The sequence below is a fragment of the Bacillus sp. DHT2 genome, from assembly GCF_026241455.1.
Classification (GTDB): Bacteria; Bacillota; Bacilli; order Bacillales; family Bacillaceae_G; genus Bacillus_A; species Bacillus_A pseudomycoides.
Genome location: NZ_JAPHWH010000011.1, coordinates 1 through 57,671 on the forward strand (window position 1 = coordinate 1; position 57,671 = coordinate 57,671).

A 57,671-nucleotide genomic window follows, 5' to 3' on the forward strand; every position below is an offset into this window, starting at 1 on the left:
CATGTGATGTCAGAGGGCTTCGCCATGTCGCTTTCACTTCATGGTGCCTCTCAGGCTACGGGAGTGGAGTCTATTCTCCCGATTGGACTTTCACCAACTAGATAATGTGTCCTTATCTGGACACGCCAACTTGCCAACGAAGAGAATAGAATTGATAAATTTTATGCGCCGTCATGTCAGTTTCATTTATCTTTGTAATAAACAAGTTGATACCACTCGCGTATTTAGGCATTCGTCGTTTTTCTTTTTTATGCCGTTCTAATCGTTTTGTATGTTCAGATTCTGTTAATTTATAGATGATTAGACGCGTTGGTTGTTTTTGTTAAAAATTATACATAGTCTTAACTTGATGGCTATGTCCTATTGGACGCTTTTTATTTCATAACCATTTAACTTTCCAATACCAAATAAATCAATTTCTGTATCAATTAATTTCGGGATAAATTTCACTATTTTTGTCCTACCTTGAAGAACTTCACCTTCAGTAGTAATAAATTCAAATACTGGTTGCTCATTTTTCTTCATTATTTCAATAAAAATTGTATCTTTATCAGTAGTTCCACGTATAATGACTTCCCAGTCTAAATAGTCATCAATCCTTACATAAGCTATTCGAAAATCTATTTCTTCTTTTCTCTCTCCTAAATAAGTGATTTTTCCAACTTCAAACTGTGCCATTTTACTACCTCCCTTTTATTACATCTTCGACAGGAAAGAAGAAAAACCTACACTATAAAACATCTTTTATTCTTTTAAATTACCAAAAATTGAGCTATAGAAAATAATTCTCCCTAAAGTCCTTGTCCGACCTTAAAAGAGAATGAAATATTTCCTTCCATTCATATGAATCTTCATACTAATTTCTCGATAGCTAAAGTTTCAAACTCAATCCTCTATCATTTGTGTGATTCCAATTGCTGAAACTGCTGTACCGATTGCTTGTATCCAAATACCAATTAGTCCAACGAATCTCTCATCTTCTTTTTCTCTATCATTTTTCTCAATCATTTGGTTTTCCTTGGATATGTTGTGTATGCCTTGAAATGCTTGCAATCCAGCTCCTAGCGTTTGTAGTGAATTACCCACTACAATCAACCATGGAATTTCAGGCTCCTCATTCAGTGCCACCTCTACCCCTACAAATGCACCAATAGACTGTAGACTATTTCCTGTGATAATGAGATAATCATTCTCTTCCATTTCTTTTTGTATATTAAAAAACGTTCCTATTACATTTGAAACATTCCCTAAAGCTAATAATTCAATCCCTGTTTTCTCCAAAGATTTATTTCTTTGTTTCATTTGTTCCTCTTTACTCAGTGCAGTTTCTTCTACTTTCATCCCTTGTTTTTCAAAGGAATCTTTTAACGCTATCAATTGCAGTATATATCCAAGAGCTTGTAATGATCCACCTACAATTACAAGTGGTTCTTCAACATTTTCTTCTCCTATAAACCCTCTTGTAGTTCCAATGGCAGCTATCGTATTTCCACCTACTTGAAACCATGCTCCCGTAACCGTTAAATTTCTTGGATTCATATTATTCATCCACCTATATTAGAATCATCTTATTTATCATGGATTCACGGACATCAATACCCACTTGTAAAATAATAACATTTATGTCTTCCCTACATTTTCCCATTATATTTTCATACATTTCATTTTGTGCATGAAATGACTTCTCCAAGCTTTTTCACCTATGTATATATTCCAAATTAAAAAGAGCACTCGACAGTGCTCTTTCGTGATAAGGAGTTTTCAATGAGTATGAAAAAAGCGATTTACGCTTGTCCCATACTTCAATATATGCTTGCCTAGTTCAAAAGGTGTGCAATTTATAAATCTTTTTTCAATTTACTAAATTCTTCATCCAATTGCCATGTGTGGTGTTTCATCAAAATCATGATAAATGATTTTTTCTAGACTTTGACCAATAGGAACAAACCATTTTCTCTGCTGTATTAAATTGGTAATTCAACTCACATATGCAGTTGCATCTTTACTCTCACCATTCATTTGCATAGTAAACGTTACTTTAGAATCCATAATTCCCTCCTCTATTTTTGTTCGTTGTGTTCGTTTGTTTTGTTAGCCCTTAAATTGAATTACAACTACATTCTTTCTATTAAATAACTACTATCAATAAAGAATTCAGAAAATCCATAAACAAAAAGGAGTGCTTTGAAGAAAAGCACTCTTTCAAAAAAATTTACCACTCTCGACGCTCATCGCGATCACAATCACGATCATGTTTACGTCTACGACGACAATCATCGCAATCACAGTCGCGTCTACAACGACGGTCATCACAATCTCTATGTCTGCATCTACAGAACATTAAGTTATCCCAAAATCTACCGCAATCTCGAAAGCGATTAAAATGACAATTACATCTCATAGATATGATTACCTCCTCTTCACAATAGGATTCATCATATTCTATGATTAAAAACAAAAAACAGCTTGTTTATTAGTCTATATTCTGTATTTTAGAGTAATAATATTCATATCTAATCTTCAAGTTTTAAAGTCAGTTACACTACAATCTATTAATGGAGATAAAATACAATCTATGGCCCAAAATTACATGCCTCTTGGTCGACCCCCTCACCCCTTATCTTTCCTTAACAACAAATAAGACGCTAAACCGATCACGGCAGCACCTAGGATAATTGATCTTATTTTAATCATTTTCGAAACCTTTTTAACTTGTTCCTCGCTTTCTATTAAAAGGATTATTTTGTTTAAATTGAGCTTAATTTCCCCTTAATTTTAAATAACATTTTTTAACACAAAAAGAATTCACTGTATAATTTAATTAACTAAATTTTAGGAGTGTTGAACATGCCAGATACATTGAGACTCATTATTTTTATTCTTGCAGGAATTAGTGCATTTTTCGTTTTGATAAAAGAATTTAAAAAGCCACAGAAAAACGCATTTCTAATATCCTTTGAATTTTTAATTCTTATAGGAGTCACATGGCTAATAACAAAGATTTTGGTGTGACTTCCCTAATAAACATTTCCGTTTGAATAAAATTCAATATTCTGTCAATACTGTAGATACAATAATCTTTCTCCAGTCCCCCCCATTGGAGCCGAGCAGTTAGCTTTTGCTAGCTGCTCTTTTATTTTTATTAACTTGTCACTATTTGATAGGGTAAGCATATATTATGGATATAAGACATGCTTACTCATATGCCCTCATATTGAAAGAGGGCATTTTTATTACATACAAAATAGCGTTTTTGTTGATTTTTTTCACATTTAACTGAGACAAGCATACATTATTTTATGTAGACCCTTTCTCATAAAAAATCTACCTTTCTGAGAGCACATTCATATGTGTTCTCTCTTTTTATTTGCTATTAAATAACACTTTTATTTTGTTTAATTTCCATCTCTCTTCCCATCCAGCATAATATTTTAAATCTATCCTATACTATTGTTACAACGGCATTTATTACTAAAAGATTTTTCAATACATTTTATTCATAATCAGTGCAATACTAAAAAACACTTTAGTAATTTTCAACAATTATGTCGCTTGTATACCTACATGTAATAGGGAGGGATGTAAAATGGAGAAAGCGAATGAAAATATATCTACATCAAGCCATCAAGCAAAAGAGGACGAAATTGCTACAGAGGCAGGTGTACTCCTAAAATTAAAAACACTTCAACCAGCAAGTGAAGAATCTGTATTAGCTCCAACTAATCAACTTCCATCTAGTGTTATGAAACCTCTTGAAGATAAATAAAGATTTTTATAAAAAGAGTTCAGTCGCAAATATCGGCTGTCCTTTTTATTTTTCTTAAAAATCCTTAAAACCACTTTCTTCCTTATGAAGGGCCCGGCCGAGATAATTGTAAAATAACGCCTGTATATGAAATCCGTACACATTTTTGACACATCCACTATCACAATCCCCTAAAAATTCGTGATAATATTAATTTGTTGAATATGCCAAATTTCGACATTGCACGACAACAATATCTCCCTTATCGAATCCCTGTCCCCCAGGGATTTTTCCTTTTATTCATTACTTTTTGTTTCATTAAATTTTCAGCCTGAAGAAAATTTAAATTTGGTATTACTTAGTTCCTGTTGATCCGAATCCGTTTTTACCTCTTTGGCTTCCCGATAGCCCGTCCACTTCCACAAAATGTGCTGTTTCCACTGGGGTTATAACGCCTTGAGCAATGCGCGTTCCTCTTTCAATAACATGAGCCTGCATATTCACTCCCAATACTCGTTCATCGTTATCAACAATGACACCAACTTCTCCCCTAAAACCACTATCAACCGTACCTAATATCACTCGTAGCTTCGTGTCACGCCTCATACCGCTACGTGGTCGTACTTGTAATTCGTATCCTGGTGGAATCTCAAAAGCTAATCCTGTTGGCACAACCTTCGTTTCTCCTCGCCAGATAAAAGAGTAAGGTAAGAGTTATTCTTTGCCATTTTAAGAGAGGGTCTGCTATTCGTGGCAGATCCTCTTTTGTTAAGCTGAAACTTAATTAAAAAGCGTTTTGTTAAATTATTTATGAATAAGTGTCCATCGAACAGCAATGTTTCCTGTTATTATTTGCTATAAACCATATACAGTTTCATGCGGAATTCCTGAAAAAAGCATTCCATCCTGTGTAATATACATCGGGTAATAATATTGTGATGAATAGTGAGGTTGTATACTTTGGTGCATTTGTTGTGCTTGTAACGCTTGTTGCTGTGCTTGCATAGCCTGGTGAACAGCTTGAATTGTACTTTGCGCAGGACCCTGCCCTCCTAAAGGACGCATTCGCATTTCATTGTAAAAATAATTGGGAAACATTCGTTTCCCCCCCCTCCTCGTAAATACTCTCACCTTCCATCTTTCATACTATGCATATTGATTTAAAGTTGATAATTTGTGAAACTTCTCATCTTGTCACTCCCTAATCTCTTTCTATTCAAATAACGCTTTTATTCATTTCATTTTAATTAACTATTATTTGAAAAATCGGAAACATTTACTCGATGTTTTTTCTGAATACTCATGATATTATTTAGTTGCTGGTGTTCACCATCCCGAGAACTCAGCAACTGCATCCATGAACTCTACTCTCTATATGATGAGAGTAGAGTTTTTATTTATAGGATGATCTCTGTATATTTGTATGGAATTCAAATTTGATACTTGAATTCATTTAATAAAGAGCTGTAATCATCCTCACGATCTCGCTGTTGTTTCTGCTAGAAGTTCTTTCTGCAGCTGTTCAACTTCTTTCGATAACTCACGATTCTGTTCCATTACTTCATATGCTCCACTTCTTACATCATTTAAATCCTGAACCGTTCCGCTTAGAAGATGGGTTGCTAAGGGAACTTTCAGAGCTCCTACACGCTTTCTAGGTATGTTTTTTGCTTCTCGTCTTCTAGAAATGTAGTAGTACAAATTCCCTTCCGCAACACCAAACTGTTCAGCGATTTTCCCCCAAGTCCACTTTTTTCATCAGCTGCACGTAACTTCTCAGCCTTTGTACAGATTTGATCCCAGTTTCTCTCTTCAGCCATATTCTCCGTTCTCTCTTCGATTAGGCTATCGCCTAGCTTTTTAAGGTTTCTCCCAATTTGACAGTTTTCCACACCTCATTAAAGATATGCTCCATTTCCCTTGTCTGATGAATATCTATTTATTTCTTCATTTGGACATAACAGATTACATTTTTCACATAAATTCATATTTCTTAGCCCACACTATCCTTAAGCCGTCCGAACTAGCGGCTTCACTCTTCTTGTAATGAGAACGCAATTTATTGCAATTCGCTAACTCATTCAACCCACCGGCAGGCAACTAAAAGCGTTGTCTGCCCTTTTTTCGTATAAACTTTTTTAATTCACACAAACTACCCATAAGTGAGTTGCTGTATTACTGTTTTTTGAGAAAACATAATTTTCAACGTAAGCAGATAGCATAAAGAGCTATCTGCTTTTCGTATAATCTTTTTCATTTCACATATACTATCAACGAACCTATTTACCAATACGAGTCATTTTGGTGTTTTGAATTTCTCCTAAATTACCCTTCTTGGGATAAGCATTTTTTGCTTATCCCATTTTGTTGTATATATATTTAAATTTACGTTAACACTATTTACGAGCGTGTTTTCTGATTATTCTTGGTTTTCATCCAGGGTAATCTTTCTCCTAATGAGGACGGCAGGTACGACTGCTTGTCCTTATTTTTTTACTCATACCATTACTTGGAAGTGTTCGTTTGGTTTGCAGTTCTGTTAGCAAACTTGTTAGCACTTTTTTATATTTCTTCTACTAAAAACCTCCATTGTATTTCTTCTATTACTCATCACTCTCACTGCCATTATGACGCAAATCATCAATTAAATTATGGGATTTTAAAAATTCCATAATTTAATTGATGATTTGTAGTATTTTATCTGAACTCCCTAATAACTAAAAACATTATTACCTATGTTTATGGCTACGTAATAAATTCTTTTTTCGTTTTGGAGATACTTCAAAATCTTAACTTGATGGTGGTGTGGCGCTGCCCCAAGAAGGGACTCGCTTTTCGTGATCCCCTTCCACTGTGCTTAATAAGCTCAAAGTCGAGCATATCTTTTTAGAAGTCCAATTTATCCAATAAAAAAAGCAATCATTAAAGAGTACTTTTAAACGCATTATCAATAAAATGATATCTAAAATAAATAATTACTTTAATGAATAAGTACAAGAATTACCATTATTCACAAGGCGTAACCTATCATTATCTCTTATCATTTTAACAGTAGTTTTTTCTTCTTCACTGCTTTCTGTTGTTTTTCCATTAACCTTAAGATCAGTAAGTTTTACTTGGAATTCATCCTCAAATATTCTTGTATATTGTAACTCCGCAGTTTTCTTATCTCCCTCTTTAGTGAGTCCTTTCCATACCATCTTATCTTTCCCTGAAAACACGATTGTAGGTGGACATTTTGTATTAGTCTTGTCTATCAATTCCCAGGTACCATTAAACCTATACTCATTTTTACTAGATTCATTATTATTTCCACATGCACTTAAGATTAAAATATAACCAACTGATATAGCAATTAGTTTCTTTTTCATAATACGCCTCCAAATATAAATTTGTACCAATTATGAAAATAACTATTCACTTAAGAATATATTATTATATTTACTCTTCCGTTTATCTATTTATTCCCCTATATAGTTTGTCCATAATGGACAACGTCCTATAAGAAACTTTATTTATTTTTAACGAAACTAACAGAAATATGATCAAAAATTAGTTTCCAAACCCATTACTTAAAAACAAAGTACTATAACAAACATTAGATACTGTTTATTGAACATCCTTAACATACGAAATTGTTCACTGTTTATTCAAACTACAGTGAGCAAAAAAAACGAACCTAAACAATCTTATTCTTCAAAACTTTAGGACAATTCATTTTCGAAAAGGTACAGTACCACATTTTAAAACAAAAAATAGTTATATATTGGAATTCCCATCATATATCTGTCTTATGCTCTATCTAGAAGGGACTGTTGAAAAATGGGGAATAATCACTTTCATAATGTGTTTGCTGTGAAACAAGAACATTTTGGACAGGTTCTTAAATTAAAGAAATTCTTTGAAGAATTGGATATGGATTTTAATGATTTCACTGATCCTCGCACTCTAGTCAACGTGCTAGAATCAAATCGTGATATAAACTTTTTGAAGTCGTCACAGGAAGCAATCATCGGAGGAGAAGCACTTCAAATTTCAGAATTGATCGAGAAAATTAGTAATCTGATTATTAAAGATATATTAGCATTTCCTACTTATCGTTGGGGAGAAAGTATAAACCAAGATATTGTGAGTCAGGTGACCGATTCTATTACTAACATGTTTATTAATTTAAATAAGCAAGATGCTGAACCATGGATCTTCTGGTATAACACTGGGAGTGTTTTTCCAAGATATACTTATAATATTTTAATCGCTATAGATACTCAGGACAAAGATTATCTTACAGACGTTTTAGCCATTAGTTTTGATGTTTTGGTTGTAAAAAAAACTAAACAGGAAGTTTGTTCTTTCACAGTTAATGATAGTGCACAATGCCTTATAATGATGAAACATATGCTTGTTGGGATTAAATTTGAAGATGTTTATCCCTCGTAACCCCCGCCCCTCTACTTATAAGTAGAGGGACGGTTATTTTTTGCTACACTCTTATATACTTTGAATCACATAGACCTTCACATATATATCATATTTTGCTGCTAACTGTTCCAATTTCTTTTCCCTATATTTTGTAACTGTAAAGAAATGAATAATTGGCACTTTTCCATTATATTTTTGCTTATAAATTCGCGTGAACTCTTCATACTTTTTTAGCTTTTCTTCATTAATCTTCATTTTTTGTGAACGATCTACTTCAACTGCATGAAGTATCCCTTCTTCATCACTGTATTTTACATCTGGAATAATCTTCTTTTTCTCTCCATTCTTTCTATAACGTATTTCCGTTTTCAACTTGCCAATCGTCTGGGCAGAACAAATGTAACCAAGCTTCATTTCGTAGCAATGCATGTGCCATTTTTCCTCTTGAAACAACAGCACCTTCACCAAACAACGAATGACCTTCTTTATTGAGATAATATACATACTCCTTCCCGTGTATCGCCTTACTGACATATGGTTTCAATTCACCCATTATCCTATTTGCATTCCGTATACCACCCATATCATGTACGCACATCAAATGTCTTCTTGTTGCAAATTGCAGCTTTCTAATCGTCGCAAGTATCGTCATCTGACGGTTGATTTTCATATGACTCTGGATGTTCATGTTTCTCCACCTCATATTCTTTTAGATGTTCCCACATGACTTTGTCATCAATATATGGCACTTGTAGTTCTGTAAAATCCCCCTTCATATATATCGCTCTACCTGGCACGGATGGTAAATTCTCTACGCCGGACTGATCAACGCTATACGCGTTGATAAACGGAAACCGAGTTTTGCATTGGCCATCTGTTTTACTACTCTTGGCAACGTATCTCCAGTTGGATATTGCGTACAAAAGACAATACGAAATCCTAGCGCTCTACCAACACGAGCTATATGACTGAGCATATATTGACACTGCTCTAACATTTGATTCTGTCCTTTTGGTAATCCTTTTGAAGGAGCGAGTACTGCCCCTTCATCTACTATGATGAAATAACAATCTCTTTCTTTCGTATGGACAATGTTTTTGATTCCGCGTTCTTTCATGTACTTTCCACGTTCATTCATTTTCTCCATTATCTTTAGTAACATTGCATGTGCTTGTTCTGGTGTTTCTGCTATTTGCTCGACTTGCTTCAGTTTCTTGTACTCGCTAAATTCGAGCCCTTCTTCTTTCAAATCAATAAGATAAAAATGTGCATGGTTTGGATTCGCCAATGATATGGACACAAATAGATTTTTCAAGAACACTGTCTTACCCATACGAATTAGACCACCTACTGCCATATGTGGTGTTTCATCGAAATCATGATATATAATCCGTTCTAAGCTCTGACCAACTGGAACACACCATTTTCCTTTCGTCACTAATTCTGTGGACCATGGCCAATTTGTTGGTATTTCCCTCCGGAATACACGGATGTCTAACTTGTAATTATCGTAATCGATTCGTACTGGTTTATTTAATCCTTCAGAAACAACGTCCTCTACTTTTTGAATAATTTTACTCGGCATCCCAACAGGCAATGTATACACATAATTCGTACTACGATCATCATCAATTTGCTTTTGAAACTTTGGGTAATGAAGCTTATCTTCTCTTTTAATTGCAATTCCAGATACCTAAAAAAAGACTTGTATTTTCCTTTTATCATCATTTTTTCCTTTGAACTTATTACCGAATAATGCCACTGTTAAACCTACAGCTGGAGCAAGTAATAATTCAATCATTTTCCCACTCCCCATATACCCTTTATAAGGGTATATATCCCTTATTTTTGGAAGACTGATGTACATGTTTTATGTCAATATCATGTAAGTGTCCTACAATTCCAGGTTGATCTTCCCTTATAGAAATGTGAAAAGAACATAACGTAGAAGATACAAGAACGAGCCTGTGAGCGTTGTGTACATGGTCATACGTGGAAGCCAATGTGGAACACTCTGCCCCATCTTTTCTGCAGCTTTCATTGTAATTACAGACAAACCTGTTGCAGTGCAAAATCATTTTTTATACAAACCTTTCGTCCTTTAGCACAAGGGATTATTTACTTATGTGAAGAATTAATCCGTCAGAATGATGCCTTTCCAAGTCAATTTCAATCACAGGTAGCTTCAACGGATGTAATCGAACAAGAAATATTAGAACAAATTCAAGAAATTGATCGAATGAAAGCAAGTATGGAAGCCGTTATTCAAGCTATGCCAATCCCGGGTATGGACGCTATGGCGAATCTCTTTACTGTCATGAAACACAAACTGCAAGAAAAGCTAGATCATCTACATGAATTCAATCAGACCTCTAGCAATAACTATAGTACAGCAATTCAATTAGCTGCTAGCATCGCGACGGGTCTTGCCGAAGTGCAAAGTGGAAAAGGCTTTAGTCTCACAAGTGGTACGTTTAGTACACAAGAATTGAATATGGAGTGGACGACTTCTATCCAAGCGATTACAGAAGATAGGAAGCGTCAGTCTGAGGAAGAGAGTACAATAGACAAATCGTTACTTGATAGATTTAAAGATGCTGTCGAAAACAAAATAGAAGCGATGGATCAGTTGTCCGAAAATTTTTTTCATCAGATAGAAAATACTCCTTTGCTCGGGCAATATTATAACTACAAAAAAGGACAAAATGAAGCTGTATTAGATGAACTTAAAGGAATATTAAATACAGTCTTACACCCAATAGATAGTTTTGAAAGCGCTGTGTATGCCCTTTCTCATATCGACGAAACATTTGCTGCTGTAGAACAAGCTATTTCTGATTCATGGAATCAAGATGTTGTAAATGGAGATTGGAATAGCAGAGCTAAATGGGCTGGAAATGTAGAAATGCAAGTTAAATTAGCACTTGCCGAATTATTGGTAGGAACAAAAGGTGTAGATAAAATTTCAAAATTCGGTAAATTTTCAAGGTTAAGTGAAACCTCAACACTTAGTGAAAGTGTAAACTTTATACAAGGTATTAAAAACGTAATAAATTTCGATAAGCTTAAGCAAAGCGTTGACATGCTGAATAATATTCTAATGCCAAAAAATCAATTTGCTCTTGCTAATACCAATGGACTTGATCTAAGTTTTTTTAATGAAGCTAAGGATATGGGTAATGATGCTTATGGAGGTTATTACAAACGCAAAGAAGAACGAGGGGTAGAGTATCAAAATAATATAACAAATCCAATGACAAGGGCTGAGTTACCTAATAAAGGACATTTCAGATTTATTCCAGGGAAGGAAGTTAAGTTTAATAGGCAGCTTAATGGGTACGTTGATAAATTTGGTAATGTATGGACGAAAGGCCCTTATCATGGGGATCCTAAAAAGAATTTTGAGTTCGAATGGAATGTACAACTCTCCGAAAAAGGATTGAAGGAATGGGGAAAATATACGAAGAATGGAAAAAAATATATTAACGTTGCTCCAGATGGCACAATTTCACACTAACATATTAGGAGGAGTATTATGTTCCAACTTAGTTTATTTGTAGCATGTCAGAATAAGAACGAAGCATTGACAATATTGCATGAATTATTTAAAAAAATAGACACCATGATTACTTCACATGATGTAAGCTCAAATGAACCTTACTGGAAATTTGATGGTTGGTTTAAGATTGTGTGTAATATAGAAACGTCAAAAAGCATTCTTGATATTAAGGAAGCAGAAAAAATACTTGAAAAGATATCAAATAAGTGGTTGTGGGATAAGGGGAAAATTTCTGTTAGCTCTACTATCAATACTGAAGGTACAGTGTTTTTTAATGACAAAGTACGATTTTTCACTTGTTGGTTTGAAGACTTTGAATAATTTTTTGATAACCTTGATTGACTAAATGCCTTTCAAGCTTTCTAGGTAAATAAACATAACTATCTTGATAAAATGATTAAACAAGCAGTAAAAAATATATTATACAAAAGAGCATCCTTTAAGTGGATGCTCTTTTGCAACTCTTACTTCACATATACATAGGCTTCATTTGCAGTTACATAGTATGTTTTTCCTTTGCTGTTATGCACTTTGTATTGTGATGATCCGTTAATATTTACCTTAGCATCGATCGTGAATCCTAATCCTGCATCTAAAGAACCAGCAACATCTTTATCCTGCCATGATGGGGAATCATAGAAACGTAGGTTGTCCACTTTAGAAACAAGACGTTTTCCTGCAATCGGATTAACTGGCTCTTTTTTTTCAAACTTGATGTAAGAAGGGTTATTATATACCCACTGATTTCCACCAAGATTTAACCATCCGTCTTTTTCGCCCCATACTTTATAAGATTCTGGTTTATTTAACTGACGAATAACAGAGTAACTTGCATCTGGTCCTTTGCGAAGATTTACATTGTAACCTTCAATATATGCAATACCTTCCACATTCGCTACTGGTTCGCCTGGTTTAGATGGTTGTTCCGGAACAGAAACATCACTGTTATTATATGCACGTTTCACATCAGCACGAAATTGTGCTTCTAATACACCGTGACTACGTAAGTAATCAAGTGGATCCTCATGATCTGTGCCGCCAAGATACTTCGTTACATCATAGTGAGTCCACAATCCTTTTTCTACAGATAATCCGCGGTCACGTAAAATTTTAGCTAGTAGCTTCACGTATTTGTCATATGAACGTTTAAATTTATCATAATCTGTAGTTTCGCAAAGCTCTACATGTACAAAACGTTTATTCGCGCCAGGTCCTCCACCGTAAGCAATATATTTTGTATCACCAATTTGGATCGTTTCATTCCAATCGACTGCATAATGTACGAATGCATTTCGCCATGTACGAGTTTCATATTTTTGAATGTTAATAGCTGGCGCTTCTGGAGTTGCTGTACTATGTGCCACAACGCCCTCATAAGCCCCTACACCGTTTCTGTATGGAATCTTAGGTTAAATCTTCAATGATAAGCGTTCTATCAGCAAAAGCCCCTCTAGCAAAGCTTAACAGGAGCAATAGAATCATAAATACAGAAGAAACTAGTTTGATTGATTTTTTCATTTATTATCAACATCCTTTTTCATAATTTTGGAGTGATCGTATAGTCCACTAGCTGACAAACCAATGATGAGTCCTTGGAATACGTTCATTTTTATGTCAAAAGGCAAAAATAAAACGCCTAGCAAAGTGCCAAGCGCTAAATTAAGCAATGAGATATATTTAGTTTGTAACCCGAGCATTTTCGTCACTTGTGCTAATGCTACAACGACTGCAATTATTACACTGACTTCAACCAACTTATACACATCCTTTCATTAATAGACCGAGCAATCCGGCGACTATTGCACCAATGATGATGCGGAGAATCCATGTAGTATTGGCACTAATCTTTTCGAGCTGATTATTTATATTTACAATGTCCTTTTCGTTGACTGTCGTACGTGTTTCTAAATTACGAATATCGCGTTGCATGTCTTTTTGATCTGATTTAATTTGTTGGATCTCTTGTTTCAAATCGATAATCTTTTGCATCGTTTCACTCCTTTACAAAATAAAAAAGACCAGCTATTGCTGCTCTGTTGTTGTTGTTGACGCTTCTGTTTGGCTGCCTTTATCGATTAAACTTTGAACTAAAGCTTCCAAAGATGCTATTCGATTATTCATTGTTGCTATCTCTGCGTCTTTTTCTTCTAATTGTCCTTTTAATACCGCTATATCTTGATCATGTTTTTCCTCTAGTTCTTGAACTGCTCTCATCGTTAACGATGCCATGGAATATAAGTGAGTACCTGTTTTATCTTTATCAACAAAGACTTCATCTGATTCATCAACAATAAGACCGTAATATTGTTTGATGTCTTTCGTTGTTAAAGGAGGATCATTAGGATCTTTGTTCTCCCTCATTTCATAAAGTAAATTCACATCACCCTTATAATTAAACTCCCTCACCTTAACATTTCTAACTTTCTCTAAAGCTGAAAAAGGTACATCACGAATATTTGATTTGTATTCTCGTAAACTTGGAGCTATTATATGAGCTTGCACTCCTCCCCATCCATCACCAACAATATTCGGAGTTGAAAACTGAACAACTCCTGTATATCCCGTAACTCTACTGTTTCGCATTATTACGTTCGGCATTACTAAATCAGTATCCGAACCATTATCAGATATTGTTAATGATGAACTGTATGAACTAGTTTTACCGCGTCTGAAATGCCATTTTCCATTTCCAGAGTAGAAAACTTGGAAATCGTTAGCATGTAATACACTGATTCCACTTCTTTGCATTTCCAAAAAAACTGATTTATATGTAACTCCATTTATTACCTCATCTACTAGTCCGATATTTGTACTAGCATCAAATAATCCTGATCTCATTTGACTCCCTTGCAAAGCACCTAGAACACCGCTAAGAGTATTGTCTCCTCCTAAGATAATAGTCGGTTGTACATCTCCATCCGATCGTCTATGATAACCGACATACAGACGAACGACACCACTTTCTATGAAACGTATAAATTGATTACGCCAAATTGCAATTTTCCCTATGCTTTCGCTAGCTTCGTCTAATAAATATACTTCCATTCGTCCGATTTCGTACGATGTCATTTGAAAATCTAAGTCAACTTCTACCCTGAAATTTTGGATAGGAACTGAAAGCGAACGTTTCAATGCAGGACCATGCCATCCAGTTCCTGTACCATAATCATCTGCCTGAAGTGGTCCCGTTTCACCTTCATTCGAAAACGAACCAGCGACCTTCCCGTAATCTACGTAATTTGCTGTTGTCCATCCTATTGGAGTCATAGGTAAATCTGCAATTAATTCTTCTCTAATAAAAGGCTTTTCCTCCACAGTTGCTGGATAACCAACTCGAAAGAACTGTCCATCATCAGTATCAAGATCAAAGAATGTGCTTTCTCGTGCTGCTGTTAGGGCAATCGTCGGAATTGCTTCTACTGTACCTTTATTTTCTACGTCTGCTTTAAAAGTAGAATTTTGATTAATCATTGTGTATTTCTTTTTATCTTTTGATAGTTTATAAGGCATTGGACAAATGAACTTGATTACACCTTGATCAAGAGTAACAAATTCATCTGGATCAAAACCTTGATCCACAACAGCCATATAAATTCCATCCGGTTCTGCATCAAAAATAAGCTCAACCGGCTGTTCTGTGATAAGCCAATCAGCGATTTCTTCTTTTAACTTTTCTAAAACAGATCCATCTGGAACAATACTTCCTACTGGAATAGGAAGTACGCGAATATCGGTTTCGGTACTTAATAATCTAGCGCCTGGATAATTAGGAACTTGCAATAAATTTCTCTTTAATGGCGCCCATGCTGGTCTTTTCCATCCTTTTCCTATTTAAATGGAATTTTTACGTTGATTATTAAATGTAAAAGAACTCATTTTGACACCTCTTTTCTTTATAAAACAAAAGAAACCCTATCCCTTAAAGGCTGAGTTTCTTTCTGTTACAAATTTATAATGAACAGAATTCCCTGGTGTTGTCCTTAACAATCCTTGTTCGTACCATAAATCATAAGATATTTTATCTTCTTTACTTCTTTGTTCAAGTAAATCCTCAGGAAGCCAATACATTTGTTTAACATAAATATGAGGATCATCTGATACCATAAAAATAACCTTCGCTGCTGTTAAATCGGTAGTTGAAGATAAATCACAACCGCCAATTCCATACGAAGGTTTTAATTGAGCTATATCAAAAATATTAGGATTATTTAATTGTTCAAAAGTTAGCCACGCTTCCGTTGATGTTTCTCTTATATTAAAATCTTTTGTTAGCAAGTTTTTAACTAACAGAGGATTAGCTTTGGCCTTTTCAACTTTACTTTTTAGTTGGTCCTCGTTTTTGATAGTTCCCAATCCTGGATTTGCTTTTTTCCAATACTTTGGATCAATCCATTCTTCCCTTTTATCAAGCTCATAAATAATCGGGAGAACTCTTTCGTCTTTGTAACCTGCTGGATCATCATAACCGTTTATAATATGTTCGGCTTCTTCATATTTAATATCAAAGATTCCTTCTCTGACAGTTCCGGCAGTTGTTGTAATAATAGAAATTGGTTACTCACGTGCCGTCATACCATCGACAATAACATCATAAAGATTTTTATCTTCAATTGCATGTAGTTCATCTATTAACGAACAATGCACGTTAAGTCCATCAAGTGTATTTGAATCACTTGAAAGAGGTTTGAAAGAACCATCGTTAAAATCTGAAATCATTTCAGCTACTAACGTTCGAATTCTTTTTGAAAGGACTGGTGATTTTTTCACCATTCTCATCAAACATTACATCTTCTCTAATTAATACAGACTTACCAAACGTCTTTGTATTATGACAAGGTAAGCATAAGTATTTTAAGTTATCATGATTCGATGTTATACCTGGATTGTTTATATTCTCTGGTGTGATCTCAACTATATGGTCAACGATGTATCCAGGTTCTTCTTTACAATGTTCACACATACCATCCAATGTTGATAATATATATGACGCTCTACACTTCTTCCACGCCAATGACTTATAAAAGCGTTTTGCGTATTTCTTCGCCATTCACCCACCTCGCGGTAATTCCTAAAGTATATATTGTAATTCTTAATATCAAAATGTACAATTATTCGAGTCTTTACTTATTTGTATTTAGATAGATCACTCATTTATTGAAAAGGAGACCATCCTCTAGTGGGTTCTTTTTTCTAACATATAATTTACAATCTTGGAGATGGAGTGTCTCCTCCGTTAAAAGCAGGAGATCCTCCAGTGTCTCCATCTGCATAACTTGGGGACCAACCTGTACCATACTCTGAATTAGCTGGAGATCCACCAGTATCTCCTTTATTATTAGCTGGTGCTCCACCACCATCTCCTACCGAAGCCGCCTGAACGATACCTCCACCATTTCCATCAGCAACACCAAAGATTCCAAAACCTAAAACAGATAAACCAACGACTGCTGTACCAATTTTTCTTTTCAAATTTTTCTCTCCCTTACGTATAAAGTTAATTGAAATGAATGAATTACAGCTCTCACCCATTATAAAAATCCGACTCACTCCAACATTACACATATATACTTCTATGTATTTTTTTGTAAATACTTCTTACATTTAGAAAGAAAATGTTCTTTGTAGTAAAATTTAGCATAATTGTGTCGAACTACATTTATCCAATTCACTCAAAATAATCTTATTTCAAATGCCTTGTCACAATCTGAGCTTCTTTGCCTAGCCATATTCACCACCTCGTGGTAATTCCCTTATATTTTATTTTAAATCCATTTATTTTAATGTTATAATTATATAAAATTCATAACTTTTAGAATTGAGGTGACCATTATGAAAAGTTTTGGTACGTTAGCATGCTCCGCTTTCTTCTCAGCAATGCTGATATTGTATAATGTCCAATCCTTTTATAATAAATTCACAACAGGAAATACATATTACTGGGTAAATGTTGTTCTGGTTGTGATATTCCTTATATCTTTTACCATCGACATAAAGGATATCATCAAGAAAAACTACAAAACTTCAGAATCAAACTAAGGAGCCTGGATTGGTTCCTTTTCCTTTATAGAATAAAAAAGCATCCTATTTAGATGCTTCTGTGTTTAGATTTCCTTATATAATACCCATTACCATAACGCTACCTACCACAATACATATTAAGCCTACCAATATTAAAAACTCCGGTAAATCAAAGTGATCGAAAATCATACCTAAAATTAATCCTACAGGGAATGCTAGAACTTCTCTCCAACTTATACCTCTAACTTTCCTTATTTCATATAATGTTGTAATATAGATAATAAAAATTCCTAATACAATCAAGCATAAACCTAACATTCATATACCCTCTTTTTTACTATGATATTACCATGAAAGGATATACCATATCAGCATTACTTCTTTATAAAATAAAAAAGCAGCGGATTCGCCACTTCAAATAATATACTTTAAATCAACATCTATATCATAATAAATTAATAAAAATGTAAGTAAAGGTAAATAGAGAAGAATGTAAGCCACATCTTTAATACCGCCTTAGTTTCATTGTGATTCGCCTCTTCAATATGAGTCACCCGATTTTCCTTTATCTACATTTATATGAAATAAACCCCTATACCAAGTAAATTATACTACTTATTTTGAATTGACGTTCTATATTTTCTAAATCGCTTTAAAACTACATTATTCCTTATCTTTCCTTAACAACAAACAAGACGCCACCATGATCTGGGTAGCATCTAACGAAGTAACTATAGAATTAATCATTAATAAGTATATCTGGACCTTGTCTCAACATATATGTGAAACCCGAAACAAATACGATGCAAAATATAATAACAGAAGGCCACATATTAAAATGAAATCCTTTATCCATAACTAAATAATAGATGTTTTGGATCAAGAAATTAGCACCTACGATAATCCCCCCTAATATTGAACTGACCGCAAGGCTGATTAAATAAAATTTGAATTTCTGAAACATTTTCCCTCTACCCCTTTTCTAAAATCAACTTTATTTAGGTTGTTTTAGAAAATTATACCATCTATTTTTTTATATTCTTAAATCTATAATATATTTAAGGTTATTTTAAGAGAGAGACGATTATCTATCCAAATGTCCATTTTGTTTAATAAAAAAGAGCACCCGTTTCCGCGAGCACTCTTCAAGGGATTGCGAGAGTCTTCATTAACACAAGATATAGCGGCTAAAGTTAATGAGGTACAAGCAGTATATGCTTGTCCACTTTAATACGTGAAAAAGAGCAAAAGCTTCCTTGTTTACCAACCCCAGACTTGCATTCAGTATAGAGCGGGGTAAATTAATTCTCCTAATTCAAAACTTCTAGGAACACCTAGGTATCGATAAAAAAACAAAAGTGAATATCCTTCATTTCTTTTTAGTCAAATTTTGATTCATCCTATTGTTTGGACGGCTATCTTTTAGTAGGTTATACGAAACTCCATACGGTACATGAAGTTTTATATAACCTACTTATTATTAAGTTCGGTCTATATATAGATGGCTGTTGTACGACGAAATAACAGATTTTCTATTTCTCACCATAAGGACGATATTTACTTCTTATATATTTACAGATAAAACAATCTCCAAATAAAAAAGCATCTTATGTAGATGCTCTTTATACTTACACACTATTTATCTCTTTTCTTATCTAGGTTTATTTTCTTTGCTGGACTTATTTCATAATCCCTACGTCCTGTATCCTTCTCAAAATAAACATAATCAGCGTGAATAGCTTTATGTATTAATTCTAAAATAACCGTAACTACTCCAATTTTCAGCATAGGACCAATAGATGAAGAAAAATCAATTAGTAAAAAGGGTAGCCCTAAAGCAAAAGTTACATCCAGAAAAAATGTCAAGAAAGCTACAGTTGAATAAATGCCACTTTTTCACTAATAAAACGAATACTCCCTCAGCATAATTTACTGATAACAAAACTTAATCTTATAATTCAACTATAAAGTCCAAATCTATCAGCATGTATGGAGTTAGTATAGTCATATGGACACAACTTAGTTAAGTCCTTACAATGGGTTTCAAGGAGGAAGTGTCCGTATGACAAACAAGAAATTTAATGAAGAGTTTAAAAAAATGGTGGTTGAATTATATCGTTCAGGACAATCTGTAAAACAATTAAGCAGCGAGTATGGCGTATCAGAAGTAACCGTTTATAAATGGATTAAAATATATTCTCCTATCACATCAGTTGATGAAGATGAAATGACACTAGAAGATCTAAAACGAATGAAAAAAGAAATGCTTCGTCTAAAAGAAGCGAATGAAATTTTAAAAAAGACTATGGCCATATTCGCGAGAAAATAAAAGATACAGAATTACACCCATCTATTGATTGTCAAAAAGAAACGCACTCTGTTCATATGATGTGCCAAACTCTTGGGATAGCGAGAAGTTCTTACTACCAATCTCAGCATAAAACAGAGTCAAAGCGTAGTCGTGAAAATAAAAAATTAACCAAAAAAATCATACAAATTCATCAAGACAGTGAAGGTCGTTACGGTGCACCTAAGATTCATCAAATACTATTGGAACAAGGATTGCAAGTAAGCATAAAGCGTGTGCAACGGCTCATGAGAAAAGAAGATATTCGTTCCATTCTCTTAAAGAAATACAAACCACATTCTTCAAAATCAACCGTAGAGAAACGGACAAATTTATTAGAACAAGACTTTTCTACAACTACAATAAATGAAAAATGGGTAGCTGATATTACCTACATTCACACCCCAAAAGGCGTTTGGTGTTATCTTGCATCTGTCATGGATTTGTATTCTAAGAAAATTATAGGGTATTTATTTTCACGAAATATGACAACGAATCTTGTAGTAAAAGCGTTAGAAAAAGCTTACTATAAACAAAAACCACTAGAATGTCTCATTCTACATACTGACTTAGGGACACAATATACAAGTCAGGAATTTCAAAGCTTACTCGCGAATTATAAAATAAAGCCCTCTTTCAGTAAGAAAGGTTGCCCGTATGATAACGATTGTATCGAGTCATTTCATGCCGTTTTAAAGAAAGAAGAAGTATATCGCACAAAACATGTTACATTTGAACAAGCAAACTTAGCACTATTTTAATACATCGAGGGATGGTATAACCGCAAGAGGATTCATAGTAGCATTGGTTATAAAACTCCCCAAGCAATAGAAGATCTAGCTAAAAAAGTAGCTTAGATTTAACTTTTTGGCGTCCAAAATATTGACTCAAATCCAGAATTTCATGAACCCAAAACCTCTATAGGAAAACGATTAATCGTACTTCCTGAAATCACATTACACGCTCTGAAAGAACATCATGAACGAATAAAAGTAGAAAAAGAACGTTACGGAAGTGAATATAACGATTATGATATAGTCTGCCCTACCTTTAATGGTAATCCTTGCAATTTCAGAAGTTTGACACAGCTCTGGAAAAAGCTTATAAAGAAAAGTGAGGTTCCTGATATTCGGTTCCAAGATCTAAGGCATACTCATGCAACTTTAATGTTGAAACAAGGTATTCATCCGAAGATTGTAAGTGAACGTTTAGGACATAAAAGAGTAGGCATCACATTAGACACCTACTCACATGTCGTACCAGGACTTCAAGAAACTGCGGTGGACCAATTTGCAAACGAATTGTTCGGAAATAAAACCGTTCGTTAGAAATTCGTTAGAAGTTTCGATTTTTTAATGAAATTACCACCTAAAAAAATACAAAATAAAACAATTGTAAAGGGAGCGAAAAACATGAAAGAAATCAAGTCTGAAAAGGAATTCAAGGACATTATCGCAAGCGAGGAGCCAGTAGTAGTTAAGTTCTTCACTACATGGTGCCCAGATTGTGTACGGATGGATAACTTTATCGGAGATGTAATGGAAGAGTTCCAGAAATTCGAATGGTATTCTATTAATAAAGATGAGTTCCCAAGTATTGCAGAAGAGTATCAAGTAATGGGAATTCCTAGCTTATTAGTGTATCAAAATGGTGAAAAACTTGGTCATTTACATAGTGCGAACGCAAAAACAGAAGAGCAAGTTACTGAGTTTTTAGAAGCATACTAAAATAGAAGAAGTGGCTCTGAGATATATTCTTTCAGAGGCACTTTTTTAGTCTTTTTTAATGATTTTCTTTCGTAATTACTTAGTCATTTCTTCAGAAGTGTAATAGGCTATTTCCTCCTGACCAATATACATTAGGATACTTCTTTCTCCTTCATCTCCAAGATACATCTCCATTTTTATATGTAATTAACAAATCATATAGCAGATTACTAATCCCCTTTAATTTTTGTTCATCTTCATTCAATATTCATAAAATAAGCTTCATTTAAACCGCCAAATCCTTTCGAAATAGCTATCGATAGCATAGAAATATCTTGCTTCCTCATTGGACGACTTACCCCCTGTGATACTAAGGATCGTAAAAAACAGGATAATATTTTGCGCATCTCCCCCCTTCCTTATATCGTAAAGGAAATCCGATGAAATTTTTACCTTTTCTCACTTTGTACTTTGCAACATATTTTTCCTTTGCGAAACTTTGTTATCCCCTACTTAAAAAACTATAAAGCGTCAACAATGTTTGTATAGACCCACACGAGTTTCGTTTGATACTCTATTAATAGAAAGAATTTCCTAACAGAAAGGTGAGTGATCATTATGAATTCACTTTCTAATAAAGAAGCTGATAAAGGAGCTATTGTCAGCATTATCGCCTACATATTTTTATCATCACTGAAAATCGTAATTAGCTATATTGCCCTTTCCAGTGCATTACGGGCGGATGGTTTAAATAACTTAACAGATATTGGTGCTTCTTTAGCTGTATTAATTGGTCTTAAAATTTCTCGTAAACCCCGTGATCCGGATCATCCATACGGACATTCACGTGCAGAACAAATCGCTTCACTTGTTGCCTCCTTTATTATGGCGACGGTCAGCTTAGAAGTAATCGTAAGTGCAATTCAATCGTTTTTCAATCCGCAAAAAACCGCACCAAATGTACTTGCAGCATGGGTTGCCTTATTTTGTGCTGTCGTCATGTACGTCGTGTACAAATATAATAATAAAATTGCGCAGCGAACAAAAAGTAAAGCATTAGAAGCCGCTGCAAAAGATAATTTATCAGATGCTCTCGTGAGTATAGGTACAGTTGTCGGCATTGTAGCATCACAGTTCCACATGCCTATCCTCGATCCAATTGCGGCGTTAATCGTTGGCTTTATTATTTGCAAAACTGCGTGGGACATCTTTATAGAAGCTTCTCATATGTTAACTGACGGCATTGATCCGGATAAAATGGAGGAATATTCACAAGCTGTCAGACTCGTTTCTGGTGTTGAACATATTGTTGATATTCGCGCACGTATGTATGGAAACCAAACGTATGTGGATATTACGATTGAAGTAGATGCCCGTATGGACGTGAGTAAAAGCCATCATATTACCGATAAAATTGAAGAAATGTTAGAACGAAAATTTGGAATTTTACACACTCATATTCATGTTGAACCTATGCAAAAAGAACCTATGATGACATAGGTTCTTTTTTGATGAATGCTTGATGAAACATAATACATAAAATAAGCCAACTTCCACCCGCTGCCCAGCCCGCTAATATATCGGATGGATAATGGACACCGAGATATACACGGCTAACAGAAATAGAAAATATAACAAAACATGTAATAAAAATAAGCAACAACTTTTTATGCAGTGTAATGCGATGTTCTGTGATTGTTACATAGGCGATAAACCCTAAAAATGCTGTAGCATTCATCGTATGGCCGCTCGGAAAACTATACCCTGTAGCTGTAACAAGCTGCGTGACATCCGGTCTTGGGCGCTCGTACCATAATTTTAAGAGGCTGTTAAGATAGCGAGATCCATAATAATTAACGATTAAAAATAACGCACTTAACAACTTTTTTCGAATGAGAAAGTACATTACAACTATGATTAATACTGGAAAATATATTTTTTTTGAACCAATATAAGACATCCAGATAAAATAAGCTGTCAAATAATCGTTCCGAAAACCTTGAATAAATTTGGAAATAACATCATCAAATCTCTCAACACAAGCGGTATGATACGAAAGTGATAATCCGACAAAACAAATGAGTAACGTACTTAACAAGTATACATGTCGATATCGTTTCACATACATAACCTCACTATATAAAAATAAGAAATGGAGCGGTTGTTTTAGTTTTCCTCCCCATTTCTTTTTTATGCATCATTTATTAAGAAATATAACTGTTAATTTTTTGCTGCATCGTTGGAATGTCTTCACGTGTTACAGTAAAGCGAACAACTCTTTCATCTAAGTCTAAAGCTTCTGAAAATAAACCTGCTAATCCACGGGCTTTTCTGTCAACTTCCATAATAATGTCCAAACGATCATAAGCACGTGGTAAAATTAATAATTCCAATTCATCCAATTTGCCATAATACTGTCCGGAAACTGGAATGAACTCAAACTCTTGCGCAAATGGAATATTGGCACGTAAATGACGTGGTAATTCTTCACACTCCGCTTGACGAAGCCTAAATCCTAATTGTTTTACGCTATCTAAAACACTGTTTAACAACACATTCGGTAGCACCTGAATGTAATCACGATCACTCGGATCAATACTGCGCTTAATATCAAGACCTGTATGAATCCAAACCGTTTTCATTCCAAATGTAAGTGGCGCTTCAATTGGCATTGAGAATGAAAATGGAATTTCTACTTTTTCATTTGGAGATATCGTAATAGGTTCGGTTAAACGTGCTCGTTCTAGATCGAATGTAGCACTTACTTTTTTATCATCTACTTCTCGTATATACGATGTCGATAGTGTTAAATAAATGCTTTCAATTTGTTGATTGACTGATCCACCCGTAATATGAACCACACCTACAATTTCTTCTCCTACTAAATATTCATCTTTCTCAAGAACTGTATCCACTTTTGCATTTCCTATTCCAACGCTTGCTAAAAACTTTTGAAACATGTATCCCCCATCCTTTCTAATGCATGGCGTACATCTTCTCTAACTTCTTGTATATTTTCGTAATAAGGAGGCTTCATCCGTAGCATTCGCATAATAATTTCACAGTTTTCTTTCATTAGCTGTAACTCTTCATACCATGGCCTTTCTTCTTTTGCAGTAGATTCATAGCCAGAGTATAATAAAAATAATGTAAAGTGGCCTAGCGCATAAAAATCACTACGATAGTGAATTTCTCGCATATAGGCTTGTTCTCCTTCATAGGTAGATGCTCGTTCATCGATTTCTTCTATAAATCTAGCTAATCCAAAATCGATAATACTAATCTGCTCCTCTTTTATTAAAATGTTAGGAATTCGTAAGTCTCGGTGAATAATACCTTTACTATGAAAATAAGAAACTGGCTCAAGTACTTTATATAAAATCTGAAAAACCTCACGCTCTTCATATACATGTCCATCTTTGAAAATGAAGTCTTCAAAATTCTTACCTGGCATGTACTCCATTACAAAAAACGGCTGTTTTTTCCATATAAAGCCGTCATATAAGCGCGGTATTGCCGGATGATCTAACTGCTCTAAAATCGCTTGCTCCTGTGCGAATGACCTTCTACCTGACATATATTTTTGCTTACTTTGTCTTAACTGTTTCAAAACTCTTTTTTCTTTCGTTTGCAAATCATAAACGATATATGTAAAGCCATAGCTGCCCATTCCAATTACTGATTCAATTTTATAGCGCTGCGAGACAATTGTATCCATACGCAGCGGTCTATCAAACCAGGCGAGTATATCACGCCATTTCATCAACTACTTGAAAAAAAGCTGCGGCTTTTACGCTTTCTTTTATAATGCTGATGTCCATAGCCATGAGAATTTCTCCTCTTGTTATAATCACTACTTGAATACGAACGACCTCTATGACGATAATCACTACTTGAATACGAACGATATCTATTCTTCTTTCCTAGTAAAGAATCAATAATTTTTTTGAACATCCCTTCACCTCTTGCTTAAAATTTTCTTTTTATTATATCAATAATTACGCTTTATGTTTGTGACAAGTTTGTAAAGAAAGAATTTTGAAGTGTAAAAAACGACGAGTAGATCCCGTCGTTACTTTCACCCTTCATCCTCATCAAACACTTCATCAATCATACATTTTTCTAGTAAATATTCAAATGTAATATCAGCGAGATCTTCAATCTCTTCTCGCTTTGGTACATACCCTCTCTCAATTAGTTGCTCATAAAAAAACTCCGCAATTTCTTCCGTATCAATTACGACTTCAATTTCCTTCATGAGCATCACCCCTTTATTTCTGTTTTATGAAAAAATTTCAAAATTATGTATACGAGATTAGAAAAATAGATTTTCTTTTCCAAATCATACTTGTCTGTCATATCCTTTCATCTTGCAGCATACGATGTAGTACAAGCTATTTGAAGGGGGAAATACGAATGGAATATCAATATGAAATAGAGCAAAGAAAAGAAGAGTTCATGCATGAAGATAAATGGGCAGACTCTATCATTAAAGGGCTTATTATTTTTTTAACTATTGTAGGTATACCGTACACAATATATATTTTTGTTCAATTTCTTCTTGCTTTCTAACTATTTTTTCTCTGTTAATTTAACTAAATAATTATGGACGACATCCATAACAATTTTATATTCTTCATCTTGAAATGTTTCGTATAATAATTGATAGTCGTTATAAATATCTAATAATCCATCAATAATTTCTTGTCTGCTTGTTTTAATACTCACCTTTTTTGAGTTGTTTATTGACTTCAATTTTCCTAAATCTAATTTATTCATCCCGGCTTTATCTTGTTTCATTTTTTTCAAGATTGCATTAGCAGTTTGTGCATTCGCAAGCAAAGTTAAATCTGATTCATCAGCCTCTAACCACTCACCATCTGTAATTCTCGATAATTCATATATTGTATCTTCCCAGGCATCATTTTTATACCGCCACACCTCTGTGCGAAACCCAACGATACGAAAAACATCTTTATCATATCCCGTAACTTGCACAAGATCACCGAACGTAAAATGATAGCGTAATTCAATCCATTCTGTTTCACCTTTTTTCATTTCTTGTTCCGTAACATGTTGAAGTGTTTGTTCCACGTAATATCCATCATGATTATTAACTTCATATACATAAACGCCATCTAATATTTTCATATTTGTTGTTTTTCTAAATTTATTCGCTTTTTATCCTCAAAGAATGCTTGAAATGTTTCATTGTCTTTGAGCTTCTCATACATCTCTAACAATAACTTCATTTGTTCAAGCTCTCTCTTTGAATATTCGGAATATTTAGTTGAATTCACACATTATCACCCCTTAATTTAATTTTATAACAAAAAGAAAAACTCGTACACATTGGTATGTACGAGTTAGCTTGCTTTTTTATCTTCGTTTTTATCGTTTTTCTTCTTAATTTTATTCGTCAACTCAATAAGTCCTTTAGCAGCTTTCTCAGCATTGAAGGTTCCAATCTCTTCGTAGTTAAAATCCATGAAGATCACCTCAACATATCGTATTCAAGGATTTCTAATTGGTACGTTGTCTCTCTCCTTGTAATACGCTTTTATCTGCTTCATAAAAAACGTAAATTAGAAATTGAAAATAAAAAATGACTTAATCAACTTTTAAAAAAATGATTAAGTCATTTAAAACCATTAATTCGGTACTTGAAATTTATATATGTATTTATTGTTATCATAAATCAATTATGCAGAGAAAATATAAAGAAAAAAGCCTAACTAATCCATAAAAATTAGCCAAGCTTTAATTTGCATAATAAAATTGATATTTTATTATTTACCTAGAAATACTTATTTGATCAATAATGTCAGGGTTAAAAACAGTTCTATCTTTCGTATAAAAATAATAATTTTTGTAATAATTATCTTTTGTAAAATTCCACTCAATAAAATGTTTATGATTATCCAAAAGAAAATTTAAAACAATTGATTTTGCATTATCAACATTATTAGACCTCAAATCAGACTTAACGCCATTTATATAATCTATCATTTCTTTTTTTAATCTCTTATTCAGTTTAGGGTACGATAAAAAAATATATACCCACCATCCATGTTCATCTTGAAAGAACTCCTTCCAGTTTATTTTTTCTATTTTTTGCTTAATAATCTTATTAACACTTTTAACAATTTTTGTTGAATCTACAAATTCAGATTCAGCAAATATACATAAAGCAGCCAGGTTTACAGGGCTTTCTTCTTTAATAAAAATATCCGTAATCTTTTCAATTAACTTATATGGAAGATTTATTTGATAAGTCGCAAAAAACAAGAGTAAATCAATCCAGTCATTAGAGAACTTCGTAAATATATCTTCCTCAAATCTTTCAATACTTCTTTCAATTAATTCTTTTATGTCTAATTGCTGTTTATCAATTAAAAGAGAAAGTATCCGTATTATTTTTTGAGTGGAAGCATAATTGATGTTTGTTGAATAAACAAAAAAAACACAAGTGATAAAATCATTTAATCTCATGTTTATTAATAATTCCTCATTTTTTTTCGCTTCAATTTTACTTAAGATTGTGCTTAATATGTAGGAACAAACAAGAGATTTTTCATTAGATACATTAATTGTTGAAAGCACTCTACTTCTAAAATCAATGTATTTTACTTTTCTATATCTTTTTTTGGACACTGTTAATTCCAAGCTTGCTGCTGCTTCAAGCAATCCTTGAGTATATTCTTCGTTTAATTCTAACCTAGATAACAAAGAAGTTATGTTACTATTCAATTTTTCAACTTTATTATTAAATATTCTTTCTATCATCTCAATAACAGATAACACTTCAATCTTCCATGCGTTAAGGATTTCTCCTTTACCAAATTTAGCAACCTTAGAGTCATTAATCTTTAGCTGGTATTCATTTAATTTATTTGAAATTACTTCTTTTATAATGTTTTGTGTGCCTTCATCTTTAGAACATATAAAATAATCATCCACAAGTCTAAAAATATTATAGTCTGTTCTAAAAGTGAGATTCCTGTCTGCCAAAGTTTCAATAACCTGTTGATCAATGTGTATAAATAAAAATTCTGCTAATAATCTACATATTTCTGGCCCAACTATAATACCATTTGTTTTAGAGCCATTGATATTCTGTAAGAAAGTATCAATATTGTTATATACAGAAGCCGCCTCTTTTAATCCCTTAGAATCATACGTTTTATTAGTTATTAACCATTTATAAGAATGCGTATATATACTAGGAAAACAATGTTGTATATCAATTGTCAATAACAAATTAAACTTGTCTCTAGCATAAATAAATCTATTACTATTCAAAAGTTCTGTAATATTTTTGAATGGATAATGTTTGAAATAAGTTCCACTTGATTCAAGAGCAATAAGAAGTTGATTTTTGGAAACTAGGTCAGAATAGTAAACTGTTTGATTTTTATCTTTTTTATAAGATAAACTATTTACTCTACTAGCCTTTCTCGTAGAAAAATCTTTTTTATTATGGATAATATTTAAAATATCACTTTCAAATAAATGGATGAAAGCTAACGATTCCAACAAACCTAACGGATTTATTAAAGAAATTTCTCGAAATCCATCTCCTTTTTTTGATATAGTGAACTTTAATGGTGAAGAATGCCATTTACTATTAAAGCTACCTTCAACCTTTATCTTATTAAACAATTTCTTCAGTGTTTTTTTCTCTCTCTGTAAATATTCATAGAAATGTCTATGAGTATAATGATTTCCTTTTTCATAAGGAAGTAAATCAGTCAATAAATAATCACTTTTTTGCCTGTTAAATTTATTCCCAGTCATAATTGACACCCCATACTATTACATGCTAAATTATTAATACACAATATCAAGAATTAGCACTCGATAATTCTTAAAATAAAAGTGGTGGGGCAAAGCCTCACCACTTTTACCTTATATTCCTTAATAATATATCTGCAAGCTCATTATAACCACAATTTTCTATATTATTTTTATATACAATCCCCACTTTTTCTTTTAAATTACTGTGATTTAATCCTAACTTTGGATGCAATAATAAGGCTTGGTTATTAAAAAAACAAGAGATGAATTTTTTATTTTTTAATTGATTTTTAATTTTTGCAGGCAGTAGTATTCCATTTCGCCCGAAACTTTCTTCAATACTTTTACAAAAGAATTTTTCTGTTGCGTTTGTAATTTTCTCATAATTATCATTATCCTTCATAAATCTTTTCAATTCCTTATAACTATCGCTAATCCCTCTAACCTGCCACCTGTATTTATTGCTGTTCTTCCTAGTGCCGTAATATACAATCCTTTTAAATACTAATTCTAATTTAAAACTTAACATTTCTATATCATTATTATCATCATATTCCAAAACAATTTTATCTATTTGCTTTTTATACTTCTTAAGCTTCTTCTCTGCAATTCCAAACTTAAATTGTTTCTTGGCTGACTGACCTTTTTCAAACACATAACCCAAATAATTAATTTTATAATTAACATCATCAGACTGATAGTATTCTGTCTTATCAAGATTAATAGTAATTTTATTTCCAAAGCACTTTTTCATTAAATTTAATACTGTTTTCTCTATTTTGTCCTCGGCTACTTTTTCATCCAATATTAAAATACAATCATCAACATAACGTGCGTAATATAAAAAACCTTCTTTGAACGCCTTTTTCATTTCAAGATCAAAATTATTTCCATTTAACTCCACTAGAGAATTATGTAATCCAATACCTGGAATAAGTTTTTCATTTTCTTTTGTATAATTTTTCAAAAACGTAAATTCACTAGTTTTTAAATTTACTGAATCACAAATATATTCAAAGCTTTTCTTGGAACTAATACTATAAAAAAAATCTTTAAAGTCAAATTTATATATTGTATACGCGTAGTACTTATGGAGAATGGGCATTAAGTTCATTAATTCTGTCATAATATAAGATCTATTAGGAAATTTAATATTGCAATACATATTTAATAATAGCTTATAATAGTCCAAAATTATTTGCTCTTCTTCTATAATATGAAACTTATTAATAATAATCCTATCCCCAGAATTCATAGTTTCATAGGGGGATATTTTCACATGTTCTTTTAAAATATCTAAAATTTCTTTCTCTTCTTTTTTATAACATTCTGCTAATTCAGCTATTATTTTTTTCTCATCAATCTAATCTCCTTAGGAAATTATTGCTAATCCTAAGTTCATTTTAGCAATAATTTGCACATTAATCTATTCCATTTTTCGTTTATTGCTATATTAAATATAAATACAAAGTAATAAAAATAAAAATGAAAAAGTTACTACGTTTCATTCAACATAGGATATTTGTAACTTCTCTCCCTCTTGAACAACATGACAACGCTTGTCTATCATCGTGATGAGCTTTATCTTGTTTCAACGGAGTTTGGGAATTTTCTTTAATGCTGAAGACTTAACTTTAACTAAATAATAATGAAGGTATAAGCTTTCATAAAAAAGAAATAATATCGGTGAGGCTATTAAAATTGAACTAAGAGGGAGAAAATGAATATGTCTGATAAGAAGCAAAATGATTCAAAAGAAGAATTAGCCCTTCCAGAAATCCCAAGTCTAGATGAGCCGAGCAATCGAGAGGAATTTGGCGAAGGTGTTACAGTTCATATAAGACCTTATCCAGGTATGGTAGGCGGAGATAAAGTCACACTTGAATGGCGTGACACTCAATCGTTGGGAGAAGACGAAAAGAAGGATAAAGAATAAAAAATAATTCAAAGGGCTATTCGTATAGAATAAGCCTTTTGAATTTCAACGGGGTTTGGGAGTTTTGGGACCTGCTGTGTGAGTGACACCTCCCTCGTTATTACCATTATTTTGATCGTTTTTGTCAATAAAGTAGGCGATACTGATTTGGACCGAACGTGTACGAATCAAACTGAGAATCTTACTTCAATACCCCATCCATATTGAATTGTCTAAAGAAGTAGTATGACATTGGTTTAACATTGTGCTCTTCTAACATACAATTCACTCGAAACACAAAGTCTTCCCTACTGATCTTTAATTCATTAGACTCAAGTACTTCAATATAGTGTTGTGTATACACTCTTGCTACGCATCTACGGAAGTTATAATCACCGATCTCTTCTCTAATCTCTTGCAAGAATCGTATCTTCTTATTCATCTCAAGTGTATGCATTATTGATACTCCTTTCTTATGTTATATATTAAGAAGTAAAGAGACTAAGAGTGTACAGCTCTCAGCCTCATATACTTATTCGATATATCTGCTATATTCTGTATACTGTTATCTGCCTTATACAGATTAAGCAGTAACTATATTTAGCGCTCCACTGCCTTGCAGACTAATACTGTATGTGACTAAATCGTCATAAGGCATTTCTAATCTGAAGTCAGTAATCGTACAGCTGCCTTCATACTTAGTGCCTGATGGTAATTGAAGATAAACTACTACATTAGTAGAGTCGATAAAAGCTTGTTCTAGCAATCCATAAGCTTCATCTGATTCAACAAACGCTCCATCAGCATCTACTGACCATTCTTTAAAACCTTGTAAAGACTCTTTCCAGAATCCAGCTGTATCTTTTGATGTCGCATCAATAGATTCAGCAGATCTATTCAAAGTTGCATTTCGTTGTCCAGCTAATAGCTTTCCAGTAGTTGCATCTTTGATATACAGCTTACAGTTCATACCAGTGATTTTTGCCATTGTCTATATCATCCTTTTCAGTTGTTTTAGAAATAGAAAAGAATCCAAAATCAAAAGATTCAGACTTCTTATATTGCGAAATATTTCACACAAAAGATTAAGCAGTTACCTTACCACGAACAATTGCTTGTGCATTTACAACAGTTCCATCAAGATACATATCTCCAACGATCAATACAGTACCAGCTAATGCTTGAGTAGTATCACCAGAAATACGTTGGATAGATTGTTCTCCACGAAGACCGATTGCATATGCTTCACTCATGTTACCGAAGAATACTGGATGCTCATCAACAGCACTGCCGGCTTCCATAGCATCAGAAACTCGAACTGGTGCACCAAGTAATGTATAAGTTACTTTACCGTTTACGATACCGTTTTGTAGGTAGTATTGCTCGTTAGCATCTTTCAACTTAGCAACTTTGTTGAAGAAAGGACGAGACATAATAAACTCTGAACCATCTAAGAAATCTGGGTGAAGTGAATTGTACATATCAACAAGAGTATCCATTGAAATTGCAGTATCAATACCTGCTCCTAAATCAACTTCAACAATACCTGCTGCATGTTTGATAGAACCAGAGAAGTTGTCTGCATCAGCTCCGCCACCGTTTACAAGGATCGCTTTCTCAACTTCTTTAGCTAAACCACGAGCTAAACGATCAGCAACATAAGCTTCAGTATCGATTGCCATCTCATTAATTAGTTGCTTAGTTAAACGAGTTGCAGCACCTACACGCTTTTGCTTAAGAGTTACGTGATTCAATCCTAAAGATTGTTCTTCTAAGTTTGAGCCTTCTCCAACGAATGTTGCTACTGCATTAGTAGTTTCATAAGGAACTTTTAAAGAACCGTTGTTCATTGGGAATTTACGAGCTTGTGCAAACACAGGAGATGTTTCTTGCATTTTCTTAATAACCAGTTCAGCAACATTCTCAGGAATTACTGAAGTACCATTTGCAGTTGTTTGTAGATCACGAGTTTCGCCATCTTTTAAGAAATCAGCAAATTCAGTGCTTGTACGTTTTTCGATTTTTTTCATATTATCCATTCCTCTTTCTTCTTCTAAATTTTGTTGTTCCAATTCTGGAACGTCTAAATCTTCAATTAAATTGATTCTACGAGCAGAAATTACTGACTGAAGATAAGCGGGTTCTTTCACTGCTGATACTTCAAATAGTTCCAACTCATGAACTGTTCGGATGTTAATTCCGTTTTCTCTTTTCCAAGAATCCTTGATAGCTCTGAATCCAAATGACATTGATTGAATCAATCCATCGGAAATCAAAGTAAAGTAATCTTGACCGTAGCTTGTTGGAGAAATTTTTGCAGACATAAAAAGACCTTGCTCATCTTCTCGTAGTTCCAATGAACCGTTTCGAGTAGAAGCAAGGACTAATTTTTGATCGTGTTCAGCTAAGAATTCGATCTCTCTTGTTCGTTTTTCAATTGCTCTCTTGAAGGCTCCCGGTTCAATTTTTTCTTTGAACCTTTTAGCTGTTCCAAGAAGTTGACTTAAGCTACCGGGCTTATTTACATAACCTTCAACAACCAGTTCACCATTAGATTTCAATAGCTCGTGGTTCGTCGTTCTTAGTTCCATCTTCATTCGATGATTTTCCTCCTTCTTTACTTTGCTCGCCTAGATTTAAATACTCTAGACTGCCATCTTCATATTTCATGACATGTCCAATTGAAAGTAAATGATAGTCTTTTTCTACTTTTGGTAGATCTAGTTTGTGAGCTGCTTGATTGAAGGAAAAAATACCAGACTTCAAACCTTCTGACACAGCTTTAATCTTCTCAGCCTCAGTTGAACGAAGAATTTCTGAAGTATCGAATCTAAAGTAGCAACCTGAGTCTTTTTCGGATTGAGTCAACAATTTTTTATCGAATGCTGATTCAATTGAAGTAAGAATTGGAGCCAAAGTTCCTTGTAAGAACTGGATCGAATTCGCTTCGTTACTTGCATACTTGTTAGCAGCACTGTTCAACATGCTTTCAGGAATACTGAAAACTCTAGCAATCTCAGAAACTAGATGTTTATTACTTTCATTCAACATTAGTTCTTGAGGATTCATTGAAAGTTTTTCAAAGCTCATTCCTTCTTCAAGAATTACTGTTCGACCAGCATTTTTAGTTCCAGAATATAAGCTTTGCCATGCGCTTCTTAATCGATTGATCGCCGGTTCAGTTAATCGAGAGGTTGCTTTCAAAATACCTACTGGTGTAGCTGAGTTTTGCATCAAGGCATTTTGATAATTCAATTGTTCTAAAGCAACAGAAAACATTTGACCTGAATCAACTAGTAATCCGTTCGTACCAGAATCAATTACGATTACTTCATCCGCTTCTAGAGTCACAGTCTTGATTGGGCCGTTATACACGTACTCTGTCTTGGCGATTGTAATTCCATCTTCAGTAAATTCTTCTTCTTGGATATCTCTAGTCTTGAGATGATGAAGTTTACCAAGCTCATCTTTGTACAGATATGCTGTTCCATAAAGTAAGTAATCAGCAACAATCTTCTTCTTTAGAACCTGAGCAGTATCATTGTTGTTTGCTTCACAGTTCAAAGTATGAATTCGTTTGTCTGATAGTTTTTCAATAGAATTATCGGTTTCATCTTCTTCATAAAGATAGATTGGTAACTGTGCAATTGAGTTACTGATTAATTCGACTGCTGACTTTACAGTTGGAATTTTCAAAGCATCTTGTTCTTTGATAACCGGAATAGGCCGACTCACAAAAACAGAAGCTGCTGTAAAAGTATCTTCATTTGAAGGTTTACCGAACCAAAACTTTGCCATCGTATCTTCCTTTCTATGATTTGATTTCAAAATCAATTAAGTACAAAAATAAAAAAGACGTACCTGAAGGTACGCCTTAGTTCCAAGCAACACTAAGCTTGGATTTAGAGGAACTCAGTCAGTTCCGATGGTGGTGTGCAGCTTGCTCAAGGCTGCCTAATGAATCTCTTTACGACCCAATCTAATTTAAATTTTCAAAGAAGAGGAAGAACTCAATGGAAAAAGAAAATTTTTAGATCGGATCGTAAAAAGATACATTAAAAAGGATGCAGTAAGAGCATTAATAACAACCGGAAAGTATACAACATATTTATTAACTTCGTTTTTATTAGCTGATTCTTTCTTTCTAAGGACTTTAACTAATTTCTTTTCTTCAAGTTGCTCGATAGCTGTAACAACCGTTTTATTACTTCCAATTCCTAAGTCTTGTTGAATTGTCTTAATGGAAGGAAATGCGCAATTTTTTGTTGTGTTGTATCTATGACATAAATAGCTGTAAACCATATAAGCTGTTGCTTTTCCTTTAAGTAATTCAAAAACACCATTTGATACTTGAGTAAAATCTGCTTTCAATTTGTCATATCTTTCGAACCTAACATTTGTTTTCATTTGTAGTTCCTCCATTTGAGTATTCTCCCTCGTAAAATATTTGTATCTGCCTTTTGTAAAACGTAAATCAACTGATCAGACTTTTTATTAAATTGATTGTTACCACTACGAACAATCCAACGAATAACTTAAATTCAATTTCTAATGTTTTAAGAGCAAACTTTTCCATTCAGGTTCCTCCTTTGAACAAAATTAAAAAGAGCAGCTTTCGCCACTCTTAGTACAGTTCATCAAAACTATTAATATCGATTTTCTCAATGTTTTGTTCTTTCAACCAATCTTTAACAAGTTGATTTACTACTGCTGAACGATTAATATGCTTGTCTTTGCAGTAGTCAATAAACTCTTGAAGTACTTCTCTTTCAAATGTAAACGAACGAATATTATCTTGTTTCATATTAATTCTCCTCATGTCATTTATGATATATAAAGGTAAAAAAATAAGAACCCTCGAAGAGCTCTCTTTATAATTAATATATATAAGTTAGTATTTTGTAACGAAACTAAACAAACTTTTTTTACCTCTCTATAAATAAATATAATTCCAATCCACTTTCTGGACACTTTTGACAAACTTTTTTTGAACGCTTCAGATTTGAATTCTCTGAAGGGTATTTCAAACACAATTTTTAAAATAAAATGAGAATTTTATTTCTTATTTTTTTAAAGCGCAGGTTAATTAAAGAAATATTTGTTTATTTTATGAAAAATTTATTATATGTAAGGGCTCTCCTAAAAAGCAGAAAACATATTACAGGATATTTCGCTATTTATTGGGGAAAATAAAGCCAAATAAACTAGAAAGGAGAAAGTCGAATGACCAGAGTTTGGCAGGAGCATGATCTGGATACTATTTTTAGGAGAGCTCATCGATTTGTTGACGGAAACGAACCTGATGCCATAGGAGCTTTTCCAGTTCTAAAATTTAAGACAGATAATACTTTTGACCTTATTTTTGTTAGAGACACAGCCGGAACGATAATTACGTATTCTGATATACACCAAAACGATTTTGCAATGATTTTTCTTCATCAACGTATTGGGGAATCAGAAATCATCCATCACGGCAAAAAGTTTGTTACAGCCTTTCCAATTCATGAGTTCGAAGGTTCAGAGGCTGCCGTTATGTTGCTACGTCCTGAGGCCGTAGAAGTAAAACGTGTTCCAAAAGGAGCTATAGATATTCCACTTCCACATGCTATTAATCATTGGGGATTGTTAGTACAAGCATTGGTTAGCATAGATACATATGTTGATAAAAACCAATACGAAGGAGGATTTATAGATTGTAACTATTATGATGGTTATCATCGACTTTTCCTATTTAAAAAAGAGTATTTTTTCCGAAAACCTATCCCTGAATGGAGACTTAACCATTTAACTAATTTTCAATACAATTTTTCTAACTCCGTTCATCAAGCACCCGTAAGAAGAGCCCATAATCGTGTTTGTTCTATTATAGATTTAAATACATGTAATGTTATTACAGAAGGAGATAAACTAAAACTAATGGATAGGTATTTAAATGGGATAATGTATCACAATGAAGTGCCTGGAAATCCTGATTTTCTTGCTGAAGCGGGGATTCATGGCAATTATATTAACTTTGCAATTGATCATTTAAATACTGATAATCATGATGAGCTTACAAGGACAGTATTTCACGAAATGATGCATGTAATTGGGTATTGTCATCCTAACGACACTTCGGATCCAACATATAATGACTCTCCTCCTGTAAGAGTAGAGAACTGTGTTCCGACTACCACTGAATCTTTTGGACCTTTTAAAGTTAAATGTGGAATTAACATACTTCACCCTGGTACTGACCCCGATCCATGTAATTAATAAACAGAATTTCTCGAATTTTAATTACATTTTTTCATTTCAAGAGGATTTGTATCTTATATTCGAAGAATTTCTTAAAGGAAATTAAAGACATCTTAAGAATAGAATCACTTTTTATTAAGGTTAATCTAATAGGTATTTTGTTAAAGTTACAAAAGGGCCTCCAGCCCCAGGCCCTTTTGTATTGCTTAATAAAATATTGATTTTATTATTCTTTTAAAAAAAATAGCTCTGTTAAATTAAAATGTTGATTTTTGAACTAAAAAAGAGGCTATCTAATTAGACAACCTTGAGGAACTCTTATTCAACTAAAGCTAGGTTTCGTTGCAGTTGCTAAATCTTCTTTTAGTTCTTCAACGGCTCGGGATAGCAATATTATTAAACTATTCAAATACTCGATCCTCTCTTTCGGTGAGTCTACTTCTCTTTCTAATTGATCTTGAATTGAATCAAGTTTTCTTGATGCTTCTTGATATTTTTTATTCTTTTGACGATTTAAAGCTGCATAGCCTAATACTGCACCTGCTGCTACAGGTACGGCTGCCACAAAAATACCCTCTAGTGCACCTCCACCTACCAAACGACCTAAAGATGTAAGTCCCGTCATAATTCCTGGGCCACTTACCCCGACTTCGCCTCGATAATATATTGCGGTAAAAGAAATTCCTCCGCCGACAACTGAACCAAGTGCTGCTCCCAGAACTCCACGTATCGAACTATTGATTATTAATCGATTTTTATCCTTTAATGCTAGCTCTGCTTCTTTAATCACCTTCTCAACTGATTTTAAAGAATCTAGCGATTTAAAATTTTGTACCTTTTTAGTCATTTGATCTACCATCCCCTAGAATTATTAATCAATTATATCATTCTTTGTTCAACTATTCTGCCGTTTAGAAAAATAAGAAAATCAACAATCTACTTTAACAGAGCCTAAAAAATAAAAGACCGAGCATTAGGCTCGATCGTCAATCCAGTATTTATCAAATTCGGTACCGCCTAAAGATTTGATTTTCCTTAATACCGCTAAGTACGCATATATTGGCTGACCACCAATATGAATAGGGCAATCGTCTTTTGGTCGTTGTATTACTCTTGTATCATTTCGCTTCATTGCTTCGTAGAAGGCTTGCTTTTTATCGGCTGCATTTCGAACATCTGTATTAATAAATGAACGTAATTGATATAATACACTTAGGTCTACTTCATAGTTGTAGTCTCTCTCACGAATAATTCTGTCTGCTCGTTCAAAGTCTGCTTTTGTAATATTTCTTGCGTTGAATCTTTCTTTTTGAATATCTGTCATAATAATTACCTCCAATTTTTTGTTTTTACGATACCTTTATATCAGAACGTATGTTCTTGTAAAGCGAATTTCGAAAAAAATTTTAAAAAGTTTAATTTCATTTGTTTTCATGCCAGCCTTTATAACCAACCTTAGCAGACTAAAATAACTATATTTACCAAGTTTTAGGCTTCAGATTGACTTCTAAAGAGTTAGTACTTAGCAACTATTAACTAGGTACTTAAAGTTCAATCTGAGTTAACGTATGGCTTCTGAATGCTATTTTAATTGTTCAATAAAAAAAGAGAGCCTTAGCTCCCCTTTCGCTTTATAACCATTCAATTTTCACTGTAGCTTTTTCTCTTGGCCTTGTAGTATCATGATTCGCTATTGTGTTTGATGAGAAATGTATCTTCTTGATAAATGTCTTGAGGAATGTGTTGCATGCTTCAGGCTCAAGTTCATCTAACTTATCCAGCATTTTAATTGTATGCTCTAGTCTTTGCTGTTCTTCATCAGTGTTCGATAAGTTTTCTAATTGAATATCGATTAAATCCATTTGCTGTTGAATAGATTTAATTTGAGCTTCATTTTCATCACGCATTTCATAAAATTCAGTTTTACTTATTTCGCCATCCATACGCATTTCCTTGAGATTGCGCCCTCGCCTATTGAACTTCTCCAGTTGTCTTACTAATGAAATACGTTGAGTTCCTAATTTTTCCTCTTCATCTGTTGTATCTAATGATTTCAACTTCTTTAATGCTAGTTCAAAATCTGGTCTTCTGTCTTTTACTTTCTGTATAATGAATTGTTCTACTGGAAGATACTTATGACCACGATCTTGACATACATTATTATCAATTTTGTAAGAACAAGATTTGATAAAGTCTACTCCATTTCCATCGCATTGGATGTATCTTTTTCTTCTACAACAATTACAGTAAATTAAGTTCTGAAGCCTTCTCTTAGCCTTTAACTTGTTAAAGAAGTTTCCATTCGTGTTTTCTTCCAATATCTTCTGAACTTCTAACCATTGATGCTTAGGAATAATTGCTTCATGTGCTTTCTCAACAAATACTTCATCAACAACTCTTCCATTTACTTTCCTACATGCTTGAACAACTCCATAATAAACGACGTTCCTTCTGACTTGACTAATATGTGCTGATGTGAGAATTTTACCATTTCTGCTTCTCCACCCTAAAGTATCTAACTGTTTTGCAATTTCGTTAGCACTGACTCGTTCTAATGTCTTTTGAAAGATAAAACGAATGATTTTAGCTTCATCTTCAACTATCTCTAATCTCTTCTCTTCGTTCTTCTTATATCCTAAAGGAACTCGATTTGACATCGTCCATTTCCCTTGTTCTGCTGCTGCTAATCGTCCTCTTCCCAAACGTTTACGAATTTGTTTATATTCAAAGTTTGCCATCATTGCTTGGAATGAGAAAAGCATCTCATTGCTTTCCTGTGACAAATCAATTGCACCTTGAGGAGTCAAAATTTTGATGTCATGAATAATGAGCATCTTTTTAATTTCTTCAGCATGAGCGTTGTCACGAGAAATTCTGTCAATATCCATTACAAGGAGAGCATCATAATCATCTAACCTACTTAATAGCAAATTCAATTGAGGTCTGTCGGTATTGACTCCACTTGAAATTTCTTGATACATGTCGTAAGTTAACTTCTGCTGTTTTGCAAGTTTCGTTAGAGCATTTCTATGACTAGATAAGATTTCATCTATGTCTAGTTGTTCTTCGTTTCTGGATAAGCGTAAATAAATTGCAGCTAACCCCATGTTCTTCACCTCTTAGATTATGTACTAGGAATGATAACACATTATAATTCGAATAAAAATAGAAAATTAACATTTGTAATTTTGCCAACAGTTCCATATAGCGTAATCACGACTATATCTCCTACATTATATTTAGGTTGTTTTTTTCTTGCCATTTATATCTCTCCTTTTTAAAGTCGTGATTTTGATACCAGTATATGCAAACGGCAGAAAAACGCTTATCACATCAGCTTATATTCAAAAAATTTTTCAATAAAAAAATACATCACTTTTTATAGAGTGATGTACACCAATACAGATATATTTGTATATGTTTAATCGTTATCTTTCTTGTATGTATAGCTCCCACGCCTCATCAAAAATAGACATACTGCCTAGTAATCCACTTAATTCTAAATATGAACTAATTTCATCGTAATCTTCTGATTGCTTCGGAAAACTTAAATCATCGTACATAGCTTCAGCTAAATCTGATATTTCATTTCTGATTAAAGACGCACGATACTTCATCATATAGTGATAAAATGACTTTTTCAAAAATATTCCCTACCTTTCTAACTTGGATACATTATACAAGGGTAAAAAGAAAAAAACCAGCATAATCGCTGGTTAAAAGTCGAAATAATTTCTTTTTAGGAGACGTGGACGTTCCATTAATTCTTCATATGTCAATTGTTTTGGTAAATCTTTTGTATAAATTAAAAACAACTGATCTTCTATTTCTTTTACAACATGATCAGCCTGATAGTCCATTCCACATGATGAACACGAAATACATGGTGTCTTTTGAATTTCAATGGCTTTTGTACCATCTGGCAATTCCCAATATACAGTATTCAGACTTTCTCTTGCTTCTGTACTGTCACACCACATACAATTCATACTGCGTCACCCTCAGCTTTTTTGCCATCTTCTAATTTCGACATTTGGGCTTGATACTTTTTATCTTTTAACTGATCACGCTTATCTCGTTTATCTTTTAAAGAAGAATGTGTTTCATTTGTTTCATAATCTTTCCGACGATTCATACGTTGTAAATCATCCGGAACAAGATTAAATTTCTTATCACTCATCAATCCTGCTACACCAATATCCGAACGTTTCTCTTCATATGTTGGATAAATCTCTTTAAAGTAACCTTCCGCTCTTCCTGGTACATAGTTTTCTGGTTCTGGATATGTTGTAATAACACCTTCAAAGTTACGAAGAACAACTTTATCTGCGCTTTGTGAAATTAAATAATTTGGCTGAAGAGCAATTTTCCCGCCGCCTCCTGGTGCATCTACAACGAACGTTGGGACCGCATAACCAGACGTATGTCCACGTAACCCTTCAATAATTTCTAATCCTTTTGAAACCGGAGCGCGGAAATGACCGATACCTTCTGATAAATCACATTGATAAATGTAATACGGACGAACACGAATTTTTACTAAATCGTGCATCAGTTTTTTCATAATCGGAACGCTATCATTAATACCTGCTAAAATAACCGCTTGGTTTCCAATTGGAACACCTGCATTTGCAAGCATTTCACATGCTAGTTTTGATTCTTCTGTAATTTCAATAGAAGTGTTAAAGTGTGTATTTAACCATACTGGGTGATATTTTTTAATAATATTACATAGATTTTCTGTAATACGTTGCGGGAATACAACTGGCGCTCTCGTTCCGATACGAATAATTTCCACATGCGGAATTGCGCGTAAATTTTTTAATACGTATTCTAAGATTTTATCATTAATAAGAAGACCATCCCCACCAGAAATTAAAACATCTCGTACTTGTGGCGTTTCACGAATATAAGCAATTGCATCATCTAATTGTTTTTTCGGAACACCCATTCCAATTTGTCCACTAAAACGACGACGTGTACAGTAACGACAGTACATAGAACATTGATTTGTTACTAAAAATAACACGCGGTCTGGATAACGATGTGTTAAACCTGGAACTGGTGAATCCTCATCTTCATGAAGCGGATCTTCTAAATCATACTTTGTTTTATATAATTCTTCCGAAATTGGTACAGATTGCATCCGAATCGGACAGCGTGGATCATCAGGATTCATAAGAGAAGCATAGTACGGTGTAATATTTAACGGAATCGTTTTTGTTGAAATTTTAACACCTTCTTCTTCTTCTGGTGTCAAATTAATCACTTTCTTTAAATCATCTAACGTTTTGATCGTATTCGTTAATTGCCAAACCCAATCATTCCATTGCTCTTCTGTAACATCTTTCCATAATTCGATATCTTTCCAGTGACGATTTGGTTTGTATACATCATGTAACATTGCTATTCCCCCTTTTTTTACGCTCGCCATTTATATAAGCAATAATTATGCCAACTCCACATTTTCAAGAAGTGATGACGAAAGATACCCTATTATATATGAGAAAAAATATTTTTCTTATTTTAAATGGCGCTCTACTCAATACAATATTCGTTACTTTCTGTATATGTAAACGCTCTTTTTTTGGTGCAAACACACAAAAACCGCCGATTATTCGGCGGTTTTGTCATACTTATTTAATTTATACTGCAATGTTTGTCTTGGAATACCTAATAATTTAGCAGCTTGCAAAATATTCCCGTCCGTTTCCATTAGCGCTTGATTAATTAATTCTTTCTCTGTTTGGTGAAGTGCCTCACGTAATGGAAGAATAGATTTCTTCTGTTTCTTTGAATCTACTTCTTTTCGAAATGTTCGTGGTAAACAACTAACTGTTAATGAACCTCCTTCTGCAATAATTACAGCGTGTTCAATCGTGTGTTTTAACTCTCTTACATTTCCAGGCCAATGATATGCTAGCAACCTTTCTTTCGTCCCATTATCAATATGGAGCACCTGTTTTTTATATTCTTTGTTATAGTCTCTTAAAAAGTAGGATGCTAACAATAATACATCTTCTTTTCGTTCACGAAGCGGTGGAATATATAGAGAAAATACATTTAAACGATAATATAAATCGGTACGAATTTTATTTTCACGTAAACATACTTCTGGAGGTTGATTCATCGCCGTAATCACGCGAACATCTACTTTTCTCGTCTTACTATCACCGATGCGACGAATTACTCCATCTTCTAATGCACGTAGCATTTTCGCCTGCAGATCAAGGGGCATCGAATTTAATTCATCTAAAAATAATGTCCCTCCATCTGCAAGTTCAAATAGCCCCGCACGTTCAATAGCTCCAGTATAACTCCCTTTAGTTGTCCCAAATAATAGACTTTCTAGTAAGGACTCTGGAAGAGCTGCACAATTCTGGGCAATAAACGGTTTGTTTTTACGGTTGGAAGCCTCATGAATCGCTTGTACAAATAGTTCCTTTCCTGTTCCTGTTTCCCCGTATATTAAAACGTTTGCATTTGTTGGAGCTACCTTTTGCGCCAAATCTTTTGTTTGTTTAAAGCGGGAATCATTCGTCACAATTGTATTAAAAGCAACGTGTTTTTTTGTTATCTTCTTCCTAGAGGATCGTTTCATTTTCGATTGTAAATCAACAATTGTATCCGTTAATTTTTGAATCGTCGAGTAATCTTTTGCGATTTCAACAGCACCTGCAATTTCACCTTCTATAAAAATAGGTAATGTGGTATTTACAGTACAAACATCTTCACCATTTAAATTTTGATAACGCTGCACTTGATGTAAAATCGGCTTTTTTGTATTTAAAACTTTCATAAGTGTACTCGTTTCCCTTGATAGAGATGGGAATGCTTCTAATAAATGCTTACCCAATACATTCTCAATCTTTGATCCGTCATGTTTTGCAGCAACAGTATTATAAAAAATTGTAATACCATTCTCATCCACAGCATGAATCGCTTCATCAATACTGCCCAAAATCGCTTCAATGACTTCTTGTGTCGAAACTGCCAGCAATGTCATTCCCCCCTCTTGCTAAAAATTCAGCAATTTATATGCCGAATTTCCGGCACCCCTGTGCGCGATTATAAGCATTACGATTCCGTTCTACTTTTCTATTTATTTCATATCATTACTTTCCCGCCAACAAGTAATAAAGTGCAACTCTAATCAGCGGGGGGCTTCATCCCCCACTGATTATTAGCCCACAGCAATCCGGTATTCTAAACTTTCAAGTAAAGATTTTACTACCCATTCATGCGGGATAAATCTTTTACCCATACATTCATATCTTCTAATTTATCAAAAATATAACAATTATTTGCTAGCCTTCCTGTGTATGTATATCCTAGCTGATGAAAAGCTGCATTCATACCAAACGAAAGTGAACGTGCGATTGTGTAAGAACAAAAGATTGCTCTCTCTTGTAGTTCTTCTTCTAACTTAATGAGTAAACTTTTCATAAATCCATGCTTTCGATATTCAGGTAAAGTTGCACAATTCGTTAATTCTGCGTTACCTTCTTTCACATTCATTTCTGCTGAAGCAGTACTAATAATACGCTCCTCTGATTCATACACATAATAAATCGTATCTTCTTTCATCGTCTGAACAATATAGTCTGCTTCATTTAACGGTGTCGGATAAATTTCAAACACTTTTCCAAATACACTTGCCAATTCTTCTGCGTCTGCCTCTGTCGCTTTTCGTAGTACAAATTTTTCTGGAACTTGTTTCTCCTTTACTTCCTTTTCTCTCACACCATCTATAATGCGGTCCTCATCAATCCACTGGATACTATTTCGTCTTTCATCATCACGATATTTTACGAAAAAGTATGCATCATGTCCTTGAAAATAATGTGGAATCGTCGCTTCTAATAAAAAGCCAAAAGAGAGCCACGCCGAAACATGCTCTCCCTTTCCTTTTATAATGCATTTGGTGAAAGAATGCTTCTCTGCTAACTCTTCTATTTTTCGCATAAGACTTTCTACATTTCCTGTATAATGATCTACCCGAATACGTTTATTAAAATAATCTAGCACTCCTTCTACAGTATAGTAGTTTGTCTGTTCTCTGAATGATTCATAATAGTTCATTTTTTCACCTCACACCAGTCTAGTAATGTACATGCAATAACTTTTGCTGCGACAATCATTTTATCCACTTCAATGTATTCATTTGGATAGTGGGCTACCTTTGTCTCTCCTGGTCCGAATATAATGGTTGGGATTTCTGCGATTTGTGTAAATAAACCACCATCTGTGCCCCATGGTGATGCTTCTATAATTGGACTTCTTCCTTCAATTTGAGCAAAATTATCTTGAAGCGTTGTAATGAGCGCATGCTCCTCATCTAATTCACCTGGGACCCACCTTGCCCCAAACCATTCTACCTCTACTGGATATTCTTCGAACCATGGATCTACATTCTTTAATTGCCCTATCCAATTTTCAAATTCTTCTTTTACCGCCTCCATAGTCTCATTCGGCGCAACTCCACATCTTCCTTCTAAAATCAACGAATCTGGTACGGAGCTTGGCCAGCTACCACCTTCAATTTTCCCAACATTGATTGGAACAGGGATTGGAATTTCTTTATATAACGGGTCTGTAATCCGTTCATTTCTTTTCTGTTCTAATTGTCTCAAATGTTCAACAACAAACACGCTCTTTTCAATTGCACTTACTCCTTCATAACGAGTCCCGCCATGTGCTGCTTTTCCTTTCACATGCAAGCGAAACCACATCGAACCTTGTTGTTTCGGGAAAAACTTCATATTTGTTGGTTCTGGAATGATAACCCCATCTGCCTTATACCCTCGTAAAATTGCTGCTAAAGTACCTGCTCCACCGCTCTCCTCTTCTATTACACTTTGAAAATAAATATCTCCTTTTAATTCAATACCCAGTTCTACAATCGCTTCGATTGCCAGCATAAGCGCCACATTGCCGCCCTTCATATCGGTTGTTCCACGACCATATATGCGATTCCCTACTTTTTCACCACTATATGGATGGTGTTCCCACTGATTCACATCACCTTCTGGTACAACATCGATATGTCCATTTAAAATCATTGATTTTCCATCGCCGCTTCCTTTTAACGTCGCAACAATATTTGGGCTATCTGAAAAATTCGTTCTTGGAGATACAAAATAAGGATGATCTTTCATTTTTGTAAAAGAAGGCTCCCAAATATCGAGATCTAAACCTAATTCACGTAGTTTTTCAATGACAATTGCTTGCGCGCCGCTCTCATCTCCAGATACACTTTTTTCTTGAATTAATCGTTTTAAGAGCTTTACACTTTCTCCTTCATGACTTTCAATATAATCACACACTTGTTTTTTTAATTGCTCCATATTTGTTAGCTCCTCTCATTCAATCACAAGTAAATTAAAACTCACATGAAAAGATGCCTCCGTATTTCGTTTTACATCCTCTACTGTATAAGGGCTCATTAACTCTTGGAGTATTAAACCTTCAGAAGTAACTTCCATTACAGCCATATCTGTAATAATTAAATCCACGCACCTTTTCGACGTTAATGGAAGCGTACATTCTGAAACAATTTTTGCATTTCCATACTTATCAACGTGATTCATCACAACAACGACCCGCTTTGCTTTTTGCGCTAAATCCATCGCTCCGCCAATACCAGGAACACGTTTCCCGGGAACAATCCAATTTGCTAAATCACCTTTTTCACTTACTTGTAGTGAACCAAGTATTGTTACATCAAGCAACCCTTTTCGAATCATTCCAAATGCCGTACAACTGTCAAAATAACTTGCTCCTGTAATGAGTGACGTCGGCAATCCAGCCGCATTACACAAGTTTTCATCTTCGCTTCCTTTACTTGGCGTCGGGCCCATTCCAACGATTCCATTTTCCGCCTGGAACATAACATGTATATCTTCAGGCAAATGGTTAGGTACAAGAGAAGGGATACCAATCCCTAAATTTACAATCATTCCATTTTGAATTTCTTTCGCAGCACGCCTTGCTATCTTATCTCGTACTTCTACTCCCATACCCATTTCCAATTCACTCCTTCCGACGGCACAATATAATTTACAAAAACACCTGGAACAACAATTTCCTCAGGATCTAAACTTCCAAGCGGTACGATTTCTTCTGCCTCAACAATTGTAATATCTCCAGCCATCGCAACGTGTGGATTCATATTGCGAGCACTTTTATCAAACACAAGATTGCCAAACGGATCCGCCTTCTTCGCATATACAATCGATACCTCTGCAGTTAAAGCCGTTTCCACTAAATATGTTTTTCCGTTCATTTCGACTGTTCGTTTTCCTTCCTCTACAATCGTATCCACACCAACATCGACAAGAATTCCGCCTAATCCCATTCCACCTGCACGAATTCGCTCTGCTAGCGTTCCCTGAGGCGAAAACTCAATCCGTAATCGTCCTTCATTTAACTGTCTTCCTGCATTTGGATTTGAACCAATATGAGAAGTAATTAATGATTTCACTCGCTCATTTGTTACAAGGCGGCCAATTCCTACATCTGGAAATCCCGTATCATTTCCGATTAAATGTAAATTTGTAATTCCTTTTTGTGCAATAGCCTGTATTAATGATGGAGGGGATCCAATTCCGCCAAACCCTCCAAACATTAACGTCATATCATCATGAAACAATGACATAATCTCTTCAATTTCTTTTAATTTACCAAATGTATTTGTAATGGTTGTCATACGATACTGTGCCCTCCTTTTTGCATCATCTCTTCCACACTTTTCGCAAAAATCTCAAGTAACTCATCTAACTCAGAATATGTAGTTGTCATCGGCGGTGCAACAAGCAGCGCACTATCCTCTTTTCCTGCTTGCCCTGAAACAGCTTGATATAAAAGAAGTCCGTTTTTCGCCGCGACTGAAATGAGCTCAGACGCTTTTGTAAACGATTGCAATTCTACTCCGATCAGGAGTCCTTTTCCGCGCACATCGGCAATAATTGTCGATTGCTGCTGAACTTTCTGCAATCCTTTTATTAAATATTCTCCTTTTTCAGCTGTTTTTTCAGGTAAGTTATGTTTCTCCATATATTCAATAACCGCTAAAGCTGTCGCGGCTGATAACGGGTTAGCACTTAGCGTATGCCCACTCATAACTGATCGCGACCCTCGTAAAATCGGTTCCATCACACGGTCACTCACAACCGTCGCGGCCATCGGTGTATAACCAGCACCTAGACCCTTTCCTAACGTCATGATGTCTGGCTCCACGCCCCAATGTTCCATCGCAAACCATGCACCTGTACGCCCAAGGCCTGTCATCACCTCATCAGCAATAAATAAAATATCATAATGGCTGCAAATATCTTTAATTACTTTATAATATTCTTTCGGTGGTACAACCGCACCGCCTGCCGCCCCAATAATCGGTTCAGCTATAAAAGCTGCAATATGTTCTGCACCAATTCGTTCAATTGCTCGTTCTAATTCCGTTGCACAAGAAAGCTGACACGTTGGATATACTTTCTGCACCGGACAACGGAAACAATACGGCGCTGGAACAGTTGGATAATCTTCTAAAATAGATACAAATCGCTGGCGACGAAGTGGATGCCCTGACATTGATAAAGCTCCCATCGTAATACCGTGATAACTCATCCAACGTGATAAAATTTTATGTTTCCCTTGAATACCGCGCTCTTGAAAATGTTGAATCGCAATTTTCATAGCCGTTTCATTCGCTTCTGTACCACTATTCACAAAGAAACTCCAGTTCAAATCTCCTACACTTAAATCACTTAACTTCTTTGCTAACTTCTCAGCTGGCTCACTCGTAAACTGTGAGCGGTACACAAAAGCAATCTCCTCTGCCTGCTTTTTAATCACTTCCGCAATCTCCGTTACGCCATGTCCGATACCTGCCGTAATCGCTCCTGACGAACCATCAAAATATTTATTACCATTTTGATCATACAAATACACACCTTTTCCATGTGAAATCATTGGATACGGCTGACCAACAAGTGGCTTAATTAAGTAATCGCGCATAGCGCTCCCCCATTTCTCCAATTTGTATATATATATGAAGAAAATTGACGTTTCTTTCATAAAAAAGAACCCTCTGCAAACGCAGTGAATTTATCAAAAAACTATTATAAAATATACAAATGAGTGCTAAAAATCAAAATAAAAATAAACATTCAGAAATATAATAAAAGACCAAATCCTTTACCCCTCTTAAAAAAATCCTCCCCCCCTATAAAAAATAAGCCTAAAAAACATACTACCTAATTATTTTTTCACCATACCATCAGCTTCGCTCAATTGCTGGCATTGTGTAAACTTCGACGAAACTCCCGTCAATTTCCTTCCTATTTATTTTGTTTATCTGTCATATTTTTCAACAAATTTAGACAAATCCTTCAAAAAGAAACCTCCTATGATTACTCAATCATAGGAGGTTTCTTTCATATAATTTATTTTTTAAATTTTCGACATCTACTTATTCCTATTAAAAAACATGCTTTTATTGCATTTTACAAAATATTTTTTACTGAGAAAAAACAAATGTGCTAATCCTCTGTACGAGGTTTCTCCTCTTACATAGCACCTTAATCTATCTAACTCTCCCAGCGATTCAACCCTAAATAACAAGCTCCATACACACCAGCATCATTGGTAATCGAGATGCTTCTTTATATTGGCGAATAAGTGCAGAAGTCGATGCATATCATTCGTAACATCCTTTTCCACCGTAACTACATTCTTTTCCATGATATATTGATTATATAAATAATAAATTAAATCATGATATCATGTTGTCATTACCAGTTGTTATGAAGTATACCATTACAACTTTTTCTTTCGTAATACATTTTCTGAATTTTTTATAAAATTTTCCGAACATTTTTATTCATAGCTTAACAATATAATTCTATTTATTGCGAAATAAAAACCATGAATGGAATTGCCTGCAAGAGAAAGATTATTTTTATCAAATTGATTCTTCCCGTAAAAATCTGATCGATGAAGGTTAATTACTAATAAAATTCTCCCTACCTTAAAGTCCGTACAAATGAGAAAGATAGGTGCGCGGGATAATTGCCCACAAAAAAATCAATTGGTCTGGCTAAATGAAAGTTTCACTTTATCTCAGAAAAAGAAAAGGAGTGTTCCTATGATTCAACAATTAAAAACATATTACGGTAAAGATATAACGGTTAATGAAACAGTATTGTCTGGGGAGTATAGCTGGTTTTTAGTTGAAGGAAACAAAGTAGGGATTCGCAAATCTCGCTTACACCAAAGGGAACGTCAATTACTTTCATCAATCTTAACGCCCATTCATACTGATACATTTTATGAAACAGAAAAAGAAAAATCTTGGTATGAAGCGTTATATCAAAATAAGGATATTCCTATCGTATCTGTTCGTTTTTTACATTTTTTCACAAATCACTCTATAGTAGAAAGAGAAGAATTTCAAGATGCTTTACAGTCCCTGTTTTCTTTCGCCACTACAACGATATGGGAGACTTCTCAAGCCGGCGTTCTCATCTTAGAAGAAGATATATCGAAATCTATATTACAAACAGCCCTTGATACATTAGAAACAGATTTTTTTATATCTCTATCCTTTTTTATTGGCAGACACTATACCGAAACAAATGGAATTTCTCGTTTGTATCAATGGGAACGAGCATTATTTTCTTTTCTTTCTCCCTATTTATCAAAAAAGATTATACACATTGAACACCTACTCCCTTACCAATTAATGATCTCATTACCAAAAGAAGAAAGAGAAAAATATACAAATCAATTGTTAGCACACATTTCAAATGACAAAGAACTAATCGATAGTGTTAAAGTATTCTTCCAATGTAATTTAAATGTATCACTTGCAGCGAAACATTTATATTTGCATCGTAATACCTTGCAGTATCGAATTGATAGATTCATTGAAAAAACAGGAATTAATATCAAAACATTTGAAGGCGCTGTAGCAGTTTACATGGCATTCCTTTCTTTAGATATCTCGTAAACTTGCATAAAGACCTCTCATTTTTTTGTGCAATCTGCCAATTTACCTACCTGCAAAAAAATCTTATAATTCAATTAATTCAAAGAATAAGGAGTGAGTAATTGTGGCAGAACTCGTATTAGATCATATTTTTAAAGTTTATGATAATAAAACGACTGCTGTTTCTGATTTTAATTTACATATTGAAGATAAAGAGTTTATCGTATTTGTCGGTCCTTCTGGATGTGGAAAATCAACAACTCTACGTATGATTGCGGGTCTAGAAGACATTTCTGATGGTTCATTTTATATTGATGGAGAACGTATGAATGATGTCGCTCCAAAAGATCGCGACATTGCGATGGTATTTCAAAATTATGCACTATACCCACATATGTCTGTTTATGATAATATGGCGTTTGGCTTGAAACTACGCAAACTTCCAAAAGATGAAATTAACCGCCGCGTAACAGAGGCTGCGAAAATCTTAGGACTTGAAGATTACTTAAAACGAAAACCAAAGGCATTATCAGGTGGACAACGCCAACGTGTTGCGCTAGGAAGAGCTATCGTTCGTGACGCAAAAGTATTTTTAATGGACGAGCCTCTATCCAATTTAGACGCAAAATTGCGCGTAAGTATGCGCTCTGAAATCTCTAAGCTTCATCGCCGTTTAAACACGACCACTATATATGTGACACATGATCAAACAGAAGCAATGACAATGGCATCACGCCTTGTTGTTATGAAAGATGGTGTCATCCAGCAAGTTGGTACGCCAAAAGAAGTATACGATGCTCCTGAAAACATTTTTGTTGGCGGATTCATTGGTTCTCCAGCTATGAATTTCTTTACCGGAACATTACAAGATAACTATTTTCATATAGAAAATATTCGTTTCAAAGTACCAGATGGCCAACTAAAAGCATTAAAGAAAAAAGGATATAATGGAAAAGAAATCATACTCGGTATTCGTCCTGAAGACATTCATGATGAACTAATTGTTCTTCAATCTTCTCCTAAATCAACTGTCGAAATTACAGTTGAGGTCGCTGAATTATTAGGTGCTGAAACGATGATTCATGGAAAACTTGCGAGTCAAAACTTTGTTGCACGAATCAACGCTCGTTCAGAAATTAAAGCTACCGATAAACTTCCGTTAGCTTTTAGTTTAACTAAAGCGCACTTTTTCGATATTGATACAGAACAACGTATACGTAATGAATAGACATACTTGATTAAGGTATAAACCATTTTTCTTCCTGATCTTTCTGTACTATTTACCTAAGAAAGGTCAGGAAGCTTCTTTTTGATATTTTATTTTTTTACAAGTATTATATTTAATCCTTTTCGTTTTTTATTGCTACCACCTGACGCTCCTCTTATTTTTCATTTTCATTAACATTTTTTGGCTATTCGCGAGCAGTAAGGCCCCACCCCAACATGCAACAAAAGCAAAGAAATTAGGTGGGAGATGAAGCCCCACCGCTGATTGAAATTTCACTTTATGAAAATCTAATTTTTCTAATCCTCTATAGATACAACCTTATGTAACCTTACACATGCTTCCATTCAATGTAATTTCAAATTTTCAAGTACATATTTAACAATTAATTTCACAGTTTCTGGATAACCTTTACCATCATTAGTTTATCCCACTGCAACTTCTTCATTTGTTCTTTTGTGTTAAAATATCGCAAGACCTCATGTTCCAACTGATATTTTAAATACGAGTTTACATTAAAATAAAAAAGAAAGAACCGATTAACTATATTAACCAGTTCAGCATGACGCTCTTTATCAGTTATTAACGAACCCAACATGCCCCGATGATAATTAGTAAAATAAACAATACAACGATCAACGCAAATCCAGAACCTGTACCGCACCCTCCGCCGCCATAACCATATCCGCAATAACTACTAGGATATCCGTAACCCCACATGATTTGCTCCACTCCCTCCGCTACTTAAAAATTAAATTCCCTTAATAAATTATGTAGGACAACTCCCACTTTGTATGTGCGTTTGCCTATAAATTAAAAACTCCATAACTCCGCTAACGATTTTATAGTTTGCACCAGATCGAGCAACTTGTATATGTATAAAATTTGTGGCATTAAATACAGTGAAACTTTAATCAGTGGGGGTTTTCTTCATCCCCCACTGATTATTAGCCCTCACCAATCGGGCTTTTACGGGCAGTTGATCCCCTACCCCTACCTACCTTGTTTCTCCCTGAATCTTGAGGTGGGGGTCTTACTGCTCGTTAATGCGGGATAAACTATCTATTATCCTATTTATATTTTGAAGCATTTTTTGCATAAGCCCTTTTCCGAGATGCATATAGTTATAGTGATGACAAAGGAGGAATTTTACATGGCTCAATCTGAAATTGAAAAATATGGACAAGAAGCAGCCCTGTATGAACAACTTGCCCGTTACTATCAATATACAAATCCCAAAAAATATATGGAATTATATATGAAATATCATAGTGCGATTACCAAACTTGTACATGTGTATGAAAAACGCGGCTCTCAAGAAGCTACATTGCCATCCTATATGAGAATATTCCACGCATCCCCTCATACACCAGCTATTGATTTTTTAGTTAACGGACAGAAGGTAGTAAAAAACATTTCTTTTAAACAACACAGTCCTTATTTGTCCTTAACTCAAGGGCAGTACCGGGTTGATATCGTTCCAGTCGGTAATGAAACACCTATTTTTTCAGCACTTGTTCCCATGATGGGTAACCACTCTTATACACTGGCAGCAATTAGTACCGATACACATCTACAGTTGCAACCAATGCTTGATAATACTCCTTTGCAATCTGGTCAAGCAAAAATAAGATTTTTACATTTTTCCTCTGATACCCCTGCTGTTCATGTATCCATAAAAGGTGGCGACTATTTATTCGAAAATGTCTTATTTAAACAAGTAACAGATTATTTACAGGTAAGCCCTGGAACAGCTGATATTGAAATTTCTCTTGCCGATACAAAAAAGATACTTGTAACCATCCCTGATGTAAAAGTAGAACCAAATACAATTTACACATTTGCATTAGTAGGCTATTCTAATCAATCCCCAAAATTAGAAGCCGTGGTTCTTACAAATTAAAAAATCTACACCATCCTCTTGGTGTAGACTTTTTTCTCTTTATTTTTGAAATGAAATATGAAATTCTGTCCATTCTGAATCAGAGCGACACGTAATCGATCCATTATGCTTTTCAACAATTTGTTTACATACAAACAAACCGATGCCAGTTCCTAATTTCTTAGTCGTGACAAATGGTTCAAAAATCGTTTCAATACTTTCTGCCGGAATCATCGGTCCATTATTTTTAATAACAATATGAATCCTTTCTTCCTCTTCACATGTATCGATAATAATTTTACGATCTTCTTTAATCACTTCGAGAGCATCGATTGAGTTCATTAAAATATTTAGAAAAACTTGTCTTACTTCACTACGGTATCCTACAAATGAGATAGGATACGGTAAAATCTTTTCAATTGAAACATTTGCATTAACTAGACTTGGATATAAGAAATGAATAATATCATGAAACAAATCATTTAGCCAAAATCGTTCAGACTCATTCCACATTTCTTTTTTTGAAACAAGTAAAAATTGCGAAATACGAAAGTTTAATTGGTCCAATTCATGTGAAATAATATCTAAATATGATAAATTCGGATGATCTAATTTCAATAATTTCACAAACCCCATAATGGAGGTTAATGGATTTCGAAACTCGTGAACAAAACTAGCCGACATTTGTCCTAAAATCGTCAATCTTTCTTTATGTGTTTCATTTATATATTGCTGTTTTTCTTCTAAATTTCTCGATATAATTTCCGAATATTTTAAAACCGTATAATAAATTAATTTGTCAAAACAAGTATGTATTTTTGTCATAATTGGTTTTAATTCACGAGCTTTAACATCTAATTCGCACATTGCTTCAAATAGTTCATTTCTTCCTACATTCGCGTTATAGACAAAATCTCCAATATTAACGTCCGCCCCTGCTCGCTCAATTGCAATTTTTTCACATAACGGCTGTAGATGAGCTACATCCTTATTTTCCATAATAAGTTCAATGATTAACTCTAATAAATTCTCTCCATTCTGAGCTACTTCTTGCTTAAATGGATCTTTTTCGGAAATTATCATTTTGTTTTTCCAGTTCTCTACGAATTGGTGCCTGTTGTTTTTCAAGTGCGAACAAAATACTTCTTTAATATCCTTATCGATTGGAAAAACCCCCATTCCCTCCATTTCCATGCGACGAATACCCTATATATTTTGAATATTAACACAAAAAACGAGTTTCGTTAAGAGATTGTTGTCACATTTTGTTAATTTCTGTTGATAAAGTTAATTTAAATATGGTATTTGAAATGTCTTTTTTTGCATCCTTTTCATTTCTTGCGTACAATAAGATATGAAAGGTGTGAAAAATATGGTAAATAAAAATGTGGAAGATTATCTCCAAGAAGGCATTCATGGCCAAAAGCAAAACAAACCAGAAGAACGCAATATGTACTTAGGCACATTGCGTGAGCGTGTGGAAATCGCTTTAACAATCGGTCAAGTGATGCAAAGCAATGTTTACACAGAAGTAGCTAATAGCATGCGCACTTCTCAATCATTACAACTATATGTAAACGGCAGCATCTCTTACCCACATTTATCAAAATACATTAAATTAGCAAACGAAAAAAATGTACCTTTTACAATCGTCCAAAATAAAGGTACACAAACACCAATTGGTTTAGTTCTTGCGCATAACACAGCGGTAGATAAAGAACGAGTTTATGTTGAAGATACGATTTTTAAACAAGAGATGAAATAATACACGATGATGTGACACTTCCATTACCAATCGGTCTTTTACGGGCAGTTATCCCCCACTTCTCTTCCTTGTTCCTCTCTGAATCTTGAGATGGGGGTCTTACTGCACGCAAATAGCGAGATAAATAAAAGGTACACTTACTTAGATAATAAGTGTACCTTTTATTTGTATTTATTTTTTTATAAAGATTAGTTTCATCTCTGTCATTTCTTCAATCGCATATTTAATTCCTTCACGACCTGTACCACTTTCTTTGACACCGCATATGGCATGTGATCTACTCGAAAAGTTGAAATGTCTTTAATCATGAAACTGCCCATATAAATCCATTTTGATTTTTTGACATATAAGCCGCGGCTATGAATAACAAAATGGGGGGGCTGCATTTGTTTTCACTCGACATGGAGCAGAAAAAGGGTCTGACCGCCGGATGCTCTCTCCCACCTAAAAATTAGGTTTTATGTCAGTCTTTTAATTTGTATTTATCTAATTCTAGTTCATCCATTCCATGCATTGCTTTCGCTAAATGTCTGACTTATTTTATTGTAACATTGTCCCATTACATAAAAAAATATTTTCCCTACTAAAAAAACTCTGCTAAATGCAGAGTTTACGAGCTTACTTGTTCTTGTAATGTTATTGGTTTTTCAGTTTCTGAAATTAAAATGGGAGCTGCTCGCTTTGTCACTTCTATTTGCTTGATATAGTGGCCATCCAATTCCTTAACGCAAAAATTATAATCTTCAATTTCAACAATATCACCTTCTGTAATTTCTAGGTGCTTTGTTAAAATCCATCCACCAATTGTATCAATATCATCATCATCAATAGATAAACCTAACAATACATTTACTTCGCTAACAAATACTTTTCCTTCTAAAATTGTCTTTGTTTCACTTATATGTTGGATTTCTGGTTTTTCATCTATATCAAATTCATCTTGAATATCGCCAACAATTTCTTCTAATATATCTTCAACTGTTACAAGACCTGCTGTTCCACCATATTCATCAATTAATATAGCGATATGTGTACGCTCTCGTTGCATTTTTAAAAACAAATCATGAAT

The 57,671-nt window shown here is 34.2% G+C and carries 61 protein-coding genes and 11 pseudogenes (1 of these 72 running past the window's edge); 18 read left to right on the plus strand and 54 right to left on the minus strand.

Going from position 1 to position 57,671, the window contains the following annotated elements; translation table 11 throughout:
• Window positions 1-121: 121 nt before the first annotated feature.
• From ORL93_RS21860 to ORL93_RS21875, 5 genes and pseudogenes are all read right to left on the minus strand, one after another.
• Window positions 122-322: pseudogene (locus ORL93_RS21860) on the minus strand (transposase); the annotation flags it as partial.
• 38 nt (window positions 323-360) lie between these two features.
• Window positions 361-678: a hypothetical protein gene (locus ORL93_RS21865; protein WP_003199857.1), complete on the minus strand. Its 318-nt coding sequence runs from the start codon at window positions 676-678 to the stop codon at window positions 361-363.
• Between the two features lie 207 nt (window positions 679-885).
• Window positions 886-1,539 carry a DUF6944 family repetitive protein gene (locus ORL93_RS21870; RefSeq protein WP_016114779.1) on the minus strand — a complete coding sequence of 218 codons (654 nt, stop codon included), beginning with the start codon at window positions 1,537-1,539 and terminating at the stop codon, window positions 886-888.
• Between the two features lie 333 nt (window positions 1,540-1,872).
• A pseudogene (locus ORL93_RS31575) lies at window positions 1,873-1,953 on the minus strand (cell division protein FtsK); the annotation flags it as partial.
• A 259-nt stretch (window positions 1,954-2,212) separates the two neighbouring features.
• Complete coding sequence (locus ORL93_RS21875) at window positions 2,213-2,401, minus strand: hypothetical protein (protein ID WP_078212166.1); 189 nt, start codon at window positions 2,399-2,401, stop codon at window positions 2,213-2,215.
• A gap of 446 nt (window positions 2,402-2,847) precedes the next feature.
• Between ORL93_RS21875 and ORL93_RS21880 the strand changes: the two genes are divergently transcribed.
• Together ORL93_RS21880 and ORL93_RS21885 are read left to right on the plus strand one after the other, a co-directional pair.
• Entirely contained in the window at window positions 2,848-3,012 is a 165-nt protein-coding gene (locus ORL93_RS21880) for a hypothetical protein (protein WP_097795715.1), read from the plus strand.
• A 574-nt stretch (window positions 3,013-3,586) separates the two neighbouring features.
• Window positions 3,587-3,766, plus strand: coding sequence for a hypothetical protein (locus ORL93_RS21885; RefSeq protein WP_003199845.1), 180 nt, complete (start codon window positions 3,587-3,589; stop codon window positions 3,764-3,766).
• Window positions 3,767-4,099: 333 nt separating this feature from the next.
• Here the strand turns inward: ORL93_RS21885 and ORL93_RS21890 are convergent.
• The 5 genes and pseudogenes from ORL93_RS21890 to ORL93_RS21910 form a co-directional block, all read right to left on the minus strand.
• Window positions 4,100-4,447 (minus strand): annotated as a pseudogene (locus ORL93_RS21890) (dUTP diphosphatase); the annotation flags it as partial.
• A 153-nt stretch (window positions 4,448-4,600) separates the two neighbouring features.
• Window positions 4,601-4,843: a DUF3947 family protein gene (locus ORL93_RS21895; RefSeq protein WP_018766347.1), complete on the minus strand. Its 243-nt coding sequence runs from the start codon at window positions 4,841-4,843 to the stop codon at window positions 4,601-4,603.
• Window positions 4,844-5,221: 378 nt separating this feature from the next.
• Window positions 5,222-5,446 (minus strand): hypothetical protein, encoded by a 225-nt coding sequence (locus ORL93_RS21900; RefSeq protein WP_265959488.1) that lies wholly within the window; start codon window positions 5,444-5,446, stop codon window positions 5,222-5,224.
• Entirely contained in the window at window positions 5,389-5,637 is a 249-nt protein-coding gene (locus ORL93_RS21905; RefSeq protein WP_033794522.1) for a hypothetical protein, read from the minus strand. The genes ORL93_RS21900 and ORL93_RS21905 overlap by 58 nt, the downstream gene beginning before the upstream one ends.
• A 1,083-nt stretch (window positions 5,638-6,720) precedes the next feature.
• Window positions 6,721-7,116: a hypothetical protein gene (locus ORL93_RS21910; protein WP_018782199.1), complete on the minus strand. Its 396-nt coding sequence runs from the start codon at window positions 7,114-7,116 to the stop codon at window positions 6,721-6,723.
• A 475-nt stretch (window positions 7,117-7,591) separates the two neighbouring features.
• Here ORL93_RS21910 and ORL93_RS21915 point away from each other — a divergent pair, with 475 nt between their 5' ends.
• The gene (locus ORL93_RS21915) at window positions 7,592-8,182 is read left to right on the plus strand and encodes a pesticidal protein (RefSeq protein WP_265959489.1); all 591 of its coding nucleotides are present in this window, start codon (window positions 7,592-7,594) and stop codon (window positions 8,180-8,182) included.
• A 51-nt stretch (window positions 8,183-8,233) separates the two neighbouring features.
• On the opposite strand, the pseudogene ORL93_RS21920 reads toward ORL93_RS21915, so the two are convergent.
• Window positions 8,234-8,762: pseudogene (locus ORL93_RS21920) on the minus strand (replication-relaxation family protein).
• Between the two features lie 31 nt (window positions 8,763-8,793).
• Window positions 8,794-9,965, minus strand: a pseudogene (locus tag ORL93_RS21925) (FtsK/SpoIIIE domain-containing protein).
• A 252-nt stretch (window positions 9,966-10,217) separates the two neighbouring features.
• On the opposite strand from ORL93_RS21925, the pseudogene ORL93_RS21930 reads away from it, so the two are divergent.
• Window positions 10,218-11,681 (plus strand): annotated as a pseudogene (locus tag ORL93_RS21930) (polymorphic toxin type 17 domain-containing protein); the annotation flags it as partial.
• An 18-nt stretch (window positions 11,682-11,699) separates the two neighbouring features.
• Window positions 11,700-12,044 (plus strand): hypothetical protein, encoded by a 345-nt coding sequence (locus tag ORL93_RS21940; RefSeq protein ID WP_265959490.1) that lies wholly within the window; start codon window positions 11,700-11,702, stop codon window positions 12,042-12,044.
• A gap of 143 nt (window positions 12,045-12,187) precedes the next feature.
• Here ORL93_RS21940 and ORL93_RS21945 read toward each other — a convergent pair.
• The 7 genes and pseudogenes from ORL93_RS21945 to ORL93_RS21975 all read right to left on the minus strand — a co-directional run.
• Window positions 12,188-13,241: pseudogene (locus ORL93_RS21945) on the minus strand (N-acetylmuramoyl-L-alanine amidase).
• Window positions 13,238-13,420 (minus strand): holin, encoded by a 183-nt coding sequence (locus ORL93_RS21950; RefSeq protein ID WP_371394253.1) that lies wholly within the window; start codon window positions 13,418-13,420, stop codon window positions 13,238-13,240. Before ORL93_RS21950 ends, ORL93_RS21945 begins: the two are co-directional and overlap by 4 nt.
• 58 nt (window positions 13,421-13,478) lie before the next feature.
• A complete protein-coding gene (locus ORL93_RS21955; protein WP_003207144.1) occupies window positions 13,479-13,712 on the minus strand; it encodes a hemolysin XhlA family protein in 234 nt (77 codons plus the stop codon).
• 33 nt (window positions 13,713-13,745) lie between these two features.
• Window positions 13,746-15,554 (minus strand): distal tail protein Dit, encoded by a 1,809-nt coding sequence (locus ORL93_RS21960; RefSeq protein WP_265959562.1) that lies wholly within the window; start codon window positions 15,552-15,554, stop codon window positions 13,746-13,748.
• A 105-nt stretch (window positions 15,555-15,659) separates the two neighbouring features.
• Window positions 15,660-16,496, minus strand: a pseudogene (locus tag ORL93_RS21965) (terminase TerL endonuclease subunit); the annotation flags it as partial.
• Window positions 16,441-16,770 (minus strand): HNH endonuclease signature motif containing protein, encoded by a 330-nt coding sequence (locus tag ORL93_RS21970; protein ID WP_033796135.1) that lies wholly within the window; start codon window positions 16,768-16,770, stop codon window positions 16,441-16,443. The gene ORL93_RS21970 and the pseudogene ORL93_RS21965, both read right to left, overlap by 56 nt.
• Before the next feature lie 158 nt (window positions 16,771-16,928).
• Window positions 16,929-17,192, minus strand: a pseudogene (locus tag ORL93_RS21975) (hypothetical protein); the annotation flags it as partial.
• A gap of 360 nt (window positions 17,193-17,552) precedes the next feature.
• Between ORL93_RS21975 and ORL93_RS21980 the strand changes: the two are divergent.
• Window positions 17,553-17,759 (plus strand): hypothetical protein, encoded by a 207-nt coding sequence (locus ORL93_RS21980; protein ID WP_080547207.1) that lies wholly within the window; start codon window positions 17,553-17,555, stop codon window positions 17,757-17,759.
• A 75-nt stretch (window positions 17,760-17,834) separates the two neighbouring features.
• Here ORL93_RS21980 and ORL93_RS21985 read toward each other — a convergent pair whose 3' ends face one another.
• Both ORL93_RS21985 and ORL93_RS21990 read right to left on the minus strand, forming a co-directional pair.
• Window positions 17,835-18,059: a hypothetical protein gene (locus tag ORL93_RS21985; protein WP_003205148.1), complete on the minus strand. Its 225-nt coding sequence runs from the start codon at window positions 18,057-18,059 to the stop codon at window positions 17,835-17,837.
• A gap of 421 nt (window positions 18,060-18,480) precedes the next feature.
• Window positions 18,481-18,705 (minus strand): hypothetical protein, encoded by a 225-nt coding sequence (locus ORL93_RS21990; protein WP_033796134.1) that lies wholly within the window; start codon window positions 18,703-18,705, stop codon window positions 18,481-18,483.
• A gap of 132 nt (window positions 18,706-18,837) precedes the next feature.
• Between ORL93_RS21990 and ORL93_RS21995 the strand changes: the two genes are divergently transcribed.
• Window positions 18,838-18,972 (plus strand): hypothetical protein, encoded by a 135-nt coding sequence (locus tag ORL93_RS21995; protein ID WP_003205144.1) that lies wholly within the window; start codon window positions 18,838-18,840, stop codon window positions 18,970-18,972.
• A 404-nt stretch (window positions 18,973-19,376) separates the two neighbouring features.
• On the opposite strand, the gene ORL93_RS22000 is transcribed toward ORL93_RS21995, so the two are convergent.
• Complete coding sequence (locus ORL93_RS22000; RefSeq protein WP_265959492.1) at window positions 19,377-19,607, minus strand: hypothetical protein; 231 nt, start codon at window positions 19,605-19,607, stop codon at window positions 19,377-19,379.
• 196 nt (window positions 19,608-19,803) lie between these two features.
• On the opposite strand from ORL93_RS22000, the pseudogene ORL93_RS22005 reads away from it, so the two are divergent.
• From ORL93_RS22005 to ORL93_RS22020, 4 genes and pseudogenes are all read left to right on the plus strand, one after another.
• Window positions 19,804-20,945 (plus strand): annotated as a pseudogene (locus ORL93_RS22005) (IS3 family transposase).
• Window positions 20,946-21,038: 93 nt separating this feature from the next.
• Window positions 21,039-21,416: a site-specific integrase gene (locus ORL93_RS22010; protein WP_306474325.1), complete on the plus strand. Its 378-nt coding sequence runs from the start codon at window positions 21,039-21,041 to the stop codon at window positions 21,414-21,416.
• 84 nt (window positions 21,417-21,500) lie between these two features.
• The gene (locus ORL93_RS22015; protein ID WP_016114761.1) at window positions 21,501-21,815 is read left to right on the plus strand and encodes a thioredoxin family protein; all 315 of its coding nucleotides are present in this window, start codon (window positions 21,501-21,503) and stop codon (window positions 21,813-21,815) included.
• Between the two features lie 597 nt (window positions 21,816-22,412).
• A complete protein-coding gene (locus ORL93_RS22020) occupies window positions 22,413-23,294 on the plus strand; it encodes a cation diffusion facilitator family transporter (protein WP_006094767.1) in 882 nt (293 codons plus the stop codon).
• Here the strand turns inward: ORL93_RS22020 and ORL93_RS22025 are convergent.
• From ORL93_RS22025 to ORL93_RS22045, 5 genes are all read right to left on the minus strand, one after another.
• Window positions 23,281-23,916 carry a phosphatase PAP2 family protein gene (locus ORL93_RS22025; RefSeq protein WP_018782185.1) on the minus strand — a complete coding sequence of 212 codons (636 nt, stop codon included), beginning with the start codon at window positions 23,914-23,916 and terminating at the stop codon, window positions 23,281-23,283. The two genes, ORL93_RS22020 and ORL93_RS22025, sit on opposite strands and share 14 nt — an antisense overlap.
• Window positions 23,917-23,998: 82 nt before the next feature.
• Window positions 23,999-24,754: a sporulation protein gene (locus ORL93_RS22030; protein WP_265959493.1), complete on the minus strand. Its 756-nt coding sequence runs from the start codon at window positions 24,752-24,754 to the stop codon at window positions 23,999-24,001.
• Window positions 24,736-25,557, minus strand: a complete 822-nt coding sequence (locus tag ORL93_RS22035; RefSeq protein WP_097794998.1) for a serine/threonine protein kinase — start codon at window positions 25,555-25,557, stop codon at window positions 24,736-24,738. Before ORL93_RS22035 ends, ORL93_RS22030 begins: the two co-directional genes overlap by 19 nt.
• Entirely contained in the window at window positions 25,557-25,748 is a 192-nt protein-coding gene (locus tag ORL93_RS22040) for a hypothetical protein (RefSeq protein WP_017149660.1), read from the minus strand. Before ORL93_RS22040 ends, ORL93_RS22035 begins: the two co-directional genes overlap by 1 nt.
• Window positions 25,749-25,872: 124 nt before the next feature.
• Window positions 25,873-26,052, minus strand: a complete 180-nt coding sequence (locus ORL93_RS22045) for a YozD family protein (protein ID WP_003197525.1) — start codon at window positions 26,050-26,052, stop codon at window positions 25,873-25,875.
• Between the two features lie 158 nt (window positions 26,053-26,210).
• On the opposite strand from ORL93_RS22045, the gene ORL93_RS22050 reads away from it, so the two are divergent.
• Entirely contained in the window at window positions 26,211-26,366 is a 156-nt protein-coding gene (locus tag ORL93_RS22050) for a DUF3930 family protein (protein WP_003197522.1), read from the plus strand.
• Here ORL93_RS22050 and ORL93_RS22055 read toward each other — a convergent pair whose 3' ends face one another.
• The 5 genes from ORL93_RS22055 to ORL93_RS22075 form a co-directional block, all read right to left on the minus strand.
• Entirely contained in the window at window positions 26,367-26,945 is a 579-nt protein-coding gene (locus tag ORL93_RS22055) for a hypothetical protein (protein WP_018766373.1), read from the minus strand.
• Window positions 26,942-27,094, minus strand: coding sequence for a hypothetical protein (locus ORL93_RS22060; RefSeq protein WP_265959494.1), 153 nt, complete (start codon window positions 27,092-27,094; stop codon window positions 26,942-26,944). Before ORL93_RS22060 ends, ORL93_RS22055 begins: the two co-directional genes overlap by 4 nt.
• 66 nt (window positions 27,095-27,160) lie before the next feature.
• Window positions 27,161-27,283 (minus strand): hypothetical protein, encoded by a 123-nt coding sequence (locus ORL93_RS22065; protein ID WP_265959495.1) that lies wholly within the window; start codon window positions 27,281-27,283, stop codon window positions 27,161-27,163.
• 304 nt (window positions 27,284-27,587) lie between these two features.
• Window positions 27,588-29,591 carry an RNA-directed DNA polymerase gene (locus ORL93_RS22070; RefSeq protein ID WP_265959496.1) on the minus strand — a complete coding sequence of 668 codons (2,004 nt, stop codon included), beginning with the start codon at window positions 29,589-29,591 and terminating at the stop codon, window positions 27,588-27,590.
• 106 nt (window positions 29,592-29,697) lie between these two features.
• The gene (locus tag ORL93_RS22075; RefSeq protein ID WP_265959497.1) at window positions 29,698-30,558 is read right to left on the minus strand and encodes an RNA-dependent RNA polymerase family protein; all 861 of its coding nucleotides are present in this window, start codon (window positions 30,556-30,558) and stop codon (window positions 29,698-29,700) included.
• 759 nt (window positions 30,559-31,317) lie between these two features.
• Between ORL93_RS22075 and ORL93_RS22080 the strand changes: the two genes are divergently transcribed.
• The gene (locus ORL93_RS22080; protein WP_265959498.1) at window positions 31,318-31,527 is read left to right on the plus strand and encodes a hypothetical protein; all 210 of its coding nucleotides are present in this window, start codon (window positions 31,318-31,320) and stop codon (window positions 31,525-31,527) included.
• Window positions 31,528-31,708: 181 nt separating this feature from the next.
• Here the strand turns inward: ORL93_RS22080 and ORL93_RS22085 are convergent, their stop codons facing one another.
• From ORL93_RS22085 to ORL93_RS22110, 6 genes are all read right to left on the minus strand, one after another.
• On the minus strand, window positions 31,709-31,963 hold the full coding sequence (locus tag ORL93_RS22085; RefSeq protein ID WP_265959499.1) for a hypothetical protein: 255 nt from the start codon (window positions 31,961-31,963) through the stop codon (window positions 31,709-31,711).
• A 126-nt stretch (window positions 31,964-32,089) separates the two neighbouring features.
• Window positions 32,090-32,494: a phage major tail protein, TP901-1 family gene (locus ORL93_RS22090; protein WP_265959500.1), complete on the minus strand. Its 405-nt coding sequence runs from the start codon at window positions 32,492-32,494 to the stop codon at window positions 32,090-32,092.
• A 97-nt stretch (window positions 32,495-32,591) separates the two neighbouring features.
• Window positions 32,592-34,103, minus strand: coding sequence for a phage major capsid protein (locus ORL93_RS22095; RefSeq protein ID WP_265959501.1), 1,512 nt, complete (start codon window positions 34,101-34,103; stop codon window positions 32,592-32,594).
• Window positions 34,057-35,304, minus strand: coding sequence for a phage portal protein (locus ORL93_RS22100; RefSeq protein WP_265959502.1), 1,248 nt, complete (start codon window positions 35,302-35,304; stop codon window positions 34,057-34,059). The genes ORL93_RS22095 and ORL93_RS22100 overlap by 47 nt, the downstream gene beginning before the upstream one ends.
• Window positions 35,305-35,490: 186 nt before the next feature.
• Window positions 35,491-35,928, minus strand: a complete 438-nt coding sequence (locus ORL93_RS22105) for a helix-turn-helix domain-containing protein (protein WP_265959503.1) — start codon at window positions 35,926-35,928, stop codon at window positions 35,491-35,493.
• Between the two features lie 202 nt (window positions 35,929-36,130).
• Window positions 36,131-36,310, minus strand: coding sequence for a hypothetical protein (locus ORL93_RS22110; RefSeq protein ID WP_265959504.1), 180 nt, complete (start codon window positions 36,308-36,310; stop codon window positions 36,131-36,133).
• A gap of 419 nt (window positions 36,311-36,729) precedes the next feature.
• Between ORL93_RS22110 and ORL93_RS22115 the strand changes: the two genes are divergently transcribed.
• A complete protein-coding gene (locus ORL93_RS22115) occupies window positions 36,730-37,761 on the plus strand; it encodes a hypothetical protein (RefSeq protein ID WP_265959506.1) in 1,032 nt (343 codons plus the stop codon).
• 304 nt (window positions 37,762-38,065) lie between these two features.
• Here ORL93_RS22115 and ORL93_RS22120 read toward each other — a convergent pair whose 3' ends face one another.
• The 12 genes from ORL93_RS22120 to ORL93_RS22175 all read right to left on the minus strand — a co-directional run bounded on the left by ORL93_RS22120 (window position 38,066) and on the right by ORL93_RS22175 (window position 49,758).
• Window positions 38,066-38,590 (minus strand): hypothetical protein, encoded by a 525-nt coding sequence (locus ORL93_RS22120; RefSeq protein ID WP_265959508.1) that lies wholly within the window; start codon window positions 38,588-38,590, stop codon window positions 38,066-38,068.
• A 126-nt stretch (window positions 38,591-38,716) separates the two neighbouring features.
• Window positions 38,717-39,082: a hypothetical protein gene (locus tag ORL93_RS22125; protein WP_265959510.1), complete on the minus strand. Its 366-nt coding sequence runs from the start codon at window positions 39,080-39,082 to the stop codon at window positions 38,717-38,719.
• A gap of 292 nt (window positions 39,083-39,374) precedes the next feature.
• Complete coding sequence (locus ORL93_RS22130) at window positions 39,375-40,850, minus strand: recombinase family protein (RefSeq protein ID WP_265959512.1); 1,476 nt, start codon at window positions 40,848-40,850, stop codon at window positions 39,375-39,377.
• 321 nt (window positions 40,851-41,171) lie between these two features.
• Window positions 41,172-41,387 carry a YozE family protein gene (locus ORL93_RS22135; RefSeq protein ID WP_018766382.1) on the minus strand — a complete coding sequence of 72 codons (216 nt, stop codon included), beginning with the start codon at window positions 41,385-41,387 and terminating at the stop codon, window positions 41,172-41,174.
• Between the two features lie 72 nt (window positions 41,388-41,459).
• Complete coding sequence (locus ORL93_RS22140) at window positions 41,460-41,732, minus strand: YokU family protein (RefSeq protein ID WP_018766383.1); 273 nt, start codon at window positions 41,730-41,732, stop codon at window positions 41,460-41,462.
• On the minus strand, window positions 41,729-43,147 hold the full coding sequence (gene kamA, locus ORL93_RS22145; protein ID WP_018766384.1) for a lysine 2,3-aminomutase: 1,419 nt from the start codon (window positions 43,145-43,147) through the stop codon (window positions 41,729-41,731). Before kamA ends, ORL93_RS22140 begins: the two co-directional genes overlap by 4 nt.
• A 210-nt stretch (window positions 43,148-43,357) precedes the next feature.
• Complete coding sequence (locus tag ORL93_RS22150) at window positions 43,358-44,749, minus strand: sigma-54 interaction domain-containing protein (RefSeq protein WP_003197487.1); 1,392 nt, start codon at window positions 44,747-44,749, stop codon at window positions 43,358-43,360.
• Between the two features lie 224 nt (window positions 44,750-44,973).
• On the minus strand, window positions 44,974-45,825 hold the full coding sequence (ablB, locus tag ORL93_RS22155) for a putative beta-lysine N-acetyltransferase (protein WP_018782163.1): 852 nt from the start codon (window positions 45,823-45,825) through the stop codon (window positions 44,974-44,976).
• Window positions 45,822-47,090: a peptidase gene (locus tag ORL93_RS22160; RefSeq protein ID WP_098019226.1), complete on the minus strand. Its 1,269-nt coding sequence runs from the start codon at window positions 47,088-47,090 to the stop codon at window positions 45,822-45,824. The genes ablB and ORL93_RS22160 overlap by 4 nt, the downstream gene beginning before the upstream one ends.
• A gap of 15 nt (window positions 47,091-47,105) precedes the next feature.
• Window positions 47,106-47,768, minus strand: coding sequence for a CoA transferase subunit B (locus ORL93_RS22165; RefSeq protein WP_265959517.1), 663 nt, complete (start codon window positions 47,766-47,768; stop codon window positions 47,106-47,108).
• Window positions 47,753-48,451, minus strand: a complete 699-nt coding sequence (gene atoD, locus ORL93_RS22170) for an acetate CoA-transferase subunit alpha (RefSeq protein WP_040119531.1) — start codon at window positions 48,449-48,451, stop codon at window positions 47,753-47,755. The genes ORL93_RS22165 and atoD overlap by 16 nt, the downstream gene beginning before the upstream one ends.
• Window positions 48,448-49,758, minus strand: a complete 1,311-nt coding sequence (locus tag ORL93_RS22175; protein WP_018782161.1) for an aspartate aminotransferase family protein — start codon at window positions 49,756-49,758, stop codon at window positions 48,448-48,450. The genes atoD and ORL93_RS22175 overlap by 4 nt, the downstream gene beginning before the upstream one ends.
• 1,129 nt (window positions 49,759-50,887) lie before the next feature.
• Between ORL93_RS22175 and ORL93_RS22180 the strand changes: the two genes are divergently transcribed.
• The gene (locus ORL93_RS22180) at window positions 50,888-51,751 is read left to right on the plus strand and encodes a PucR family transcriptional regulator (RefSeq protein ID WP_097794982.1); all 864 of its coding nucleotides are present in this window, start codon (window positions 50,888-50,890) and stop codon (window positions 51,749-51,751) included.
• A 103-nt stretch (window positions 51,752-51,854) separates the two neighbouring features.
• The gene (locus ORL93_RS22185) at window positions 51,855-52,958 is read left to right on the plus strand and encodes an ABC transporter ATP-binding protein (RefSeq protein ID WP_265959518.1); all 1,104 of its coding nucleotides are present in this window, start codon (window positions 51,855-51,857) and stop codon (window positions 52,956-52,958) included.
• 579 nt (window positions 52,959-53,537) lie between these two features.
• Here the strand turns inward: ORL93_RS22185 and ORL93_RS22190 are convergent.
• A complete protein-coding gene (locus ORL93_RS22190; protein ID WP_003207130.1) occupies window positions 53,538-53,675 on the minus strand; it encodes a YjcZ family sporulation protein in 138 nt (45 codons plus the stop codon).
• 433 nt (window positions 53,676-54,108) lie between these two features.
• Here ORL93_RS22190 and ORL93_RS22195 point away from each other — a divergent pair, with 433 nt between their 5' ends.
• Entirely contained in the window at window positions 54,109-54,858 is a 750-nt protein-coding gene (locus ORL93_RS22195; protein WP_041488423.1) for a DUF4397 domain-containing protein, read from the plus strand.
• A 39-nt stretch (window positions 54,859-54,897) separates the two neighbouring features.
• Here ORL93_RS22195 and ORL93_RS22200 read toward each other — a convergent pair whose 3' ends face one another.
• Window positions 54,898-56,031, minus strand: a complete 1,134-nt coding sequence (locus tag ORL93_RS22200) for a BA2291 family sporulation histidine kinase (RefSeq protein WP_003197467.1) — start codon at window positions 56,029-56,031, stop codon at window positions 54,898-54,900.
• Window positions 56,032-56,209: 178 nt separating this feature from the next.
• Here ORL93_RS22200 and ORL93_RS22205 point away from each other — a divergent pair, with 178 nt between their 5' ends.
• On the plus strand, window positions 56,210-56,602 hold the full coding sequence (locus ORL93_RS22205; RefSeq protein WP_040119528.1) for a YueI family protein: 393 nt from the start codon (window positions 56,210-56,212) through the stop codon (window positions 56,600-56,602).
• Between the two features lie 171 nt (window positions 56,603-56,773).
• Here the strand turns inward: ORL93_RS22205 and ORL93_RS22210 are convergent.
• Window positions 56,774-56,922, minus strand: a pseudogene (locus ORL93_RS22210) (aldehyde dehydrogenase family protein); the annotation flags it as partial.
• A gap of 290 nt (window positions 56,923-57,212) precedes the next feature.
• Window positions 57,213-57,671, minus strand: partial view of a hemolysin family protein gene (locus tag ORL93_RS22215; protein WP_040119527.1) — the 3' portion only. Its footprint extends 876 nt past the window's final position; 459 of the gene's 1,335 nt are visible here — the last part of the coding sequence; its start codon lies off the right edge, out of view — the gene reads right to left on this strand; it ends in the stop codon at window positions 57,213-57,215.

Coding starts and splice junctions, on each gene's coding strand:
- ORL93_RS21865 (WP_003199857.1), bottom strand. CDS start 678: ATGGCACAGTTTGAAGTTGGAAAAATCACTTATTTAGGAGAGAGAAAA.
- ORL93_RS21870 (WP_016114779.1), bottom strand. CDS start 1,539: ATGAATCCAAGAAATTTAACGGTTACGGGAGCATGGTTTCAAGTAGGT.
- ORL93_RS21875 (WP_078212166.1), bottom strand. CDS start 2,401: ATGAGATGTAATTGTCATTTTAATCGCTTTCGAGATTGCGGTAGATTT.
- ORL93_RS21880 (WP_097795715.1), top strand. CDS start 2,848: ATGCCAGATACATTGAGACTCATTATTTTTATTCTTGCAGGAATTAGT.
- ORL93_RS21885 (WP_003199845.1), top strand. CDS start 3,587: ATGGAGAAAGCGAATGAAAATATATCTACATCAAGCCATCAAGCAAAA.
- ORL93_RS21895 (WP_018766347.1), bottom strand. CDS start 4,843: ATGTTTCCCAATTATTTTTACAATGAAATGCGAATGCGTCCTTTAGGA.
- ORL93_RS21910 (WP_018782199.1), bottom strand. CDS start 7,116: ATGAAAAAGAAACTAATTGCTATATCAGTTGGTTATATTTTAATCTTA.
- ORL93_RS21940 (WP_265959490.1), top strand. CDS start 11,700: ATGTTCCAACTTAGTTTATTTGTAGCATGTCAGAATAAGAACGAAGCA.
- ORL93_RS21950 (WP_371394253.1), bottom strand. CDS start 13,420: ATGCTCGGGTTACAAACTAAATATATCTCATTGCTTAATTTAGCGCTT.
- ORL93_RS21955 (WP_003207144.1), bottom strand. CDS start 13,712: ATGCAAAAGATTATCGATTTGAAACAAGAGATCCAACAAATTAAATCA.
- ORL93_RS21970 (WP_033796135.1), bottom strand. CDS start 16,770: ATGGCGAAGAAATACGCAAAACGCTTTTATAAGTCATTGGCGTGGAAG.
- ORL93_RS21980 (WP_080547207.1), top strand. CDS start 17,553: ATGAAAAGTTTTGGTACGTTAGCATGCTCCGCTTTCTTCTCAGCAATG.
- ORL93_RS21985 (WP_003205148.1), bottom strand. CDS start 18,059: ATGTTAGGTTTATGCTTGATTGTATTAGGAATTTTTATTATCTATATT.
- ORL93_RS21990 (WP_033796134.1), bottom strand. CDS start 18,705: ATGTTTCAGAAATTCAAATTTTATTTAATCAGCCTTGCGGTCAGTTCA.
- ORL93_RS21995 (WP_003205144.1), top strand. CDS start 18,838: ATGTCCATTTTGTTTAATAAAAAAGAGCACCCGTTTCCGCGAGCACTC.
- ORL93_RS22015 (WP_016114761.1), top strand. CDS start 21,501: ATGAAAGAAATCAAGTCTGAAAAGGAATTCAAGGACATTATCGCAAGC.
- ORL93_RS22020 (WP_006094767.1), top strand. CDS start 22,413: ATGAATTCACTTTCTAATAAAGAAGCTGATAAAGGAGCTATTGTCAGC.
- ORL93_RS22030 (WP_265959493.1), bottom strand. CDS start 24,754: ATGTTTCAAAAGTTTTTAGCAAGCGTTGGAATAGGAAATGCAAAAGTG.
- ORL93_RS22035 (WP_097794998.1), bottom strand. CDS start 25,557: ATGAAATGGCGTGATATACTCGCCTGGTTTGATAGACCGCTGCGTATG.
- ORL93_RS22040 (WP_017149660.1), bottom strand. CDS start 25,748: ATGTTCAAAAAAATTATTGATTCTTTACTAGGAAAGAAGAATAGATAT.
- ORL93_RS22045 (WP_003197525.1), bottom strand. CDS start 26,052: ATGAAGGAAATTGAAGTCGTAATTGATACGGAAGAAATTGCGGAGTTT.
- ORL93_RS22050 (WP_003197522.1), top strand. CDS start 26,211: ATGGAATATCAATATGAAATAGAGCAAAGAAAAGAAGAGTTCATGCAT.
- ORL93_RS22055 (WP_018766373.1), bottom strand. CDS start 26,945: ATGAAAATATTAGATGGCGTTTATGTATATGAAGTTAATAATCATGAT.
- ORL93_RS22065 (WP_265959495.1), bottom strand. CDS start 27,283: ATGGATTTTAACTACGAAGAGATTGGAACCTTCAATGCTGAGAAAGCT.
- ORL93_RS22070 (WP_265959496.1), bottom strand. CDS start 29,591: ATGACTGGGAATAAATTTAACAGGCAAAAAAGTGATTATTTATTGACT.
- ORL93_RS22080 (WP_265959498.1), top strand. CDS start 31,318: ATGTCTGATAAGAAGCAAAATGATTCAAAAGAAGAATTAGCCCTTCCA.
- ORL93_RS22085 (WP_265959499.1), bottom strand. CDS start 31,963: ATGCATACACTTGAGATGAATAAGAAGATACGATTCTTGCAAGAGATT.
- ORL93_RS22090 (WP_265959500.1), bottom strand. CDS start 32,494: ATGGCAAAAATCACTGGTATGAACTGTAAGCTGTATATCAAAGATGCA.
- ORL93_RS22095 (WP_265959501.1), bottom strand. CDS start 34,103: ATGAAGATGGAACTAAGAACGACGAACCACGAGCTATTGAAATCTAAT.
- ORL93_RS22100 (WP_265959502.1), bottom strand. CDS start 35,304: ATGGCAAAGTTTTGGTTCGGTAAACCTTCAAATGAAGATACTTTTACA.
- ORL93_RS22105 (WP_265959503.1), bottom strand. CDS start 35,928: ATGGAGGAACTACAAATGAAAACAAATGTTAGGTTCGAAAGATATGAC.
- ORL93_RS22110 (WP_265959504.1), bottom strand. CDS start 36,310: ATGAAACAAGATAATATTCGTTCGTTTACATTTGAAAGAGAAGTACTT.
- ORL93_RS22115 (WP_265959506.1), top strand. CDS start 36,730: ATGACCAGAGTTTGGCAGGAGCATGATCTGGATACTATTTTTAGGAGA.
- ORL93_RS22120 (WP_265959508.1), bottom strand. CDS start 38,590: ATGACTAAAAAGGTACAAAATTTTAAATCGCTAGATTCTTTAAAATCA.
- ORL93_RS22130 (WP_265959512.1), bottom strand. CDS start 40,850: ATGGGGTTAGCTGCAATTTATTTACGCTTATCCAGAAACGAAGAACAA.
- ORL93_RS22140 (WP_018766383.1), bottom strand. CDS start 41,732: ATGAATTGTATGTGGTGTGACAGTACAGAAGCAAGAGAAAGTCTGAAT.
- kamA (WP_018766384.1), bottom strand. CDS start 43,147: ATGTTACATGATGTATACAAACCAAATCGTCACTGGAAAGATATCGAA.
- ORL93_RS22150 (WP_003197487.1), bottom strand. CDS start 44,749: ATGACATTGCTGGCAGTTTCGACACAAGAAGTCATTGAAGCGATTTTG.
- ablB (WP_018782163.1), bottom strand. CDS start 45,825: ATGAACTATTATGAATCATTCAGAGAACAGACAAACTACTATACTGTA.
- ORL93_RS22160 (WP_098019226.1), bottom strand. CDS start 47,090: ATGGAGCAATTAAAAAAACAAGTGTGTGATTATATTGAAAGTCATGAA.
- ORL93_RS22165 (WP_265959517.1), bottom strand. CDS start 47,768: ATGGGTATGGGAGTAGAAGTACGAGATAAGATAGCAAGGCGTGCTGCG.
- atoD (WP_040119531.1), bottom strand. CDS start 48,451: ATGACAACCATTACAAATACATTTGGTAAATTAAAAGAAATTGAAGAG.
- ORL93_RS22175 (WP_018782161.1), bottom strand. CDS start 49,758: ATGCGCGATTACTTAATTAAGCCACTTGTTGGTCAGCCGTATCCAATG.
- ORL93_RS22180 (WP_097794982.1), top strand. CDS start 50,888: ATGATTCAACAATTAAAAACATATTACGGTAAAGATATAACGGTTAAT.
- ORL93_RS22190 (WP_003207130.1), bottom strand. CDS start 53,675: ATGTGGGGTTACGGATATCCTAGTAGTTATTGCGGATATGGTTATGGC.
- ORL93_RS22195 (WP_041488423.1), top strand. CDS start 54,109: ATGGCTCAATCTGAAATTGAAAAATATGGACAAGAAGCAGCCCTGTAT.
- ORL93_RS22200 (WP_003197467.1), bottom strand. CDS start 56,031: ATGGAAATGGAGGGAATGGGGGTTTTTCCAATCGATAAGGATATTAAA.
- ORL93_RS22205 (WP_040119528.1), top strand. CDS start 56,210: ATGGTAAATAAAAATGTGGAAGATTATCTCCAAGAAGGCATTCATGGC.